Origin of the sequence: Limnohabitans sp. Hippo3 (genome assembly GCF_003063665.1) — a bacterium.
Classification (GTDB): domain Bacteria; phylum Pseudomonadota; class Gammaproteobacteria; order Burkholderiales; family Burkholderiaceae_C; genus Limnohabitans_A.
Genome location: NZ_NESF01000014.1, coordinates 1 through 56,010, shown reverse-complemented (window position 1 = coordinate 56,010; position 56,010 = coordinate 1). Strand labels below are relative to the sequence as shown.

The window sequence follows — 56,010 nt, the reverse complement described above, 5'->3', positions numbered from 1 at the left end:
GGAACAGGATGGCCACAGCCCCCAGCAGCACAAACAAACCCACCCACACATCATTTTTTGAACGTTGCATGCCGTCCTCCTCAAATACTGAACATCATCGCGGTCAGGATGAAATCCAGCCCCAGCACCGACAAAGAAGAAACCACCACACTGCGCGTGGTGGCACTGGCCACACCTTCGGGCGTGGGCTTGGCCACATAGCCTTGCAGCAAGGCGATGAAGGTCACCGCCACGCCAAACACCACACTTTTGATGATGCCGTTGCCCACGTCCTTGAACACATCGACGCCGCCTTGCATCTGGCTCCAGAAAGAACCCGCATCCACGCCGATCAGCAACACGCCCACGACATAACCACCCAAGATGCCCACCGCACTGAACACGGCCGCCAACAAGGGCAAGGCGATGATGCCACCCCAAAAGCGCGGCGCCAAGATGCGCTGCACCGGGTCCACCGCCATCATCTCGAGAGCCGTGAGCTGCTCACCGGCACGCATGAGGCCAATCTCGGCCGTGAGCGATGCCCCGGCGCGACCGGCAAACAACAAGGCGGCCACCACCGGGCCCAACTCGCGCACCAGGCTGAGGGCCACCAGCAAGCCCAGCGCCTCGGCCGAACCATAACGCTGCAGCGTGTAGTAGCCCTGCAAACCCAGCACAAAGCCCACAAAGAGGCCCGACACCGTGATGATGGCCAGCGAGTAGTTGCCCAGAAAATGCACCTGGTCACGCACCAGACCGAAGCGTTTGAGCGCAGCGCCCGACATGCCCAGCAGCTTGAAAAACAGACGGGCGCCAAAGCCCCAGTCGGCCAGCAGCTGTCGGGTGGATGCGCCCAAAGCGCCCAACATGGCGGCGATCATGCCGACCTCCGGTCATAGTCTTGCGCGGCCGTGGGGGCCGGGTAATGGAAAGGCACCGGCCCGTCGCTCAGGGCATGCACAAACTGGTGGATCAGCGGATCCGTGCTGGCCCGCAACTCGGCAGGCGTGCCCTGCGCGGCCACACCGCCATTGGCCAGGATGACCACATGGTCGGCGATTTCAAAGGTTTCGGTGACATCGTGTGAGACCACGACGCTGGTGATGCCCAGGCTGTCGTTCAAGCGGCGAATCAATCGCGCGGCCGTGCCCAGCGAGATCGGGTCGAGGCCTGCAAAGGGCTCGTCGTACATGATCAGGTCAGGGTCCAAGGCGATGGCGCGGGCCAAGGCCACGCGGCGGCTCATGCCCCCGGAAATCTCGGAAGGCTTCAGGTCCCGCGCACCGCGCAAACCCACCGCATCGAGCTTCATGAGCACGATGTCGCGGATCAGATCTTCAGACAAACGGGTGTGTTCGCGCAAGGGGAACGCCACATTGTCGAACACACTCATGTCGGTGAACAGCGCGCCGAACTGGAACAGCATGCCCATGCGGCGGCGTGCGGCATACAGCTCGGTTTGGCGCATCGGGGTGATGTCGTCGCCATCAAACAAGAGCTGCCCATGGCTGGCACGGATCTGCCCGCCAATGAGGCGCAGCACCGTGGTCTTGCCGCCCCCTGAAACGCCCATCAGGGCCGTGACTTGTCCTCGCGGCACCTTGAAGCTGAGGTTCTTCAGGATGACACGGTCGCCGTACCCGAAAGTCAGGTCGCGCAATTCAACAAGAGGCGGTGGTGTGGCTGTGGCGTTCATGAAAAACAAGAGCCGGATGGATCCGGCTCTTGTGGTGTTGTTTTAACCGGGTCGGCGCTGGGCCGATCCGTGAGATTAAGGGATTTTACCTATAACCGGGTAGCCTCAGCGCGGCAGGTCGCTTTGCCCCATCAGGAATTCGTCGACGGCGCGTGCGGCTTGGCGGCCTTCGCGGATCGCCCACACCACCAGCGACTGACCCCGGCGCATGTCGCCTGCGGCAAACACATTGTTCACGTTGGTGGCGTAGCCGCCCGTGAAGTCGGTGCTGGCCTTGGCATTGCCGCGGGCGTCTTTGTCCACGCCAAAGGCGTCGAGCACAGTGGCGACCGGGTTGGTGAAACCCATGGCCAGCAGGACCAGATCGGCTTTGTATTCCTTCTCGGTACCGGCGATTTCGACCATCTTGCCGTCCTTGAATTCGACGTGCACGGTTTTCAGACCGGTGACTTTGCCCTTTTCACCGATGAAGGCCTTGGTCGAAATGGCGAACTCGCGCTGCAGCAGGCCTTTTTCGGCGCTCTCGTCGTGGCTGGAGCTGGTGCGCAGCTTCATGGGCCAGTAAGGCCAGACCATCAGCTTGTTTTCTTTCTCGGGGGGCTCGGGCATCACCTCGAATTGGGTCACACTGACGGCGCCGTGGCGTGTGCTGGTGCCCACGCAGTCGCTGCCGGTGTCACCGCCACCAATGACAATGACATGCTTGCCATCGGCACGCAGCTGGCCTTTGAGCTTGTCGCCTGCGTTGACCTTGTTTTGCTGGGGCAGGAACTCCATCGCGAAATGGATGCCATCCAGGTCGCGGCCAGGCACGGGCAGGTCACGCGACTGCTCGGAACCACCGGTGAGCAGGACAGCGTCGAAGTCTTTCTTGAGCTGCTCGGCGCTGATGGTTTCCTTGGCCCAGTTGGTGACCTTGGAGTCCTTGGGCCACTCGCCCACCAACACGCTGGTGCGGATCTTCACGCCTTCAGCTTCCAGCTGCTTGACGCGGCGGTCGATGTGCGACTTTTCCATTTTGAAGTCGGGGATGCCGTAGCGCAGCAAACCACCCACGCGGTCGTTCTTCTCGAACAAGGTCACGTCGTGGCCTGCACGCGCCAGCTGCTGGGCTGCAGCCAGGCCAGCGGGGCCAGCCCCAATGATGGCCACGGTCTTGCCGGTTTTGACCTTGGCGGGGCGGGGTGTGACCCAGCCCTCGGACCAGGCGCGGTCAATGATGGCGTGCTCGATGGACTTGATGCCCACGGCATCGCCGTTGAAGTTCACCACACAAGCGGCCTCGCAAGGCGCGGGGCAAATGCGCCCCGTGAACTCCGGGAAGTTGTTGGTGCTGTGCAGCACCTCGATCGCGTTCTTCCAGTCGCCCTGGTACACCAGGTCGTTGAAGTCCGGAATGATGTTGTTGACCGGGCAGCCGTTGTTGCAAAACGGCGTGCCGCAATCCATACAGCGGGCTGCCTGGGTTTTGGACTGCTCGGGTGTCAAGCCGATCACGAACTCACCGTAATTCTTCAGGCGCTCGGTGACGGGCTTGTAGCCTTCTTCGATGCGCTCAAATTCCATGAAACCTGTGATTTTTCCCATGATGTTTCCTTAGCTTCTTGACGTGGGGCTCAGGCAGCCACAGGCTGAGCGGCCTTGGCGGCTTTCTTGGCGTTGATTTCGCCCAGAGCGCGCTTGTATTCGTTCGGGAACACCTTCACGAACTTGGCACGGGCCGTGGCCCAGCTGTCCAGCAACTCACGGGCACGCTGGCTGCCGGTCCACTTGTGGTGGTCTTCCAGCAGTTTCTTGAGCTGCACTTCGTCGGCCTGGTCGCGGTGCCACACTTTGCGGTCGACTTGGGCTTCTTGCTCGGCCGCTGTCAGCACTTTTTCCATACTGACCATGGCGGTGTTGCAGCGCGAGGCAAACTCACCGTCTTCGTCGTACACATAGGCGATACCGCCACTCATGCCCGCGCCAAAGTTGCGGCCAGTCTTGCCCAGCACCGCCACGGTGCCACCGGTCATGTATTCACAACCGTGGTCGCCTGTGCCTTCCACCACGGCGGTGGCACCCGACAGACGCACCGCAAAGCGCTCGCCAGCCACACCGGCAAAGAAGGCCTCGCCCGTGGTCGCCCCGTACATGACGGTGTTGCCCACGATGATGTTTTGCGCGGCTACGCCACGGAACTCCAGGCTCGGGCGCACCACCACGCGACCGCCCGACAGGCCTTTGCCGGTGTAGTCATTGGCTTCGCCGATCAGGTACAGCGTGATGCCCTTGCACAAGAAAGCGCCAAAGGACTGACCACCCGTGCCTTCGAGCTGGATGCGGATGGTGTCGTCGGGCAGACCTTCGGGGTGCACCTTGGTGACCGCGCCGGAGAGCATGGCCCCCACGGAGCGGTTCACGTTGCGGGCGGTTTCCATGAACTGGACTTTTTCACCCTTGTCGATGGCCGTACGGCTCTTGGCGATCAGCACATTGTCGAGCGCCTTGGTCAGACCATGGTCCTGGGTTTGCACATGGCGCACGTCGGCGTCCACCGTGACTTGGGGCACCGCCAGCAGGCGGGAGAAGTCCAGGCCGCGGGCCTTCCAGTGGCTCACGCCGGCTCGCATGTCAAGCAGGTCGGCACGGCCCACCATGTCGTCGAACTTGGCAATGCCCAGCTGGGCCATGATCTGGCGCACTTCTTCGGCGATGAAGAAGAAGTAGTTCACCACATGCTCGGGCTTGCCGGTGAATTTCTTGCGCAGTTCCGGGTCTTGAGTGGCCACACCCACAGGGCAAGTGTTGAGGTGGCACTTGCGCATCATGATGCAACCCTCGACCACCAGCGGTGCAGTGGCAAAGCCGAACTCGTCCGCACCCAGCAAGGCGCCAATGGCCACGTCGCGGCCGGTCTTCATCTGGCCATCGGCCTGCACACGGATGCGACCGCGCAAGCCGTTGAGCACCAAGGTCTGCTGGGTTTCGGCCAGACCGATTTCCCAAGGCGAACCTGCATGCTTGACCGACGACCAAGGCGATGCGCCCGTGCCGCCGTCGTGGCCCGCGATCACCACATGGTCGGCCTTGCACTTGGCCACACCGGCGGCGATGGTGCCGACGCCGATTTCGGACACCAGCTTGACGCTGATGTCGCTGTGCGGGGCCACGTTCTTCAGATCGTGGATCAACTGGGCCAAGTCCTCGATGGAATAGATGTCGTGGTGCGGAGGTGGCGAGATCAGGCCCACACCGGGCACCGAGTGGCGCAGCTTGCCGATGTAATCGGAGACCTTACCGCCGGGCAGCTGACCGCCCTCACCGGGCTTGGCGCCCTGGGCCATCTTGATCTGAATCTGGTCGGCGCTCGACAAGTATTCGGCGGTGACACCGAAACGGCCCGAAGCGACCTGCTTGATGCGCGAACGCAGGCTGTCACCGGCGGCCAAAGGCATGTCGACTTCAACGTTTTCTGCACCGATCACGCTCTTCAAGGAGTCGCCCAATTTGATCGGGATACCCTTGAGTTCGTTGCGGTAACGGTTGGCGTCTTCACCGCCCTCACCCGTATTGCTCTTGCCGCCGATGCGGTTCATGGCCACGGCCAGGGTGGCGTGGGCTTCGGTGGAGATCGAGCCCAAGGACATCGCGCCGGTGGCGAACCGCTTGACGATCTCGGCCGCAGGCTCGACCTGCTCCAGCGGGATGGCTTTGGACGGATCGATCTTGAACTCAAACAGACCACGCAGCGTCATGTGGCGCTTGCTTTGGTCGTTGATGATCTGCGCGTATTCCTTGTAAGTGCTGAAGTTGTTGGCACGGGCAGAGTGCTGCAACTTCGCAATCGCGTCGGGTGTCCACATGTGCTCTTCACCACGGGCGCGCCAGGCGTATTCACCGCCCGCATCCAGCATGGTGGCCAAAACCGGATCATCGCCAAAGGCGGCGGCGTGCATGCGGAAGGCTTCTTCGGCGATTTCGAACACACCAATGCCGCCCACGCGGCTGGCGGTGCCGGTGAAGTACTTGTTGATGGTCTCGCTGTTGATGCCGATGGCTTCAAACAGCTGCGCACCGCAGTACGACATGTAAGTCGATACGCCCATCTTGGACATGATCTTGGACAGGCCCTTGCCAATCGCCTTGACGTAGTTGTAGATGGCTTTCTCGGCCGACAAATCACCCGGCAGCTCTTTGTGCAGCGCGGCCAGGGTTTCCATGGCCAGGTAGGGGTGCACGGCTTCGGCGCCGTAACCGGCGAGCACCGCAAAGTGGTGCACTTCGCGGGCGGTGCCGGTCTCGACCACGAGACCTGCGGTGGTGCGCAGACCTTCGGTCACCAGGTGCTGGTGGATGGCCGACAGCGCCAGCAGCGCGGGCACAGCCACCTGGGTGGCGTTCACGCCACGGTCGCTGATGATGAGGATGTTGTGGCCACCCTTGATGGCGTCCACCGCTTCGGCACACAGCGATGCCAGCTTGGCTTCCACGCCTTCACGGCCCCACAGCGCAGGATAGGTGATGTCGAGTGTGGCGCTCTTGAACTTGCCCTTGGTGGCTTGCTCGATGTTGCGCAGCTTGGCCATGTCGGCGAAGTTCAGGATCGGCTGGCTCACCTCCAGACGCATCGGTGGGTTGACCTGGTTGATGTCCAGCAGGTTGGGCTTGGGGCCGATGAAGGACACCAGCGACATCACGATGGCTTCGCGGATCGGATCGATCGGCGGGTTGGTCACTTGCGCGAACAACTGCTTGAAGTAGTTGTACAGCGGTTTGTTTTTGTCAGACAACACGGCCAGTGGGCTGTCGTTGCCCATGGAGCCGATGGCTTCTTCACCGGCAGACGCCATCGGGGCCAACAGGAACTTGATGTCTTCTTGTGTAGTGCCAAAGGCCTGCTGCAGGTCGAGCAAAGGCACATCGGATGCGGGCGCTTGCACGGGGGCCGCGGCCACGTCGTCCAGCTTGACACGCAGGTTCTCGATCCACTGCTTGTAGGGCTTGGCGCTGGCCAGACCGACCTTCAGCTCTTCGTCGTTGATCATGCGGCCTTGTTCCAGATCGATCAGGAACATCTTGCCGGGCTGCAGACGCCACTTGCGCACGATCTTGCTTTCGGGAATCGGCAGCACGCCGGTTTCCGAACCCATGATGACCATGTCGTCGTCGGTGATGATGTAGCGCGAGGGGCGCAGACCGTTTCGGTCCAGTGTGGCGCCAATCTGGCGGCCGTCGGTGAACACGATCGATGCGGGGCCGTCCCATGGCTCCAGCATCGCAGCGTGGTATTCATAGAAGGCCTTGCGGCGCTCGTCCATGGTGGTGTGCTGCTCCCAAGGCTCAGGGATCATCATCATCACAGCCTGGCTGATGGGGTAGCCCGCCATCGTCAGCAGTTCCAGGCAGTTGTCAAAAGTGGCGGTGTCGGACTGACCGGCGAAGCTGATGGGGTAAAGCTTTTGCAGGTCGGCAGCCAACACGGGCGAAGACATCACGCCTTCGCGGGCCTTCATCCAGTTGTAGTTGCCCTTGACGGTGTTGATCTCGCCGTTGTGCGCGACATATCGGTAGGGGTGAGCCAAAGGCCACTCGGGGAAGGTGTTGGTGGAGAAGCGCTGGTGCACCAGGCCCAGGGCCGACACACAACGCTCGTCTTGCAGGTCCAGGTAATAGGTGCCGACCTGGTCGGCCAGCAGCAGGCCTTTGTATACCGCGGTGCGGCTGGACATGCTGGGGATGTAGTACTCGTTGCTGTGCGTCAGATTCAGGGCCTGGATGGCGGCGCTGGCGGTCTTGCGGATCACGTACAGCTTGCGCTCCAAGGCGTCTTGCACGATCACGTCGGCACCACGGCCGATGAAGATCTGGCGCATGACCGGCTCTTTTTCGCGCACGCGGGGCGACATGGGCATGTCGCGGTTGACGGGCACATCGCGCCAACCCAGCACGACCTGACCTTCAGCCCGGACGGCACGCTCGAGCTCTTGCTCACAAGCCATGCGTGAAGCATGTTCCTTGGGCAAGAAGACCATGCCCACGCCGTATTCACCAAAGGGTGGCAGGGCCACGCCTTGTTTGGCCATTTCGTCGCGGTACAGCGCATCGGGCAGCTGGATCAGGATACCGGCACCATCGCCCATGAGCGCGTCCGCACCCACCGCACCCCGGTGGTCCAGGTTTTCAAGGATCTTGAGCGCCTGCGTCACGATGGCGTGGGTCTTATGCCCTTTGATGTGGGCCACAAAGCCGACACCACAAGCATCGTGTTCATTGGCCGGGTCATACAGACCGGTCGATTGGAAGTGTTCTTTTGCACTGGCCGAAGTCATGGGCGCTCCTAAGGGTTTTCACGCAGATCGAAGAGTGTAGTGCACTGCAGCAACCGTGCCAAACTTTTTAATTGGGGTCAGATCCCAATTAATTTGGCTTTTGAATTGGCTTAGGATTAATTGGGGACAGATTTAATCGGATGCAGATTCGACGGTTTTCTTGAAAGGCCGCCCAGCCTTTCCCGGCTGCAGTCGGCGATTCGTGGACTGCTGCAATGCCTGGACAAAATTGGCTGAACCCAACGCCCATCCTGACAAGGCGCTTTGAGTCAACTGTTCTTTATCTGACTGCGCCAGACCGGCCTGCACCAACTCGGCATAAGCGGCCTCGCGCGCAAACGGGGTATTGCCCAAGCCCCAAAACAGGGCATGCGTCGTCACCAACTTGTCGCTGCCCTGCCCAATACAGTGCCTGTGACTGGACCATTTGTAATCCGCAGGCTGTCCCACCATGCCTGCCCGCACCGGGTTCAGATCGATGTAGACCATACACGCCAAAAGATAGCGCTCACTCTCAATGAGGTTACTGCGGTAGCGGCCTTCCCACAGCGTACCGGTGCGCTGGTGCCGCAGATTGAAATAGCGCACATAGGCCCGGCCGACGGCCTGCATCATCTGCGGCAGACCCGTGTCGGTTTCGGGTGTGACCAGCAGATGGAAATGGTTGTCCATGATCACGTAGGCATGGATGGCCACCTTGAAAGTTTGTGCATGCTCTTGCCACAGCGCCAGCAAACGCTCGCGGTCCGCATCGTCGCGCACGATGGCTTGGCGGTCATTGCCGCGCTGGATGACGTGGTGCGGGTAAGCGGCAACGGTGAGGCGGGGTTGGCGGGCCATGGGAACTCCTTGAAGAGGACAAGCAGTTTAATTGGGATCTGACCCCAATTAAATCCAAGCTCCCTCGAGACAGCCTGTGGATGCCTACTCCATTAAGCTTGCAGGATGCACAAAACAACTCTTCGCATCGGCGCAGGCGCGGGTTATGCCGGCGACCGCATTGCGCCTGCCGTGGAGCTGGCCGAAAAAGGCCAGCTGGACTATTTGGTGTTCGAGTGCCTGGCCGAGCGGACGATTGCCTTGGCGCAACTGGAGCGGTGTAAAGACCCGGATGCAGGCTTTGACCTGATGCTGCCAGCCCGCATGCGTGCCGTGCTGCCCGCCTGCATTCGCAATGGGACCCGCATCATCAGCAACATGGGTGCGGCCAACCCGCTGCAGGCCGGGCACGCGGTGCTGGCTGTGGCCCGTGAATTGGGTTTGTCCCAAGTCAAAGTGGCGGTGGTGCTGGGCGACGATGTGCTGGCCACCCTGAGCCAAACCGGCTTGGCGCTGCCCGTGCTGGAGAGCACGCAAATCCTGGCCGATCTGCAACCCCAACTGATTTCGGCCAACGCCTACCTGGGGGCCGAAGCCCTGCTGCCCGCGCTGCAAACCGACGCCCAGGTCATCATCACCGGCCGCGTGGCCGATCCGGCGCTGTTTTTGGCCCCCTTGATGCACCACTTTGGCTGGGCATCCGATGACTGGACGCGGCTGGGCCAAGGCGTCCTGGTCGGGCATTTGCTGGAATGCGCGGCGCAGATCACAGGCGGCTACTTTGCCGATCCGGGCTACAAGGATGTACCCCACCTGGCCCGACTGGGTTTTCCGCTGGCCGAAGTCAGCGCCTCGGGCGAAGCCGTCATCACCAAAGTGGCGGGCTCTGGCGGCTGCGTCACGGTGGTCACTTGCACGGAACAACTGCTCTACGAAATCGAGAACCCCGCCCGCTACCTGCAGCCCGATGTGGTGGCCGATTTTTCTCAGGTGCAGCTGACGCAGCTGGCCCCAGATCGCGTTCAAGTGACCGGTGGCAGCGGCCATACCCGAACCGACACGCTCAAGGTCACCCTGGGCTACCGCGACGGCTTCATTGGCGAGGGCCAAATCAGCTATGCCGGGCCGGGCGCGCAGGCACGGGGCCAACTGGCGCTGGAGCTGGTGCGACAACGGCTGGCCGATGCCGGTTATGCCGAGTTCGAAGGTCGCTACGACCTGATCGGCGTGAACGCGATCTTCGGCCCCTCCAGCGCAGCAATGACAGAACCCGCCGAAGTGCGTGCCCGCGTGGCCCTGCGCGTGCCCACCTTGACACAAGCCCAGCATGTGGCGCACGAGGTCGAAGCGCTTTACACCAACGGCCCGGCCGGTGGCGGCGGCGCCACACGCACCGTGCGCGAAGTCATCGCCGCTGCCGCCGTGCTCATGCCGCGTAATGCCGTGCACACCACCACCGTGCTGCTCAACGCAGAAGGAGACTGACATGCTGCTGCGCGACATCGCCCACACCCGCACCGGCGACAAAGGCAACCGGTCCACCTTGTCGGTCATCGCTTACGACAAAAAAGACTTTGCCCTGCTGGAACAACACCTGAGCGCCGAACGGGTGCAAGCCCACTTTGCAGGCACCGTGCACGGCCCGGTGGAACGCTACGCCCTGCCCCAACTGGGCGCCCTCAACTTTGTCATGCACCAAGCGCTGGGCGGCGGGGTCACCCGCTCGCTGGCTCTGGACGCCCACGGGAAATGCCTGAGTGCGCACCTGCTGAACTTTGTGATTGAATGATTTTTTGACCCACTGGAGAACCCATGAAACGTTTGCGCATCGCTTCTTTGTTGTCTGCCGCCTTGGGCCTTGGCCTTGTGGCATCCCAAGCCCTGGCACAGGCCTACCCCAACAAACCCATCAAGGCCGTGGTGCCCTTTGCGGCGGGCAGCGCCACCGACCAAATTGGCCGCGCCTTTGCCCAAAAAATGTCGGAAGTTCTGGGCCAACCCGTGGTGGTGGACAACCGCGCTGGGGTGAACGGCATGCTGGGTGCGGACGCGGTCGCCAAGTCGGCACCCGATGGCTACACCATCCTGATTGGCACCAACAGCACCAACGCGGCCCTGAAAAGCCTGATGAAAAAGCTGCCCTATGACCAGGACACCGCCTTTGCGCCCGTGGCCTACATGGGCTCGGTGCCGCTGATCGTGGCGGTGAACAACGATGTTCCCGCCAAAACCCTCAAAGAATTTGTGGACCTGGCCAAATCCAAGCCCACACAAGTGACGTTCGCCAGCGCCAGCACCTCGCAACTGGTGTCCAGCGAAATGCTCGCCAGCATGGCGGGCATCCAGATGACCAATGTGCCCTACAAAAGCGGCCCGGCGGCCATGACCGACCTGATTGGCGGCCAGGTGAACATGTTCACCGCCGACTTTGCCGTCATGCTGCCCCAGGTCAAGGCGGGCAAGATCCGCGGCCTGGCCGTCACCTCGACACAGCGCTCCAAGGCCATCCCCGAGCTGCCCACCGTCAACGAAGCCCTGGGCCTGAAGGACTATGAACTGATCGCCTATTTTGCGGTCTTTGCCCCGGCCGGCACGCCACCCGACATCGTCAACAAGCTCAACGCCGCGGTGAACGCTGCGGCCAACGACAAGACCATCCTGGAGCGCTTCTCGGCCCTGGGCTTTGAGACCGCCCCCGCCTCACCCGAAGCACTGGCGCAACGCTCCAAAGCCGAAACCGCCAAATGGGCCAAGGCCATTCGCGACGCGAAAATTGAGCCGCAATAAGGCGGTTGATGTCTGCTGGGCGCCAGATCAGACCGCTGCTGATCTGGCGACCCGTGGATAACGCCCGCCCATCAGTTCTTCCACCCCAAACTCCTGAAGCAGCGCCAGCAGGCGCTCGCCGGAGGCGCGTTTTTTCTGACCGGTGTACTTGGCCAGAATCAGCTCGTTTTTCATGGAATGCTCCCAGCCCACCAGCTCGGTCACCGTGACCTGGTAACCCTGTGACTCCAAATACAGGCAGCGCAGCACGTTGGTGAGTTGACTGCCCACTTCGCGGGTGTGCAGGGGGTGACGCCAGAGCTCGGCCAGCGGGGTGCGCTGCAGATTGATCGCCTTGTTCTGGTTGAGCGCCCGGGCCAGTTCGGCCTGGCAGCAAGGCACCAGCACCATGTATCTGGCTTTCTTTTGCAGACCGAAGGCGATGGCATCGTCGGTGGCCGTGTCGCAAGCGTGCAGTGCGGTGACCACGTCAATCTGTGCGGGCAGTTCATCACTTTGCGTCGATTCGGCCACGCTCACATTCAAAAAGCGCATGCGCTCAAAGCCCAGCTTCTGGGCCAACGCTTTGGATGACTCCACCAGCTCGCTGCGCGTTTCGATGCCGTAGATCGTGCCCTGGCCCAGCGCCTTGAAAAACAGATCGTAAATGATGAAGCCCAGATACGACTTGCCCGCGCCGTGGTCGGCCAAGGTGGGGTCGCTGACGCTCGCGGGCAATTCCAGCAACAACTTTTCAATGAACTGAAACAGGTGGTAAACCTGCTTGAGTTTGCGGCGCGAGTCCTGGTTGAGCTTGCCCTCGCGCGTGAGGATGTGCAGCTGCTTGAGCAACTCAACCGACTGGCCGGGGCGCACCTCGGGGGGCAGTGCGTCAGGGTTGGCGGCGGGCGACTGGGTTGCGCGTTTCGGGCTTTTCATGGCGTGGAGCGAAGTGGGTGCGGGCATGGATTCCCGCCTGCGCGGGAATGACAACGGATGCAGGAATCACCAACCAGGGTTTCAGTGCGGGCCGACATCGAGCTTTTTCCAGCCCTCGGTTCCCAACTTTTCCATGGTCTCGATGTTGGTTTCGTAGATCATCTCGGCTTCAGGGAACGCCTCCACCGCCCGATCGATGCTTTCCTCACGCAGCAGGTGCAGCGTGGGGTAAGGCGAACGGTTGGTGAAATTGCTGATGTCGTCCGGCTCGGTGTCGGCAAACTGGAACTGCGGGTGAAAACTCGCGACCTGGAACACGCCCTCCATGTCGAGCTCTTGCAGCACCGCATCGGCCTCGTCCAGAAAGTCGTTGAACGCCAAAAAGTCTTGCAGCATCTGCGGCACGATCAAGAGCACGGTCTCGCGCTCTTCGGCGGGCATGGCGGCCAGCGCCTGCAACTGCTCAATCAATTCGTCGCGCAAGCCTTCGAGGCCTTTGGCTTCGCTCACCACGTAATGGATCTGGCCCTTGACGTGCGGGGCTTTGGCAAAGGGGCAGAGGTTCAGGCCAATCACGGCGCGTTCGAGCCAGCGCACGGTGTCGGCAATTTCGGGGGTGTTCATGTCGGTCATGGGCGAGATTGTGCCTGCGCAAGCAAGCGCTGCACCACCCAAGCCAAGCCCGCCCCCACCACACAACACCCCACCGTGACCAGCGGTGTGAGTTGCCAGCCGCCTGCACGGGCGGCCACGGCCGCCACCACGGGGGGGCCGACGAACTGGCCCAGGGCCGAGAGTTGCTGCACCCAGCCCACGGTGGTGGCCACTTGTTGCTCGCCCGGGGCCAGACGCACCGCCAGGCTGAACAGCGTGCCCGGCACCAAACCACCCATGCCCGAGAACAACAGCACCCCGGCAAAGCGCAACCAAGGCAGGCTTTCGGTGAAGGGCGCAAAGGCGACCGTGCTGCCCAATGCCATCGCGCCAAAGCCCAGCCACAGCGTGCTGCGGGGTGCCCAGCCGCGCTGCAGCAAACGGCCCGATGCCATGTTGCCCACGATGTTGACAGCCGCCGCCAAGGCCGTGAGCACGCCCAGCAACGCACCGCCGACACCAGCGGCGGCGTAAATGGACGGCAGGAAACCCACCACCGCCAGCCACTGACCCGAATACATGCCAAAAGTGAGGGCCACCAGCCATGGGCCGGGGGCGCTCAAGGTGCGGCGCAGGCGCTGCCAGGCACCTTGCCCAGCGGCGGCTGTGTGGGCCACTGGGTCGGCGGGCACGCTGCGCCACAACCACGCGGCCATGGCCAGCGACACGGCAGCAAACAGCCACCACCAAGCGCCCCAGCCCCAGGCCGGAATGAACAGCGGCCCAGCCAGCAAAGCCAGCGCCGTGCCGGTGGGCATGTACGCGCCCCACACGCCCAACATGCCGGGCAGCTGTACTGGTAGCACCAGGCGGCGAATCAAAGCGGGCGCGGGCAAGGCCACCAGCAAAAAGCCCAGGCCTTCGATGGCCCGCAGCAACAGCAACGCAGTGACCGAGGTGGCGAACCCACCCAAACCGCTGGCCAACGCCAACAGGCACAGGCCCCGCACCATGCTGCGTTTGAGACCCATGCCATCGGCCCACAAGCCCATGAACACGGCCAGACTCAAACCAGCCAGCTGCACCATGGACAAAAGGAAACCGGACTGCAGCAGCGTCAGACCCAGCTCGGCCTGCAGCGCGGGCAAGGCGGGCGGCAGCTTACCCACCTGCAAGGCCGCCACGCCGCCCGCGAGGACGACGAGCCAGGCGGTGCGATGTTGGGGCGGGGTGGTCATGCTGCAAAGCCTCCGATCACCCGTTCGCGAGCAGGGGCTCGCTCCCACCAAGACCGCTCCACTGGCTCACAGCAGCTTGCGGCCCGTCAGGCGTTCGTGTTCGCGCAAGGCAAAGCGGTCGGTCATGCCGGCGATGTAGTCGGCCACCGAACGGTGCAGATCGGCACTGGCCGCGAAGTCGGCGGACATCTCGGAGGGCTGGGCCACGTAAGCGGCGAACAACTCGCGCACAGCCTGTTGCGCCTGTGCGGTGGTGTACATGACCTGCGGGTGGCGGTAGAGCTGCGCGAACAAAAACTTTTTGAGCTCGCCAGTGCGCGCCTTCATGCCCGGGCTGAACGCCACCAACGGCCCGGCCAGGCGAGCTTCTTCCAACGAAGAAACACCCGCCTGAAACACGGCCTGGCGGGTGGTGTCGATCACGTCGTACACCTGGTCACTCAGCATGCGGCGGATGGTCTCGTACAGAACGCGGCGCGGCTTTTCCGACAAGCCCGGATGCTCGGCCAAAGTCTGCTGGTGGTAGTGCGCAAACAGTTCCACCTGCAGGAGTTGCTCGATGCTGATCAGCCCGGAGCGCACACCGTCGTCGATGTCGTGCGCGTTGTAGGCAATCGCATCGGCCAGGTTGCACAGTTGCGCCTCCAGGCTGGGCTGGGTGCGGTCGATGAAGCGCCGCCCGACACCACCGGGCTCGGCCAGCTCCAGACGCTCGGCATTGACCCGGGAGCAGTGTTTGAGCACGCCTTCGCGGGTTTCAAAGCTCAGGTTCAGGCCATCGAACGCCGGGTAGCGCTCTTCGAGTTGATCGACCACACGCAGGCTTTGCAGGTTGTGTTCAAAGCCGCCGTGCTCCGCCATGCATTCATTCAGCGCGTCTTGCCCCGCATGCCCAAAAGGTGTGTGGCCCAGGTCGTGCGCCAGCGCCACGGCTTCGACCAAATCTTCGTTGAGCCCCAACGCCCGGGCAATCGAGCGGCCCAGCTGCGCGACTTCAAGCGAGTGGGTGAGCCGCGTGCGGAACAAATCGCCCTCGTGGTTCAGGAACACCTGCGTCTTGTAGACCAGCCGCCGGAACGCGGTGGAGTGCACGATGCGGTCACGGTCCCGCTGAAAAGCGTTGCGCGTGGGCGCTGGCGGCTCGGCAAACCGTCGGCCCCGAGTTTGCGGCGGGTCACACGCCAGCGCCGACAAGCTGGCCAATGGCTGGCTGGAACCGACTGACAGATCCAATGACTCGGCGTACATGGTTCAGGCGCAGCAGGCGTTGATCACCTCACGCACCATGGCGTCGGGCGCACCGCACACGGTGGCTTTGCCGGGGCCCTCGATCACCACAAACTGGATATCGCCGCCGATGGCTTTTTTGTCGAGGCGCATGTGTTCGATGTAATGGCCTGCGTTGTCAGCCGCGTCAATGACCGGGCCGCGCACGGGCAGACCCGCACGCGCGATCAAGGCCCGCAAACGCGCCACAAAAGCGGCGTCTACTTTGCCCAGACGCTGCGAGAGTTCTGCCGCCATGACCATGCCGCAGCCCACGGCTTCGCCGTGCAGCCAGACGCCAAAACCCAGACCCGCCTCGATGGCGTGGCCAAAGGTGTGGCCAAAATTCAGGATGGCCCGCAGACCCGCCTCGCGCTCGTCTTGCCCCACCACCCAGGCCTTGATCTCGCAGCTGCGCTTGACGGCGTGCGCCAGCGCGGACGGGTCTTGGGCGATGAGCGCATCGATGTTGGCCTCGATCCAGTCGAGGAAAGCCATGTCGGCAATCGGGCCGTATTTGATGACTTCGGCCAGGCCGGCGCTCAGCTCGCGCGGGGGCAAAGTGCCTAGGGTGTTCAGGTCGCAGACCACGCGCACGGGTTGGTAGAACGCGCCGATCATGTTTTTGCCCAGCGGGTGGTTGATGGCGGTTTTGCCTCCCACCGACGAATCCACCTGCGACAAGAGCGTGGTCGGCACCTGCACAAAGGGCACGCCGCGCATGTAGCTGGCGGCTGCAAAGCCGGTCATGTCGCCCACCACGCCACCGCCCAAGGCAAACAGCACCGTCTTGCGATCGCAGCCTTGGCCCAGCAGCGCGTCAAAAATCAGGTTCAGGGTGGGCCAGTCCTTGTGCGCCTCGCCATCGGGCAGGACCACGGTGTGCACCTGTTTGTAATGCGGGGCAATGGCGCTGCGCAAAGCGGCTTCGCACAGCGGGGCAATCGTGTCATTGGTCACGATCATGGCTGTTGTCGCCTTGGGCAGGCCGGCCCAGGTGTCAGGGCGGCCGAGCAGGCCTTGGCCAATCAGGATGTCGTAACTGCGGTCGTCCAGCGAAATGGCGACCTTCTCAATGGGGAATGTGGACTCGGACATAGCCCCCAAGTGTAGGGGGTCCGAGAGGGGATCCCGGCGTTTCAGGGTTTGTGTGCGGGCTGCAAGGGCGCTGGCGTGCTTGCGGGCAGGTGTCCGGCCAGCTCCAGCTGCATGATGATCATGTTGACCAGCGTGGCCACCGAGGGGCGGCCAGTTTCAATGACGAAATGGGCCGCCTCGCGGTACAGCGGGTCACGCGCCTCAAACAAGGCACGCAGGCGGCTCAAGGGGTCGTCCACCTGCAACAAAGGGCGGGCTGTGTCGTGGCGCACACGTCGAAAAACGTCTTCGGGCGTCGAGCGCAGGTAAACCACGTGGCCGCGCTCACGCAGATGACGACGGTTGGCTTCGCGCAAGACCGCCCCGCCACCTGTCGCGATCACCCCCTCATGGGTTTGGGTCAGCTCGTCCAGCACCTGTTGCTCCACATCGCGAAAGCTGTCTTCGCCTTCACGGGCAAAGAACTCCCGGATCGAGCAGCCCAATTGGTGCTCAATCACATGGTCAGAGTCGACAAAAGGCAGCCCCAAGCGGCGTGCCAATTGCCGGCCAATGGTGGTTTTGCCCGAGCCCGGTAGGCCCACGAAGATGATGCTCAAGAAAGTCTCACACTGGGAATATGGGCTGGTCCACCCAAAAAAATGGCCAGCACTTCAGAGCCTGCAAGTGTATTCGACCAGCCTGGCCCAGCTTGAAGCGCGCTGCGCTGGGGTCAAAGGGCAGCGTGCTTCAGGGCGGCAGAGTGGCCGGGCCATCGGCCACCACGCGGGGCGTGAGGAAAATCAACAACTCGCTTTTGCGCCGGGTCTGGTCCCGGTTTTTGAACAGCCACCCCAGGCCAGGCACATCGCCCAGACCCGGCACCTTGGCTTCGTCGTTGCGGTTGGTCTCTTCGTAAATGCCGCCCAGCACGACGGTGCCGCCATCCTCCACGCGCACCTGGGTCTTCACATGCTTGGTGTTGATGGCGTAACCCGCCGGAGTGATTTGCCCGACGCTGTCGCGGTTCACATCCACATCCAGCACCACCGAACCATCGGGCGTGATCTGGGGCGTCACCTCCAGCTTGAGGTTGGCCTTTCTGAAGGAAATCGCGGTCACGCCATTGCCCATGGCCGTTTGATAAGGCAACTCGGTGCCCTGCTCGATCAAGGCCTTGGTCTGGTCGGCTGTCACCACCCGGGGGCGCGACACCACCTTGCCCAACCCTGCGGCTTCGAGGGCCGAAATTTCCACGTTGATGAAACGGTCGGCTGCGGCATTGAACAACGAGACGGCGAAGGTGGCCGGGGTGTTGAGCGTTTGCCCAGCCGATCCTGCAGGCAAATTCACCTGGTTACCGGCCACCGTACCGGCTGCTGTGGGCTGGTTGCTGGCACCCACGGCCAGCGTGTTGGAGCGGCCCTGCACCTTCATGGGGATCGCCAGACCCGTGCCCAGCTTCACACCGAGCGACTGCCCAAACTGGTCATCGGCCTCCACGATGCGGGCCTCGATCAGGATCTGCCGAACGGGCACATCCAGTTGCGCTAACATTTTTTGAAGGTCCAGCACGCGTGCGGGCAGGTCCGAGATGAAAAGCTGGTTGGTGCGAGGCTCGGCCAGCACACTGCCCCGGGCACTCAACCAGCGCCCCCCTGTGCTGCCCGCCGCACCGCCTTGCAGGCGCTGGGCCACCTCGGTGGCACGGGCATATTGCAAACGCAAGGACAGCATCTGCAAGGGGCTGACCGCCTCCAAAGCGGCTTGGGCATCGAGCTGCTTTTTCTCGCGCAGGGCCCATTCGCCCTGCGGTGCGATCCACAGCACACGGCCTTCCTGGCGCGACACCAGTCCCTTGGACTGCAGCACGATGCTCAAAGCCTGCTGCCACGGCACCTCGTTCAAACGCACGGTCACGGGTCCGCTCACGCTGTCGGTCGGCACCAGGTTGAGCCCTGTGAAGTCGGCAAACACCTGCAACAGGGCTTTGATGTCGATGTTCTGAAAATTCAGGCTGATCGGTTTGTCGTCGGGCACAGCCACCACACCCGCTTGTGACCCTGACGGTGACGAGGCCCGTTCGGGGCTGTCCGGCATTTGCGCCGCCACCCACCCTGCGCTGCAAACGCATGCCAACCACACGCTGCTGCGGAGTCCGTACCGTTTGAAATCCTTCATGGCTTCCCACTCCCCATGCTGTGACCCTCTGCAGCGGGCCGCATACCGTCGAGCTTGATCACCGGTTCTTGCGCCAAGCGCAGGCTCACGCCGTCCTCGGCGATGGCGACCACCCGATGGCCTTCCTGCGTGACACGTTGCCCCAGACGCACCTTGGCCCCGTGCGGTCCGGCCGACAAAATCGCGTGCCGATCGCTGCCCTGCTGCCACAAGCCCACCCAACGCACCCGGGCCAGTGGCCAATGACGAGGGTCCGGCGACAAGTCTTCGGCGGCTGCGCTGACGAGCCCTGTGCCCGTTGCCGCTGCGCCAGTGGTTTGCCGCTCATCTTCCGAACGCGCGCCTTCCGCACGCGCGGCAGCGCCCGCGAGGGCCCCGGAAACAGCCGCCTCTGCAGCAAACAATGCAGGCGCCGAACGGGACAGGGGGGACGTCGACGAGGGCACGATCAAGGCCGTTTGCATTGCCTGTTCACCAGCGCCTTCTTCGGCCGGACGCATCCAGATGCGCAGCACCACATCGATCTGGACTTCGGCCGCTTGTGGCAGGGCCGCCACGCTGATGCGGTCCAGGCTGCAGACCGGCCCTGTCTCGGCGCAGGCCGCCCATGCCCGGGTCCAGTTCTCGAAACGACCCTGCACACGCAAAGCCGCTACCTGATGAGGCAAGCTGGCAGGCTGCGCGGCACCGCCACTGGCGGACGCGGACGAGACGATGGACTCTGCGGCCAAGGGGCGCAGCGATTGCAAGCGCAAACCATGCGCCGCCAAGAACTGCTGCCAATCGGTCCAGATTTGCCCCTGCTGTGTCACGGCAGGCAAGCTGGCCAGTCGGCCCTGCACATCGCTTGGCATGGCCTGGGCTGGGGGCATGGCTGCGGCCACAGGCAAGGCGCCCAACTGCTGCGCCAAATTGGTCACCGCTTGTTCGGCCTGTGCATGTTCTTCGCGCACCTCTGGCTGCGCCAGCCACACCAGCGCCACGCCCAGCGAGCAGCCGGTCAGGGCGTAGACCCACCGACGCCACCAGCGTGCGGCCAGCCGCTGCAGGTGGGGCCAGTGCAAAGCGCCCAGCTGCGACACAGCCCAACGCTTCATGGTTTGGCCCTCTGGCTGCGCGCAGGCGAAGTGGCCACCACCGCTTGGGCCTGTGGCCACTGGGTTTGCCAGACAACGTTCACCTCACCTGCGGGACCGGCTGTCATACTGGTCAAGGCCAGCGCTTGCGGCCATTGCGCCGACAAGCTTTGCCGTACTTCAGACACAGCGTCAGCGCGCTGCAGGGTGCCGTGCAACTCGATTTTTTCTGCATCAGAGTGCAAGCGCAGCAGCTTCAGGCCCCGCTCCCTGGCTTCTTGCTGCAAGCTCTCGTGCAGGCTCACCCAGGTGTGCTGGTGCTCGGCGATCTGCTGGAGCTGGCGGGCTTGTTCGGCTTGCCCGCGCAGCCGGGTTTGCTGGCGTGCGGCTTCCTGGGCCTGCTGTTGCTGCGCCCGCAATGCCCCTTGCAAACGGCTTTGCGCCAACTGCAGCTGCGCCGTCTCGATCACCTGCACATGGTGCCAAGCCCAAGCCAGCGAAGTGCCGACCAGCAGCCCGGCCAAGCCGCTCCACCAGCGGTGAAAAACCTTTTGCTGCCGAGCCAGGCCTGGGTGATGGAGCAAATTCAGCGCACGCATCACTGCCACGCCTTCAGGGCCAAGCCTGCCGCCACCAGGCGTGGGCCACCGGGCGTGGCCATCACCTGCCGCAGGGCTTCTTCGATGTCGGCTTCGGAGTCCACCGACACCTGAGCGGCATCGTGTTCTGACCGAGCAACTGGTCCGCCCAGCCTGTCCAGCCTAAACTGCCAGTCCTGCGGCGCCTGGGTCCACAGACTGGCCACCCCGCCGCGCAACGCACGCGCACCCCGCTGTGCGGCCTGCAGTTCGGACTCGACGGCGGCCAGTCGCCAGCCTGCCGCGCGGGTGCAGCTTTTGAAGTCCGCCATCCGGGCTTGCGCACAGCCCATCCAGTGCACGCGCTGGACCAGGCCATCGGTCAGTGGCGCGGGTTCAAAATCGAAATTCACCGCGTCGGGCTCCAGCTGCAAGGCCTGGGCTACTTCCAGCTGCACCTCGTAGACCCAGTCTTCTTCGGGCAAGTCGGCGGGAAAGTCGATGTACCCCTGCTGGATCAGCGCCAAAGGCAAGGCCATGTTGAGGCGATGACGCGCCCCGCCACCCAAGCGCCCATGCTGGCGCAAGTGCTGACTCAGCCAGCTCAGGTCTGAAGCGTCCACATCAGCGGGTGCGGGCAAAGCCACCAGGGTCTGGACTTTGGCCAGGTTGTGGATGGGTCGCGTCAAGCCGCCCAACACCCAGGCACCGTCGAGTGGTGCCAGGCCCCAGGCATGGCGGACCGATCCCCGGGCCCACCGTTGCCACCACTGCACCCATGCCTGCATGTCGAGCCTCCCCTGAAACGACCTGAATGGTCTTCACTGCAAGGTTTTGTAACATGATTCGGCCGAGGTGGCAATTTTTTGAAAACCAAAGTGTTTAATAAGTTCTTCGAATTTTCCAAGCACAGAGGCCGGAATTTTTATAATGACCCGCAGCCCGCGCCTTGTTGGCTGCCCCAACAGCCCACCTATGCCCTCCAAAGACACCGCCTCCCCAGACAAACAAAACGCCCCAGCGAAGGGCGCCACACCTGACCTTTTGTCGTGGGTTTTGAAACTGGCCGCATGGGCCGTTGGCCTGGCTGCCGCTGGACTGGCGTCCATCTTGCTGGTGGTGGGTGTGGCCATGGTGATCGCCTACCCCAACCTGCCGGACATTTCCGACCTGGCCGATTACAAGCCCAAGTTGCCGCTGCGTGTGTTCACGGAGGACGGGCAGTTGATGGGCGAATTCGGCGAAGAGCGGCGCAACCTCACGCCCATCCAGGACATTCCCCAAGTCATGAAAGATGCGGTGTTGTCCATCGAAGACAACCGCTTTTACCAACACGGCGGCGTGGACTACTTGGGCATCTTGCGTGCGGGCATTGCCAACGTGGGCCGCATGAAAAGCCAGGGGGCCTCCACCATCACCATGCAGGTCGCCCGCAACGTGTACCTGTCGTCCGAAAAAACCTACACACGCAAGATTTATGAAATTTTGCTGACCTACAAACTCGAACACATGCTGACCAAGGACCAGATCCTTGAGATTTACATGAACCAGATTTTTCTGGGCAACCGGGCTTATGGTTTTGCTTCGGCGGCCGAAACTTATTTCGGCAAACCGCTCAAGGACATCAGCATTGCCGAAGCGGCCATGCTGGCAGGCTTGCCCAAGGCCCCTTCGGCCTACAACCCGATCAACAACCCCAAGCGCGCCCGTTCACGCCAGCTCTACATCATCGAGCGGATGGAGGACAACAAGTACATCACGGCCGCCCAGGCCAAGGCGGCCAAGGCCGAACCGCTCAAACTGCGCTCGGCTGCTGACAAAAAAATCCTGCACGCGGAATATGTGGCCGAAACCGTGCGTCAAATGGTCTTTGCACAATACGGCCAGGAAACCTACACACGAGGCCTGAATGTGTACACCACCGTGCAATCGGCCGAGCAAATGGCCGCCTACAAAGCCTTGCGCCAGGGCATCATGGATTTCGAGCGCCGCCAGATTTACCGTGGCCCCGAGAAGTTCATCGATCTGCCTGCAGACCCCAAAAAGATGGAAGACGCCATAGACGACGCGCTCGAAGACCACCCTGACAATGGCGACGTGCTGTCGGCCGTGGTGCTGGAAGCCTCGCCCCGCAAGGTGGTGGTGATTCGCCAGAACGGCGAGCAAATCACCATCACGGGCGACGGCCTCAAACCTGCGCAATCGGGCCTGTCCGACAAAACGCCCCCCGCCAAACAAGTGCGCAAAGGCGCCCTGGTCCGCATCACCCAAACCCCCAAAGGGGCTTGGGAGATCACCCAACTGCCAGAAGTGGAGGGCGCTTTGGTGGCCATCACGCCCCAAACGGGCGCCATTCGGGCCTTGGTGGGCGGCTTTGACTTTGCCAAAAACAAATTCAATCATGTGACGCAGGCCTGGCGACAGCCGGGCTCGAGCTTCAAGCCCTTCATCTATTCGGCTGCACTTGAAAAAGGCTTCACGCCCGCCACGGTGGTCAACGACGCGCCTTTGTTTTTTGACAGCGGCGTGACGGGCGGTCAGCCCTGGGAGCCCAAGAACTACGACGGCAAGTTTGACGGCCCCATGAGCCTGCGCACAGGTTTGGCGAAGTCCAAGAACATGGTGTCCATTCGCGTTTTGCAGGCGGTCGGCCCTCGCCCCGCCCAGGAATGGGTGACCCGTTTCGGCTTTGACGAAGACAAGCACCCGGCCTTTTTGACGATGGCGCTCGGCGCAGGATCGGTCACCCCCATGCAGATGGCCACAGGCTATGCGGTGTTTGCCAACGGCGGCTACAAAGTTCAGCCTCATCTGATCACGCGCATCACCGATTTCAAGGACCGGGTGCTGGTGGACAGCCCCGCCGTGGTGCAAATGAGCGAAGCGCCGGCCATCCCGCCGCGCAACGCCTTTGTCATGACCAGCTTGCTGCAAGAGGTCACGCGCTCCGGCACTGCCGCCAGAGCGCAGGGCACACTGCGTCGCCCGGACATATACGGCAAAACCGGCACCACCAACGACGCCATGGACGCCTGGTTTGCGGGCTACCAGCCCAATCTGGCGGCTGTGGTCTGGGTTGGCTACGACACGCCGCGCAAACTGGGTGACCGCGAAACTGGCGGCGGCCTGAGTTTGCCCGTGTGGATCAGCTTCATGGAAACCGCTTTGCGCGGCATGCCGGTCTCGGAGCCGCCTGTGCCCGAAGGTTTGGTGAACGTGGGTGGCGACTGGGTGTACGAAGAATACGCCCGCGGAGGCGGCGTCAGCACACTGGGCACAGGCCAGGAGGGCTCAGGCAAGTCCCCCAACGCCACGCCTCCGGGCGAAGAGCGCAACCGGATTCTGGATTTGTTCAGGAACTGAGTCGCGGCCGCAAAACCCTGGCCACCCTGGCGCCGGGTGGCCTGTATGGGGCGACCTGCTCTGGTCTTGTCAGGGCTTGAACAACAAGTTTTGGCCCGCCTGTTCGGACGCGTAGCGTGACAGGCTCTCCCAGAACTCCCCTTGACCCTTGGTGTCCATCCAGTGCGTGCCATCAAACTTGTAATGAAAGCCACCGCAACGGGCCGCCAACCACACCTCGTGCAGGGGCTTTTGCAAGTTGACCACGATCTGGCTGCGGTTGGGAAAGGTGAGCGTGACCATGCCGCCCACGCGCTGGTTGTCGATGTCGGCGTCGGTGTCGTCGTTCAAACGGTCACTGCTGATCTCTACGCCCGCCAGCAGGCGTTCAGCTTGGTCCAGAAATTCAAGGTCGGTCATTACAATCGGTGCATGTTGAAGGTCTTGAAGATTCTAGTCACGGCGCATGCCCTTGTCGGCGGTGCGGCGATGCTGAGCGCATGCGGTCAAAAAGGCCCCCTGTTTTTGCCCACTACCCCGGAGTCTGCCGGACGTGCCACCTTGCCCGAAACGCTCAAGGTCTGGCCCGCCAAAACCGCGCCCGCTACAACCACCGTGCCGTCAGACCCAACGACAAACACCCCGGCGCCGACGCCCCCCCAACTCACCCCACCATGAACGCTCCCACCACCCCTCAAGGCCTGCCCGGCCAGCCCCAGGTCGCCTATGCGGGCGATCAGCTGCATGTCGAGGGCGTTTGCCTGTCCGAGCTGGCACGCGAACACGGCACGCCTTTGTTCGTTTATTCCAAGGCCGCCATGCTCTCGGCCCTGGCCGCCTACCAGCGCGGCTTTGCCGGTCGGAACGCGCAAATTTGCTACGCCATGAAAGCCAACTCCAGCCTAGCGGTGCTGCAGGTCTTTGCAGATGCCGGCTGCGGCTTTGACATCGTCTCGGGCGGCGAGCTGGCCCGCGTGCTGGCTGCGGGCGGCGACCCGGCCAAGGTGATTTTTTCCGGCGTGGGCAAAACCCGCCACGAGATGAAGCAAGCGCTGCAAGTGGGCATTGGCTGCTTCAATGTGGAAAGCGAAGCCGAACTCGATGTGCTGAGCGCCGTGGCCGCGGACCTGGGCAAGGTGGCCCCGGTCAGCCTGCGCGTGAACCCCAATGTCGACCCCAAGACGCACCCTTACATCTCGACCGGTCTGAAGGGCAACAAATTCGGCATCGCCCACGAAGACGCGCAGCGTGCTTACCGCCACGCAGCCAGCCTGCCGGGCCTGAAGGTGGTGGGCATCGACTGCCACATCGGCTCGCAAATCACCGACAGCACGCCCTACCTGGACGCCATGGACCGCGTGCTGGACCTGGTGGCCGACATCGAAGCGGCGGGCATCGCTATCCACCACATCGACTTTGGTGGTGGCCTGGGCATCAACTACAACGGCGACACGCCGCCCGAGGCCGATGCGCTGTGGGCGCAGCTGCTGGCCAAGCTCGATGCCCGGGGTTACGGCCAGCGCCAGCTGATGATCGAGCCCGGCCGCTCTTTGGTAGGCAACGCGGGCGTGTGCCTGACCGAGGTGCTGTACCTGAAGCCCGGCGAACAAAAGAACTTCTGCATCGTCGACGCGGCCATGAACGACCTGCCCCGCCCGGCCATGTACCAGGCCTTCCACCAGATCGTGCCGGTTTCGCAGCACTCTGGTGATGGTGTGGTGTACGACGTAGTCGGCCCGGTGTGCGAAAGCGGCGACTGGATCGGCCGTGACCGCCAACTGGTGGTTCAAGCCGGGGATGTGCTCGCCGTGCTGTCGGCAGGCGCTTATTGCATGAGCATGGCCAGCAACTACAACACCCGGGGCCGCGCCGCCGAAATCCTGGTCGATGGCACAAAGGCCCATTTGATCCGCCAGCGCGAGTCGGCGTTCGATACCTTTGCGCTGGAGCAGCTGGTCTGAAACAGGCGGCGCAGCCTGAACCGGCTGCACAAGCGCTTCCTGCAGGCTCAGGTTCGCCGTGCTGCCCGCACCCAGCGCCAGCCCAACAGAACCGCCAAGATGCCCGCGTACACCAGCACCTCGGCAAAGTCCTGCTTGCCCGCACGCATCCACCAAAAGTGCAGCACGGCGAGCACGGCCACCGCATAGACACCCCGGTGCAGCAGCTGCCAGCGCTTGCCGCCCAGCCAGCGCACAGCCCGGTTGAACGAGGTGGCCGCCAGCGCCAGCAGGATCACAAAGGCGCTGAAGCCCAGCCAAATGAAGGGGCGCTTGAAGAGGTCTTGGAGCGTGTCAGCCAGGTCAAAGCCCATGTCCAGCCAGGCGTAGCACAGCAGGTGCAAGCTGGCATAGCCAAACACCAGCAAGCCCAACAAACGCCGAAAGCGCAACAGCTCAGGCCAACCCCACCAGGTGCGCAAAGGGGTCACGGCCAGCACCACGCACAAGCTGCGCAGTGTCCAGTCCCCGGTCGAACGGATCAGGGTTTCGGCGGGATTGGGCCCCAGCTGGTCCAGCAGGGTTTGGGCGAGCAACCAGGCCCAGGGCATGCACCCGAGCACCAGCACGACCCACCAAGCGGCGGGGTGGCGCAGCGCCGCCCTCATGCCGCCACCCCCTTGAGGCAAGCCGGCATCAGAAGAACTTTTTCAAATCCATGCCCGCGTACAGCTGCCCCACCTGCGCTTCATAGCCGTTGAACATGAGCGTCTTGCGCTTCTTGGCCAGCAGCCCGTCTTCGCCAATGCGACGCTCGGTGGCCTGGCTCCAGCGGGGGTGATCCACATTCGGGTTCACGTTGGAATAAAAACCATACTCCTGCGGCGCGGCTTTTTCCCATGACGACACAGGCTGCTTGTCGGTGAAACGGATCTTGACCAGGCTTTTGCCGCTCTTGAAGCCGTATTTCCAGGGCACGACCAGGCGCAGCGGAGCGCCGTTTTGCTTGGGCATGACTTCGCCGTACATGCCAAAAGCCAAGAGGGTGAGCGGGTGCATGGCTTCGTCCATGCGCAAGGCCTCGACATAAGGCCAATCCAAAGCCCCGCCCCGCACACCCGGCATGGTCTTGGGGTCCGCCAGGGTCACAAACTCCACAAACTTGGCGCCCGGCTGGGGCTCCACGCGACGGATCAGCTCGGCCAGCGAATACCCGATCCATGGGATCACCATCGACCAGCCTTCCACGCAGCGCAGGCGGTAAATGCGCTCCTCCATGGCGCCCCATTTCATGAGGTCTTCCAGGTTCACGCGGCCTGGTTTTTTCACCAGGCCCTCGATCTCGACCGTCCACGGTTGTGTGACCAAGGTGTGGGCACGCTTGGCCGGGTCGGATTTGTCGGTGCCAAATTCGTAAAAATTGTTGTAGGTGGTCGCGTCTTTGTAGGCCGTGAGCCGGTCCATGGTCAAAGCCCCGGGCACGGTCGAAGGCACGGCTGCGAGCGCCGCCAACTGGCCTGCGCGCGGGGTTTGCGCGTGGGCTTCGCGCAGGCCCCAAGCGGTCAGGGCCAAGCCCGCAGAGCCCGTGGCCATCTGGCGGATGATGTCGCGCCGCGTCAGGTATACCGACTGGGGTGTGATTTCGCTGGGCACGGGGTGCTGAAAACCGGAGGTGTCTGACTGGATGATCATGGGGGTCCCTGGAGAAGGCGGAAAATAGCTGTGTATTCTGAACTTTTTCAGAGACCCTCGCCCAAAGGGCCTCTGTTGCCAAGGAGCCCCCATGCATCCTGCCGTTGGCTTGCTGATCCAGGTTGTGATCGCCGTCCACATCGCCCTGCCCTTGGGCACCTGGTTGCTCTTGTCCGGCCGCCGCAACGACAAAACACGCCTGTGGTTCATCAGCATCTCGATTTACAGCCTGTCGCTGTGCTCCATCGCCTTGAGGCCCTATGTTTCCGGGTACCTGTCTTATCTGATGGCGTGGTCAGGGGTGTTTGCATCCTGGCTGATCATGGTCGAAGCGCTCCGGCGCGAACTCAACATGAAGCCCTGGCGCTGGCCCGGCATGGGGGCAGTGGTGGGTGCCTGGGTCATTTTTCTGATCTGGCTGTACCAAACCCAGGATCTGAACACCACAGGCGTGTTGGTTTATTCGGCCACCTTCATCCTGCTGAACACGGTCCTGTCATGGCTGATCTGGCAACTGCGGCGCACGGTCCAAAGCCGCAGCTTGATGATGATTCAAGTGGCGTTTGCCATCCATGCCGGGGCCTACCTGAACCGCATGTACCACTATGCCGTCACTGGCAACGTCGACTACCTGAACGTTTTTTCTTTCTCTTGGGTCAGCAATCTGGTGACCTTGACCAGCATTCTGGCCATGATCCTGATCTGTTTTGGCTACTGGGGTTTTGCCCTCGAACGCTCCAACCAGGAGACAACCACAGCGCAAGCCGGGCAGTTGCAAGCCCTGGCTGAAAGCGACGCGATGCGCAACTTGGTCAAGGAGCGGGACCAATTGCTGATGCTCAACGCCCGCGTGTCTGCGCTGAGCAGCCTGTCGTCGTTCTCGGCGATGCTGGTGCACGACATCAGCCAACCCCTGCAGGCCCTGGAGCTGGGCCTGTACGACCTGCAAAGCCAGGTCAAAACCGTGCCAGACAAGCCCGCGTTGCAGTCGCGCATTGACGACTTGATGGTTTTGTCGGGCAAAGCCAGCGACATGGTCAGCAGCTTGCGGCGGCTGATGATCCGGGGGCAGGACCAGATGGAGCCGGTCGACTTGCAGTCGGCCATCGCGTCTGTTTTCCCGATCCTGCAAGGCGAAGCCAACCAGCGGGGCATCGACATTCAGTCGATCAACCAGCTGACGCGCGCCCGGCAGGTACAGGCCAACGAAGTGATGCTGCAGCGAATCGTGTTCAACCTGGCGGCCAATGCCATGGACGCCATGAGCAGCCTGCCAACGCCCATGCGTTCACCCCCCCGCATCCTGATCGAACTTCTGGAGCGCCAGCGAGAAGGGCAGGATTGGGTGGTGCTGCAAATTCAGGACAACGGCCCGGGCTTTCCCAAAGACCTCTTGCAACAGCTGAGCGGGCCTGTGGTGTCCAGCAAGGCCCAAGGCTCGGGTCTGAGCCTGTTGTTGACCCAAAGCATGGTCCGACTTTGGGGCGGACAGACCGTGATGGAGAACCTGGCGGTGCACGGTGAGTCCGGCGCAATTTTGCAACTGTGGTTGATACCCACACCCGGCCAGGCATCCGCCTGAGCAGGCCACAAAACGGCGATTGCGGCCTCTGATGGGCCCAGCGGGGCCGGTTCAGGCGCGAACTGTAAAATCAATTCGTACGATTTTCACAGTTCAAAATGAAAAAAACAGGCTTCATCCATGTGGTTGATGACAACGCCGACATCCGCAAGATGCTGGCCTTGGTTCTGCAGGCGCATGGCTACACCGTACAGGTGCACGACAGCGGCGCTGCTTTTTTGAATGCGCCCCCCACACAGCCGCCCCATGTGATGCTGCTCGATGTGCGCATGCCGGGCATGAGCGGGCTGGAATTGAATGCCCGCATGAAAGCCAATTGCAATCTGATGCCCGTGATCTTCATGAGCGGTGAAAGTCAGCCCCATGAAACGCAAGCAGCCCAAGACTCGGGCGCGGTGCATTTCTTATGGAAGCCCTTCAACACCCGGGAAATGCTGGCCGTGATCGACCAAGTGCTGAGCGACGCCCCAGCCCCTTGAATCGGGCGGGGCTTGCTCGCTCCAGATCACAGCGTGCCGTAGCTGTGCAGGCCGCTCAGGAACATGTTGACCCCCAGGAAAGCAAAGGTCGTGATGCCCAAGCCCACCAGGGCCCACCAAGCGGCCACGGTGCCGCGCAGGCCCTTCATCAGGCGCATGTGCAGCCAGGCGGCGTAGTTCAGCCACACGATCAGGGCCCAGGTTTCTTTCGGGTCCCAACTCCAGTAGCCGCCCCAGGCCTCGGCCGCCCACAAAGCGCCCAACACGGTGGCGATGGTGAAGAAGGCAAAACCCACGGCGATGGACTTGTACATCACATCGTCCAGGATTTCAAAGGACGGCAGACGCTCGGCAATCCGGCGACGGCCCAGCAAAATACCCGCCACGATGAAGGCGGACACCCCGAAGTAAACCATCCAGTAGCTGCTGGTCTGGTCATTGGCCGATTGGCGGAACACCACGGGCTCGAAGCACAACACAATGCCCAGCAGCCACAAAGGCGCCAGCTTGTACCAGCGGGTCTCGGTCGCTTGCTGCTTGATCAGGTAGGCAAAGGCCACCATGGCAGCCAAGGCAAAAGTGCCATAGCCAATGAAGTTGGCCGGCACATGCAGCTTCATCCACCAGCTTTTGAGCGCGGGCACCAAGGGCTGGATTTCGTGCGCCTCGCGCACCAGGGTGTACCAAAGCAAGAAGCCCACCGCCGCACTGACCACCAGCATGACAAAGGCCCCCAAAGCGCGTGTCTTGTACTGGGCTTCGTAGTACAGGTAGAACGCCGCCGTCATCCAGCAGAACATCACAAAGACTTCGTACAGGTTGCTCACCGGGATGTGGCCGATGTCCGGGCCCAGTTGGTGGCTTTCGTACCAGCGCACCAAGGTGCCGATCAGGGCCAGGCCCACCGCCACCCAGGCCATGCGCGAGCCCAAGGACTCCAGCGCATCGCCCTGGCCACGGATGAACATGCCCGCCCAATAGAAAGCGGTGCTGATGAAAAACAGCATGCTCATCCACAGGATGGCCGACTGGCTGGAGAGGAAATACTTGAGCAAAAAGACTTGTTCGGACCGTGCCAGATCACCCTGGTAGAGAGAAATGGCCAACAGCGACAGGCCCGAAACCACCAGCATCAAGGTACGCAAAGGCCGCCAGAACCAGGCCAGCCAGACCACCGCCGGCAAACTGCCAATCAGGATGGCCTGCTCGTACACGTCCATGGCGTGCTGGTAGCGGCTGAAGGCAAACACAGTACCCAACAGCGCCAACACGGCAAAGCCCCAGTCCAGCAGCGAGCGGCTGGAAAAATAGCCCGGATTCAAAGTGACAGTCGTCATGTTGTTTTCTCGGAGCGACCCAGCAAACGGGCACTCAGTTGGTCAAATTCACGGTCCACGTCCATGGTCTTGCGGTTGGACGACAAGGCCACGCTCGCCTGGGCACCCTCGCCCTGCGGCGACAGCCAGACCCACAAGCGACGGTCCCGAACATACAGCATTGCAAAAATACCCAGGATCAAAAGGGCACAGCCCAAATAAACGATGGACTGACCCGGCGCCCGAGCCACCTGGAACACGCTGGCTTGCACCTGCCTGAAGTCCTTCAGCAAAAACGTCATGGGTGCGGGGTAAAACGGGGCGTCTGACAAAGCCAGCACCGCTTGCGACATGAAGCCCTGCACCTTGTCAGCGGGCAAGGGCTTGGCCGCCGCCTGCTCTCGGGCCACGGTGTCCAGCTCCAGCAAGGTGCCGTTCAGAATGCGCACAAACATTTCGCCCGCACGGGGGCGCTCGGCCTCGGGCACATTGGCCTCCAGGAAGTCTGCCAAGGCCTGCAGGCCCGCCACTTTCTTGCCCTTGACTTCTTCCTGACCCGCAAACAAACTCAGCGCACGCTCAGCCGAATCGGCCAGCTGCTGCGTCAACTCGGGCCGCTGCGGATCGACCGCCTTGCGGGCGTAACGCTGCACCGCACGCTCGCGCAGCGCGGGCGTTTCCAGCGCCGCGCGCAGGCGGATGAAGCCGTTCAACTCGCCGTTCTCATCGGCCGGGGGGCGCAGGTAACGGTAAGGTTCGCTGGGGGTCTCGCGCATGCCGAGCAAGAACACCGGCACGCCATCGCCCGCATCCACGGGCAGCATGTAGTTGTTGTACTCACGCGCCTGGCCGGCCGCATCGCGCAGCTTGTAGCTCACGCTCGGGCCCACATTGCGCAGCTCTTTGGTTTGGGTGGTTTTGTGCCCGGCACCCAGGCGCTCGTCGATGGCGCTGCGCAAATCGACTTTGCGCACATCCACCCCCGAGCCCTCGGGGCTTGCACCACCGGACATGTTTTCCACGTTGATCACGCGCAGCCCGGTGAACTCCAGGCTCATCTTCTCGTTGCCATTGGTCAAGTCGGTGCTGCCGCCGATGGTGCCTTCCACCTCAAAAGATTGGGTGGCGGCCGACATGGGCACGGCCTGCAGTTTGACGCTGGAGCCACCGTCGTCAAAGCTGGACTGGTAAATGTTGATGCCCTTGAAGCTGGCCGGGTGGTTCACCTCGACCCGCGCTTCGCGCTTCTCGCCCGTGGCTTTGTCGTGGATGACGATGTCGCTGGCAAACAGCTTGGGCATGCCGGTCGAGTAATACTCGACGATGAACTTTTTCAGCTCGATGACAAAGGGCAGCTCCTGCAGCAAGATGCCGTTGGACTGGTTCAGGATGGCGGTGCCCGAAGCCGTGTCTTCGGCCACCAGCAAATTGCCCCGGAAAGCCGGGTTGCGCTCGGACAGGCGGTGCTGCGCAGGCACATCGGCGATCAAGCCCCCGCCGTTGTAGATTTCCTTGCCACCAAACCACATCTGGGCGCGCACCATCAGGTCGCCATCGAGCAAACCGCCCACACACACCAGCACGATGGCCGAGTGGGCCGCGATGTAGCCGATCTTGTTGGCCGCGCCCGCCTTGGCCGCCAGCATCCAGCCTTTGCCGGCCGGGGTATCGCGCGCTTGCAGCTTGACCTTCCAGCCGCCCGTGGCCAGCAAGGCCCCCAGGCGCTTGGCGGCGGCTTCGGGCGCTTCGTTCAAATGGCCCTCGGCTTTGTGGTGAAAGGCCTTGAGGCTTTGCTCGCGGATGTTTTCCTTGTAGTTCTTCAGATCCACCAGGATCTTGGGCGTGTTGCGGGCGATGCACAGGCTGGTGCTGACCACCAGAAACGCCAGGATCAGCAGGAACCACCAGGCGCTGTAGACGGTGTTGAGCTTGAGCGTGGCAAACAACTCGGCCCAAAACGGCCCGAACTGGTTGATGTAGTTGTTGGTGGGCTCGTTTTGCTTGAGGACGGTGCCGATCACCGAGGCGATGCAGATGACCGTCAACAGCGAGATCGCAAAACGCATTGACGACAGAAGCTCCAGCACGGCTTCCCAGCGAGACGAGCCACGTTCGGATTCAGGACTGGAAGCGGCAGGCATCATGGTGCAAAGGTGTCCACAGGCAAAGAAAAGCGGGCCGCTGGCCCGTTACCCGAAAAAAAGGCCGGAAATCCGGCCTTGGTGGTGGTGTCGCAGTCGGGAGCCCGATTGTGGCGCAGTCTGCTGAAGACAGACTGAAGACCCCCCTTGACCCAAGGGATTGCCCGGGGTCAGAGACGTGCTGAGCGCTTCAGCGCAGACCTGCGATGTAGTCGGACACAGCCTTGATTTCGCGGTCGTTCATTTTGGAGGCGACCTGGGTCATCTGAACGCTGTTCTTGCGAACGCCTTCACGGAAGGCGATCAACTGGGCAGCGGTGTAGTCGGCGTGCTGACCCGACATGCGGGGGTACTGGGCAGGCATGCCTGCGCCATTGGGCGAGTGGCAGCTGGCGCAAGCCGCGATCTGGCGATCCGGAATGCCGCCGCGGTAGATGCGCTCACCCAGGGCCACGGTGTCTTTCTCTTTGGCAAAGCCGGGTTTGGCAGGCTTGGAGGCGAGCCAATAAGCGATGTTGCGCATGTCGTCGTTGCTCAAACCAGCCACCATGCCGCTCATCACGGCGTTGGCACGCTTGCCAGACTTGAATTCCTGCAATTGCTTGAGCAGGTACTCGGGGTGCTGTTGCGCCAATTTGGGGTTGACGGGGGTGCCGGAGTTGCCATCAGCGGCGTGGCAAGCCACACAGGCTGCGCTGTAAATGGCCTCGCCTTTGGCCAGGTCGGGTTTGGCAGCTTGGGGCGCAGGGCCGGCAGCCAAGGCAGAACCGGCCACAAACGCGGCCGACAGGGCGGTGATCAGAAAAGAATTAATCGACTTCATGGCGTGATCCAAGAGTTGGCGCAAAACCCAAGGATTCTACAATGCGTCCTGCGCCAGTTTCCTGACGCCCAAAGGCCACCCCGATTTATGACCGCCCATTCGCCCGCCCCCTCTTCGGCCCCCAAGCCTTCAGCACCCGCTCAGGCTGCCCCCGCCGTGACCCCCATGGGCTGGATGCACACGGCCCGCTTTTTGACCACCGCCGCGCAGCTGCACCACCTGCCCGCGATGGACACCCCCGAAATCGCTTTTGTGGGCCGCTCCAATGCGGGCAAATCCACCTGCATCAACACCCTGACGCAGAAGAAACAACTGGCCTTTGCCTCCAAAAAACCCGGCCGTACCCAGCACATCAATTTGTTTGCCCTGGGCAAGCAGGGCGTCACCGACGCGGTGCTGGCCGACCTGCCCGGCTACGGCTACGCCGCTGTGGCCAAGATGGACAAGTTGCGCTGGCAGCAGGTCATGGCCAACTATTTGGTCAGCCGCGAGAACCTGACCGGCATCGTCATGATGTGCGACCCGCGCCACGGCCTGACCGAGCTGGACGACATCCTGCTGGAAGTGATCCGCCCCCGGGTGGAGCAGGGCCTGAAGTTTTTGATCATCCTGACCAAGGCCGACAAGCTCACCCGATCGGAACAGGCCAAGGCCTTGTCGATTGCGCGACTGCAAGCTGGGGGCGGCGAGGTCAAACTCTTTTCGGCCCTGAAAAAGCAAGGGGTGGACGAAGTGGCCCAACTGCTGTGGGACTGGACACACCCTGCGGGCGCTGCAGCGTCTGCTGCCCCTGCTGCCGAGCCACCCGAAGAAGAACCTGAAGCCCTGGACGAGTGAGCCCGCGCTGAAACCGCCACGGCTCACCGTCCCTCATGGAGTGATCCGCCGTGCATCCCGACATCCAGACCTGGCAGCAAGCCCTGCCCCACGGCATCACCTTGAGCTGCCGCGCCTGCGGCGAGCCCGGACGCCCGGTACTGCTGTTTTTGCACGGCTTCCCCGAAGGGGCCTGGGTCTGGGACCCTCTTTTGCTGCACTTTTCGAAACCCGAAAACGGCGGCTACCGCTGTGTGGCCCCCAACCTGCGCGGCTACGAGCGCTCCAGCGCCCCGCAAGACGTGAAGGCCTACCGTGCCAAACACCTGGTGCAGGACATCGTGGCCCTGATCGCACTCGAATCAAGTCCAGCCCCGCTGGCCGCCCTGATCGCCCACGACTGGGGCGGTGCCGTGGCCTGGAGCCTGGCCAACCAGCACCCGGAGCGGCTGCGCCAGCTGGTCATCGTCAACTCGCCCCACCCCGGCCCCTTCCTGCGGGCCTTGCAACACGACCCGGCGCAGCAAGCGGCCAGTGCCTACATGAATTTTCTGGTGCAGCCCGATGCGGCCGCGCAATTGGCGGCCAACGATTTTGAGCGCCTGTTCGGTTTTTTGACGGGCCAGGACCGCTCGCTGCAATCGCTCACCGCGCAAACCGCCAAAGCCCCGGCGCACTGGCTCACACCCGCCGTGAAGGCGCAATACCGCGAGGTCTGGCAACACGGCCTGCAAGGTGGCCTCAACTACTACCGCGCATCGCCCCTGCGCCCGGCCACCGCCGCCGACCCGGGCGCCAATGCAGTACAGATCCCGCTCGAGGCTTTGCGCATCGAGGTGCCCACGCTGGTGCTCTGGGCCCAGGACGACGTGGCCCTGCTGCCTTGCCTGACCGAAGGTCTGGACGCGCACGTCCCCACGATGAAGCTGGTGCCCATTGAACAGGCCACGCACTGGGTGGTGCACGAGCAAGCCGAGCGCGTCATCACCGAAATCGCTGACTTTTTGCAGCCGCAGGCTGCCCGGCCACCTCAGTAAAAAGCCGGCTCGCCCTCGGGCCGGGTCTTGAAACGCTTGTGCACCCAGTAATACTGCTCGGGCATGGTGCGCACCCACTCGGCCAGCAGGCGGTTCATGCGGGTGGTGTCTTCAGCCAGGTCGGCGGTGGGAAAGTCTTGCAGCGCGGCATGCACCTCGATGTCGTAACCCGCAGGCGTCATGCGGGTCACCACAGGCACGACCCGCGCCCCGACCACGCGTGACAAGCGCGACAGTGACGGCACGGTGGCTGCTTTTTCGACCCCCATGAAGGGCACAAAGATCGACTCTTCGCGTCCGAAATCCATGTCGGGCGACAGGTGCAAGGGCTCGCCTTTTTTGATGCCCGCCAAAATCTGGCGCATGCCCTGGTGGCGGAAATACGGCCGCACATTACCCGAACGCTCGCGCCCCCGGCGCACCCAAGCCTCGACCGCCGGGCGCGACTGCCCCACAAAAATGAAAGCCACCGGCCCAGGCACATCGAAAGACACCGCCATGCCACCCGCATCCAGCCCGACAAAATGCGGCGCAAACATCACCAAGGGGCCTGACTGCTGCAAAGCCTGCACATCCCCCACCCAGCGCAGGCGCTGCCGCACCAGTGCCTCGGGCGCATGCCAAAGCCAGGACCGGTCCATGACCGACTGACCGAAGGCCACAAAGTGGCGGTAGGCCAGGGCCTCACGCTCAGGCGCAGACAACTCGGGCAGGCACTGCTTCAGGTTGACCAGGACAATGCGGCGGCGCTTGCGTGCCAGATGCCACAGCAACCAGCCCAAGCCATGGCCCGCAACCCGGACCCAGGACAAAGGCAAGCGCGCAAACAGGCGCAAAACAGCGATCAGCACATTCACCATGGTTATTCGGGTCCGCTCAGGCCTGTCTGGGGTTTTTGTAGCGGGCATAGCCCCAGATGTATTGCGATGGGCACTGGAGAATCAGCGACTCCATGGCCTGGTTGATCTGCACCACCGCGGTGTCCAGGTCTTGGGACAAGGCGTGCCCCAGCGCCTGGGTGTGCAGACGGTAGCCACGGCCCCAGGACAAGCGCTCGCCCCAAATCAGCACCACCCGGGCGCTGGTTTGCAAGGCCAAACGCGCCGCCAAGGTCATGGTGTAGGCGGATTGGCCGAAAAACGGTGCCCATTGACCCATGCCCTCGGGGGGCACCTGGTCGGGCAACAAACCCACGGCACGCCCCGAACGCAGGGCCTTGATCATTTGCCGCACCCCCGCCAAGGTGGTGGGCACAGCCTCCAGGCCTGGCCGCTGGCGCGCCAGCGTCATGACTTCGCCCAGTCCGGCATGACGGGCGGGGCGGTAAAGCACCGTGAGGGGGCCGTGTTCGGCCGAAAAACGCAAGGCCAGCGCTTGGGCCGTGATTTCAAAGCACCCCATGTGCGGGGTCAAAAACAACACCCCTTGGCCGCTGGCATAGGCCTCTACCGCAGCGCGGTCGTCGGCCCACACCACAGGTGGCGTGCGGCCCAGCCACAAGCGGGGCAACTCGGCCGACATGCGCCCGGCCTGTCCTACGGCCCGCCACACCCCACCCCACCCCAGACCGGCTTGGCGTGCGTTGTGCAAAAAACGGCTTCTGTAACGCCCTGAAAAACACCAGGCCAGCCATCCCCCCGCGCTGCCCAGCAGGTGCAAGGCCCACAAAGGCCAACGGGAAAAAAAACGGAACCAGCGCAACATAGGGGGGTGATTTTGCCCTGAACCGCCAGCGACCTGGCAGGCCCTGCTTCTGGGCGTGTCACACCCGGCCCTGCACAAGCGCGGACCCGGCCCGTGCGCTACCTGTTTTCAGTCTGGTCCGCTACCGGTTCATGCCAAGCCCAGCTCGCCCGGCGGGCCCTACCATGGCTGCAGAGCCTGAAAACACCCATTTCATTCTTTTCAGCGCACACAAGGCCTTCACCATGAAAAATCACCCAATTCACCCCAACTACTTCAGCACCAGCCAAGCCGCCAAAATGTTGGGCCTGTCGGTCGGCACCATCCAGCGCATGGTGGAAAACGGCGTTTTCAAGGCTTTTGTCACCCAAGGTGGGCACCGACGCATCCTGTCCTCGTCCCTGAACCAATACTGCAAGCAAAAGGGGTTTCCGGGCCTGCTGAGCTCGTCCGACGCCCCTTGGGTCTGTGTGTTGCACGACAGCCAGCATCTGCCGCCCGCACTCGAGAAGATGAACCACTGGGAGCACGTCAAGGTCATCACCCACCCGCTGGACTTGATGGGCACTCACCAGGCGGTGGGGGTGTTTTTCATCGATGCGCGCATTCCATAGCTGCACACGACCCCGCTGCACCTGCAAGACAACTTGATGCAAAACGCCCACATCGTGGTCTACAACAGCGCTCACCTGCCAGCCAACAGCCCTTTGCACCTGGCTCGAAAGATCAACCTGTTCGAAGGCGACATCAGCACCGACCTGGTCTATGGCTACATGCTCGGCAGTTCGCAGGCCAGCAGCACCGACGCGCCCCGCCCCGTCCACCAGTAAAAAACGCCCCGGGCTTGAAATATGCCCAAAAGCCCTTATCATTAGCACTCGATGGAGTTGAGTGCTAACAGCACCCCTCCTCAGATTTCAGCTGCACCCGTTTTCTGGTGCTTTTGTTTTTCAACCCTTGTTTCAAATCCAGGAGATTCCATGAAACTGCGTCCTTTGGGCGATCGCGTGATCGTCAAGCGTGTCGAAAGCGAAACCAAAACAGCCTCGGGCATCGTGATCCCCGACTCCGCCGCTGAAAAGCCCGATCAAGGTGAAGTCCTGGCCGTCGGCCCTGGCAAAACCAACGACAAAGGCGAAACCAAGGCCCTGACCGTCAAAGTCGGCGACCGCGTCTTGTTCGGCAAGTACAGCGGCCAGACCGTCAAGGTCGGCGGCGACGAGCTGTTGGTCATGAAAGAAGAAGACCTGTTCGCCGTTGTCGAATAAGTCTCACTTTTCCATTTTTTAAATACATTCAGGAGCTACTCACATGGCAGCAAAAGACGTCATTTTCGGCGGCGAAGCCCGCGCACGCATGGTTGAAGGCGTGAACATCTTGGCCAACGCGGTCAAAGTCACCCTGGGCCCTAAAGGCCGCAACGTGGTTCTGGAGCGCTCGTTCGGCGCCCCCACCGTGACCAAGGACGGCGTGTCCGTGGCCAAGGAAATCGAACTCAAGGACAAGCTGCAAAACATGGGTGCCCAGATGGTCAAGGAAGTCGCTTCCAAGACGTCTGACAACGCAGGCGACGGCACCACCACCGCCACCGTGCTGGCTCAATCCATCGTGCGCGAAGGCATGAAGTACGTGGCCGCAGGCATGAACCCCATGGACCTCAAGCGCGGCATCGACAAGGCTGTTGCAGCCCTGATCGAAGAGCTGAAGAAGGCCTCCAAGCCCACCACCACCAGCAAGGAAATTGCCCAGGTCGGCTCGATCTCTGCCAACTCTGATTCCAGCATCGGCGAAATCATCGCCAACGCCATGGACAAAGTGGGCAAAGAAGGCGTGATCACCGTGGAAGACGGCAAGTCCTTGAACAACGAACTCGACGTTGTGGAAGGCATGCAATTCGACCGCGGCTACCTGTCGCCTTACTTCATCAACAACCCCGAAAAGCAAGCTGCTTTGCTGGACAATCCCTTCGTGTTGTTGTTCGACAAGAAGATCAGCAACATCCGCGATCTGCTGCCCACACTGGAAGCCGTGGCCAAAGCCGGCCGTCCTTTGCTGATCATTGCCGAAGAAGTCGAAGGCGAAGCCTTGGCCACTTTGGTGGTGAACACCATCCGTGGCATCCTGAAAGTTGTCGCTGTCAAGGCTCCAGGCTTCGGCGACCGTCGCAAGGCCATGCTGGAAGACATCGCCATCCTGACCGGCGGCAAAGTGATCGCTGAAGAAGTCGGCCTGACCCTCGAAAAAGTGACTTTGGCTGACCTCGGCCAAGCCAAGCGCATCGAAGTGGGCAAGGAAAACACCATCATCATCGACGGCGCTGGTGCTGCTGCTGACATCGAAGCCCGCGTCAAGCAAGTGCGCGTGCAAATCGAAGAAGCCACGTCCGACTACGACCGCGAAAAGCTGCAAGAGCGCGTGGCCAAGTTGGCTGGCGGTGTGGCCGTGATCAAGGTCGGCGCTGCCACCGAAGTCGAGATGAAGGAAAAGAAAGCCCGCGTGGAAGACGCCCTGCACGCCACCCGCGCTGCCGTGGAAGAAGGCATCGTGGCTGGCGGCGGCGTGGCTCTGCTGCGCGCACGCCAGGCTGCTGGCACCATCAAAGGCGACAACGCTGACCAGGACGCCGGCATCAAGCTGGTGCTCAAGGCCATCGAAGCGCCTCTGCGCGAGATCGTGTACAACGCTGGCGGCGAGCCATCGGTGGTGGTGAACGCGGTGTTGGCCGGCAAAGGCAACTACGGCTTCAACGCCGCCAACGACACCTATGGCGACATGATCGAAATGGGTATCCTGGACCCCACCAAAGTGACACGCACTGCCTTGCAAAACGCAGCGTCCGTGGCCTCTTTGATGCTGACCACCGAGTGCATGGTTTCGGAAGCCCCGAAAGACGACGCCCCCATGGGCGGCGGCATGCCTGACATGGGCGGCATGGGTGGTATGGGCGGCATGGGCATGTAAATGCCCAACCGGTCAAAAGGACTTGGCAGGTAACCCCGGCCAAGTCTGTCACCCCGGGCTTGACCCGGGGTCCATGACTTCAAAAAGCCCTGCAAGGTTCACATCTTGCAGGGCTTTTTCTTGGGCGAAAGGTCTTTGATTGACCCCATGGTCCTTCACATCGCCGCCGCTTCGATCTTCACCACCCAGTAAGCACCTTTTTCCTGCACGGCCTGAAAACGCACTTGCTGGCCGACCTGCAAGGCATCGAGTTGGCTGGGGTCTTTGACCTGGAACACCATGCTCATGGGCGGCATGTCGAGGTTTTTGATGTCGCCGTGCTTGAGCGACACCTTGCCCGCAGCCTTGTCGATGCGCCGCACCTCGGCCGTGGCCCAAGGCAGGGCCGCCGCCGTGTCGCTCACCCGTTGCACACCCCCGCGCTGCGCCATGCGCGCCTGGCCCGGGTAGCGCTGAAACCTTTTGGTGCTGCCGTCTTTTTGCACCAACAACACGTCGTAAGCGTCTTTGCGGCCTTTGTACTCCGGGCCATCCATGCCCGGACTGCCAATCGGCATGCCCGGCACCGACAGGCCCAAAGCCACGGGCCGCTCCTTCAGCAGGCGGTGGATGTCGGCAGCAGGCACATGGCCCTCGATGACGTAGCCGCCCACCGACGCGGTGTGGCAGGAGCCGAGTTGCTCGGGCATGCCCAGGCGTTTGCGCGCAGCGGTGTTGCCGACATCGCGCACCTCGACCTTGAAGCCACTGGCCTGCAGGTGCTCCACCCACAGGTGACAGCAGCCGCAGTTGGGGTCTTTCCAGACCTGAACGGTGGTGGCCTGCGCCAGCGCGCTGCGCTGAAAACCGGCGGCCAACAGCCCCACCAGGGCTGCGGCACGAAGCCATTGACGTCTTTGCATGGTGTATACCCTCACTTGACAGTGATGCGGCCGATCATGCCCGCTTCAAAGTGGCCGGGGATCAGGCAGGCAAATTCAAACGTGCCCGCGCGGTTGAAGGTCCAGACGATGTCGCCTTTTTTGCCGGGATCGACATGCGCCATGTAGGGCTCGTCGTGTTCCATGCCAGGGTGTTTTTTCATCATCTCGGCATGCGCCTTGAGCTCTTGTGGCGTGCCGATCACGATCTCGTGCAAGACCTTGCCCGCGTTCACCGCCACCAGGCGCACGGTCTCGCCCAGCTTGACCTGGATCTCCTTGGGGGCAAAACGCATGTCGTCGGTCATGCGGATCTCAATGGTGCGCTGTGCTTTCTTCGGGTCGCCTGCGATGCCCCAATCTTTTTGCTCGGCAGCTGCCCGGGCGTGGTGGTTCGAATGGCTGGCATGGGCCGAAGGCGAATGGGCCTGCGCCAGCGGCAGCGCCAGCAGGCCAGCGATCAGTAGTGTGGTGTTCAGTGTGGTGTTCATGAAAAGTCCTTTTTGTCGATATCGAAGATGCATGCGGGCTGCACTCAGTGGTGTGCATGGCCCTGCGGTTTGCGCACCTGGCTTGCCGGTGCCGCCGCAGCTTGGGCGTTCGCCTCGGGTGCACGCGTGGCATGAGGAGTCGCCGCCACTGGTCCGGTGTACTCGAAAGATTGCGTGCCGGGCGGTTGTTTGTAATCGCCCGGGTCGCTGTAGTCGCCCGGTTTTTGCTCGGCGCGCACCTTGAGCGTGGTGAACATACCGCCCATCTCGATGGGGCCATAAGGGCCGGTGCCGGTCATCATGGGGAAGGTGTTCTCGGGCAGCTCCATTTCCATCTCGCCCATGTCGGCCATGCCGCGCTCGCCCATGACCATGTACTCCGGGATGAGCTTCTGGATTTTTTGCACCAGGCCGCGGTGGTCGACACCGATCATGGTGGGCACGTCGTGGCCCATGGCCCCCATGGTGTGGTGGCTCTTGTGGCAGTGCATGGCCCAGTCGCCGGGCTCGTCGGCGATGAACTCCAGCTGCCGCATCTGGCCCACGGCCACGTCGGTGGTCACCTCGGGCCAACGCGCGGTTTTGGGCAGGGGGCCGCCGTCGGTGCCGGTCACCTCGAACTCGATGCCGTGGATGTGGATCGGGTGGTTGGTCATGGTCAGGTTGCCCACCCGCACCCGCACCCGGTCGTTCAGGCGAGCCACCAGCGGGCTGATGCCCGGGAACACCCGGCTGTTCCAGCTCCAGATGTTCTGGTCCAGCATGGTGTTCACATTGGGGGTTTTGGCACCCGGGCTGACGTCGTAGGCACTCAACAGGAAGGCGTAGTCGCGGTCCACCTCGGCGATCAGCGGGTGTTGGCCCTTGGGGTGGGTGATCCACAGGCCCATCATGCCCATGGCCATTTGCGTCATCTCGTCGGCATGCGGGTGGTACATGAAGGTGCCCGGCCTGCGCGCCACAAACTCGTACACAAAGGTCTTGCCCACGGGGATCTGCTTCTGGTTCAGGCCGCCCACGCCGTCCATGCCATTGGGCAGGCGCTGGCCGTGCCAGTGGATGGTGGTGTGCTCGGGCAGTTGGTTGGTGACAAAAATCCGCACCTTGTCGCCTTCAACCACTTCGATGGTCGGGCCGGGGCTTTGGCCGTTGTAGCCCCACATGTTGACGACAAAGCCCGGTGCCATCTCGCGCAACACCGGCTCGGCCACCAGATGGAACTCCTTGACGCCGTCTTTCATGCGAAAAGGCAAGGTCCAGCCGTTCAGGGTGACGACCGGGTTGTAGGGGCGTCCGGCCCCGGTCACGCCCGGGGGCGTCCAGGGCGGGGCGGTGTCGGGGCGCGTCTGGATCACGGGTTCGGGCAGGCCAGCCAGCGCGCTGCGGCTGACGGCGGTGGTGGCCACCGCTACACCGGCGATAGAGCCTGCAGCGGCCATGGCTTTCTGGAAAAAATCTCGGCGTTGCATGGTCAGTGTCCTGCGGAGTTGGTGGTAGGGCCGGTTGCGCCAGACGCATCGCTGGCCACGGCTGGATAAGGCAAGCCCGCCAGCACGGTCATCAGATCGGCATGGGCCAGCCAGAGCTGGCGCTGTGCCTGCAGGGCCGCGTCTACGCTGTCGATGCGCGTGCGGGCGCTGGCCAGCAGGTCCCAGGTGCTTTTGAGCATGCCGTTGTAGCGCAGCAGGGTCTCCTGCGAGAGCTCGGTGTGCAAGCGCAGCACCTGCGCCTGCGTGTGCTGCGCCGTCTGGCGTGCCAGCTGGTAAGCGTTCACCGCCAGCTGCACATCGGCACGCACCTGCCGCGCCAGCCGGTCGGCTTGCAGGCGGGCTTGCCACGCCTTTTCAAACGCATGGCCCCAGCGCATGTTGCGCGGGTCCCACATCGGCCGTTCCTGCCCGGCCAGCTCTTGCATGGCTTTTTGCGCGGCTTGCAAATCTTGCGCACTCAAGCCCAGCCCGGCCATCAAACGCCGCGCCTGCAGGTCCTCCAGAGGCCAGCGCAAATGGGCCTGCAACGCCCGCGCCTGCAAGGCCGCCAGAGCATCCGCAGGAACACTGCCTTGTGCCGGCGTGCCGCTCAAGACCTCAACCGCACCCTCTGTGGGTGCGCCCAAGGGCAGATGCAAAGGCAACTGCTGCGCCAGGGTCTGGGGCGTCATGCCTGCTCCGATGCGCTGCCACAAGGCCTGCAGCGCACGGTCGGCTTGCAGCAGCGCCTTGTCCAGCCGGGCGCGTGCGTCCCACAGCGACAGCTCTTCCTGGATTTGCCGGGCACGGCTCCAGTTGCCGACCTGCGCCATGCGCTGGCCCAGTTCGGCCCCGGCTTGCGCCACGGCCAGAATGTCTCGGCTGTGCGCCACCGACTGGCGGCTGGCCACCGCATCGACCCAAAGCTTTTGCACATCACGGCGCACAGCCGCCATCTGCTGGCGCACTTCGGCCTCCTCCACGACGCTCATGCCGGGTTTGAGCCACTGGGCTTCGTCCTGCAGCGCCAGGCGCTGGGCCACAGCCAGCGTCAGCTGCCCCGTATCGGGGTGCGCGGGTGCTTCCTGCAAGGGCGGCAGGTTTTTTTGCTCCCAACGCAGCACATCCGCATGGCCACGGGGAAACTGCGCCACGGCCCGGTTGGCATCCTGCCAAGTCAGGGGTGATGGCGCGTTGCTCGATTGCGCCCAGGCAGCAGGCCCCAGGCCTGCCGCCAGCGCGGCACCCAAGGCCCAAGGACCCAGGGCACGTTTCAAAAGGGGATTCATGTCAATTTCCTGAAACAGACGAACACGGCACCCGCCCGCCTTGACGGCCAACGGACGCACCTGTGGCGTGAGGTTCAGGAAATGGGGGGCTTGGTGAGCGGCGGCGCTGTCAGGGCGAGATGCGCCACAGAAGCACCGACAGGCAGCGGATGGGCCTGAAAAACAGGCAGCACCAAAGGCCATGCCGTGAGGCTCGCGCTCTGGTGGCAAACGCCGCAGAGTTGGCAGGTGCCATCTTGGCAATCGGCATTTTGAACGCCTGAATCGGTCTGCGCGGCTGGCTGCGCATGGCTGGCGTGCACCTCGGGCACAAAATCTGCCATGGCGTCATGGCAGTCATGCACAGCTTCCGCTGGCGCGTATTGCGCCAAGCTGAGCACCGTCACTGCAGAGGGATGGCGCGCACCACTTTCCGCCACAGGCATCCATGCGCCCGCCCACAGCCGCAGGGGCATCAGGCACAGCAGAAAGCAAAGGAAAAGTCGGCGCATGGTCAAATCATAAGCCAAGGATCACCCAGCTGGACTCGCTGGCAGGCAAACCCCTCAGCGGACCCGGCGAAGCAACTCGGCGCTTGAAGCATCCAGCCCCGAGGCATCGCCAGACAGCATGCGCGCATGGATGTCTTTGGCCAGCACCTTGCCCAGCTCGACGCCCCACTGGTCAAAGCTGTTGATGCCCCAGACCGAGCCGCTCGTGAACACGCGATGTTCCTGCAAGGCGATCAGCGCCCCCAGGCTGGCAGGCGTGAGTTCGTCCAGCAACAAAAAGGTGCTGGGCCGGTTGCCCGTGAAGTGCCTGTGACCACCTTCATCGGCCTGGCCCAGCATCAGCGCCTGCGCCTGTGCAATCGCGTTGGCCAACAGCAGTTCGTGGTGGTCTTTCAGGCTGTGCGTGGGCTTTTTCACGGCGATGAACTCTAGCGGCACCACATCGGTCCCTTGGTGCATCATCTGGAAGTAAGCGTGCTGCCCGTTGGTGCCGGGCTCGCCCCAGAGCACAGGCGAGGTGCCGTAAGAAAGCGCCTGCCCGTTGCGGTCTACACGCTTGCCGTTGCTCTCCATCTCCAACTGCTGCAAATACGCAGGCACCCGGCGCAAGGCGCTGTGGTAGGGCGCAATGCTTCGGCTGGTGTAGCCGAGAAAATTTCGGTACCAGACATCGAGCAAGCCCAGGCGTACCGGCAAGTTAGCCTCCAGCGGCGCGGTCTGGAAGTGCTGGTCCATCGCGTGCGCCCCAGCCAGAAAATTCTTGAAGCCCTGTGCACCGATGGCGATGGCCACAGGCAACCCAATGGCCGACCACACCGAATAACGCCCGCCCACCCAGTCCCAAAAGCCGAAAGTGGTGGTGATGCCGAACGCGGCTGCTGCCGACACGTGGGTGGTGAGCGCCGCAAAGTGGTGCGACACATCGGTACCGCCCTTCGCCTGGAACCAGGCCAGCGCCGAGCGGGCGTTGGTCATGGTCTCGATGGTGGTGAAGGTTTTAGACGCGATGAGGAACAGGGTGTTCTCTGCCTTCAGGCCTTGGAGCACCGCGGCCAGTTCATGCCCATCCACATTCGACACAAAATGAAAGCGCTTGCCCGGGATCACGAAGTCCTGCAGCGCCAGCACCGCCATCTGCGGCCCCAGGTCCGAGCCGCCAATACCGATGTTCACCACGTCGGTGATCTGCGCATCGGCGCGCACCTGCTCGGCATACTGCAGCATGGCACCCTGCGTTTCATGCACCTGTGCCAGCGGCGCTGCCAGCGCCCCCTGCAGGCTGCCCGCGGGTTGGCGCAGCAGCCAGTGCATGACAGCGCGGTCTTCGGTCGCGTTGATGTGCTCACCACGGAACATGGCGTCGCGGTGCGCGGCCAGGCCTGTCTGCTGCGCCAACGCCATCAACAAAGCTTCAGTGGCGCTGTCGGTGTGGTTTTTCGACAGGTCGGCAAACACATGCGGTGCCGACTGGCTCAGGGTCTGCGCACGCTGTGCATCGGCCGCAAAAGCGGTGCGCAAATCAAAGCCCGCGAAGCCTTGGGCATGGGCTTGTAGATTTTTCCAGGCGAGGGTCTGGTCACAACGCATAAGGGCTTTCAATCGAGCGGTTTCAAAAATAGCGGTGGATTCAGCGATTCGCGAGCGGGGCTCGCTCCTACAAAAATGCTTCATCAAGGCGTTTGACTATGTGGGAGCGAGCCCCTGCTCGCGAATGCCTATACGAACCCAACGTGCATTCGGCCGCAGGGGCGGCCTCCCACAAAAACAAGATGGGCCAAGCCAAACTTGGCGCGAATCAGGCTTGCTGCATCAGCACTTCAAGTTTGACCGCATCGGCACAGAAAGCGCGAATGCCCTCGGCCAATTTCTCGGTGGCCATGGCGTCTTCGTTCAAGGCGAGGCGGAAAGAGGCTTCGTCATAAGTGATGGCGGGCAGGTCCATGGCGCGTGCCGCATCGGCATCGAGTGCGCGGCCCAAAGGTGCCTCGGTCGCGGCCAGCTGCGCCAGCAACTCAGGGCTGATGGTCAGCAAGTCACATCCGGCCAACGCGGTGATCTGGCCGATGTTGCGGAATGACGCGCCCATCACCTCGGTGGCGATGCCGTGCTTTTTGTAGTGGTTGAAGATGGCCCGCACCGACTGCACGCCGGGATCGTTCGCGCCAGCGTTGTCGGCTTCCACCCAGTTGGGGCCTGCGGCTTTTTTGTACCAGTCGTAGATGCGGCCCACAAAAGGCGAGATCAGCTGCACACCCGCCTGGCCACAGGCCACCGCCTGGCAAAAAGCGAACAGCAGCGTCAGGTTGCAGCGGATGCCTTCGCGCTGGAGTTCGGCTGCGGCCTGAATGCCTTCCCAGGTCGAGGCGATCTTGATCAGCACGCGCTCGCGGCCGATGCCCTGCGCCTCGTACAGCGCCATGAGGCGGCGCGCACGCGCCAGCGTGGCGGCGGTGTCAAAACTCAGGCGAGCGTCCACTTCGGTCGAGACACGGCCGGGAATGGTTTTCAAAATTTCGCAACCAAAACGCACCAGCAAGTGGTCCATCACCACATCCAGCGGTTGGCCCCGGTGTATCGCCACGGTTTCGGCCAGCAGAGGCGCGTAGTCGGGCTTTTGCACCGCTTTGAGAATCAGTGACGGGTTGGTCGTCGCGTCCTGCGGCTGGAAAGCGCTGAGCTGCTTGAAATCACCGGTATCGGCCACCACGGTGGTGAATTGTTTGAGGGCGTCGAGTTGGTTCATGGCGGTTTTCAGGAGGTGTGGCTTGAATTATCGATGAAACAAAGTTACATTACAAACCAATTTTTCATGTAATTTCAGAACATCATGGCTTTTGATCTGGTTTTCTTCGGCGGCACAGGCGATCTGGTCTGGCGCAAACTCATGCCCGCCCTGTTTCAGGCCTACCGCCACGGCAGTTTGCCCGAAGGGGGCCGCATCATCGGTGTGGGTCGTGACAATTTGAGTGACGAGCAATACCGCCAGCAAATCCAGTCGCGCTTTGAGCAGGTCGAGGGCGACAAGCGCCCCAACCCTGAAGAGTTCGCCCGTTTCGCCGCCCTGCTGTGCTACGTGCGCATGGACCTGTCCCAACCCGAAGCCTATGCGGCGCTGGCCAGCCGCCTGGCCGAGCGCGAAACCGACCATGTGGTGATGTATTTGTCCACCGCGCCCAGCCTGTTCACCACCGTCTGCGAACAGCTCGCGGCCAGCGGCCTGAACACGCCCAAAACGCGCATCGTGCTCGAAAAACCACTGGGCCACGACCTGGCCTCCAACCGTGCCATCAACCATGCGGTGGGCCTGGCCTTCAAAGAGCAGCAGGTCTTCCGCATCGACCACTACCTGGGCAAGCCCGCCGTACAAAACCTGTTTGCCATGCGCTTTGGCAACGCGCTGTTCGAGCCCCTGTGGCGGCGCGAGCACATCGCCAACATCCAGATCACCATGGCCGAAGAGCTGGGCGTGGAAAAGCGCGGCGGCTTTTACGAAACCACAGGTGCCCTGCGCGACATGGTGCAAAACCATGCGCTGCAACTGCTGTGCGCCATTGCGATGGAGCCCCCCATCAACGCCCACGCCGACGCCATCCGCGACGAAAAGCTCAAGGTGCTGCGTGCCCTGAAACGTTGGACCCCCGAAACCCTGAGCCAGCATGTGATCCGCGGCCAGTACAGCGCGGGCAATGTGGAAGGCAAAGCGGTGCCCGGCTACCGCGACGAGCCCGGCGTGAGCCCCGACAGCAACACCGAAACTTTCGTGGCCCTGCGCACCGAAATCGCGAACTGGCGCTGGGCGGGTGTGCCGTTTTACATCCGCACGGGCAAACGCATGGCTTCGCGTGAGGCGCACATCGAGATCAACTTCCGCCCCACACCCCACGATATTTTCAGAACCCCCGTGGGCCAGGTGAACAAACTCGTCATCCACCTGCAGCCCAAAGACGGGCTGGAGCTGCACCTGTTTGCCCAAGGCCAAAGCAAACGCGGTCAGAGTGCAGGCGGACAGACCCTGAGCCCGGTGCACCTGGACCTGGACTTTGACAAACGCTTTGGCAGCGAGCGCGTGGGGGCTTACGAACGCTTGCTGCTCGATGTGCTCGATGGCCGCCTGAACCTGTTCGTGCGCAGCGACGAACAGGAAGAAGCCTGGCGCTGGGTCGAACCCATCTTGCAACACTGGGCCAGCGACACCATCGGGCCACGGCCCTACGCCGCCGGGTCCTGGGGCCCCAGCGCATCGAGCGCCATGATCGCGCGCGACGGCTTTTGCTGGAGCGAAGAGGTCTGACACGCAGTCATTCCCGACCCTCTTTCACGTCATTCCCGACTTGATCGGGAATCCATGGATCCCCGGGTCAAGCCCTGGGATGACAAATTGACACCACACGAAAGGCACACCATGCTCGACCGAATCAAAGCCTCTTTGCCCTCCCTGGCCCCGGCCGAGCAACGTGTGGGCAAACTCGTGCTGGCCGACCCCCGGGCTTTTGCCAACCTGCCCGTGACCGAGCTGGCTGACCGCGCCCATGTGAGTAAACCCACCGTGGTGCGTTTTTGCCGCAGCATGGGTTACGACGGCCTGTCCGATTTCAAGCTCAAGCTGGCGGGCAGCGTCAGCGAGGGCGTGCCCTTCATTCACCGCAGTGTGGATGTAGACGACAAAACCAGTGACATCGCAGTCAAGGTGATTGACAACACCGTGGCCGCATTCTTGAAATACCGCAACGACGCCAGCTCTTTCGCGCTGGAGCATGCGGCCCAAGCCCTGGCCGCCACACAAAAAACCAACCGCCGCATCGAGTTTTACGGTGCGGGCAACTCCGGCATCGTGGCGCAGGACGCACAGCACAAATTCTTCCGCCTCGGCGTGAACGCCATCGCCTACAGCGATGGCCACATGCAGGTCATGAGCGCGTCCATGCTCAGGCCCGGCGACTGCGCGGTGATCATCTCCAACTCCGGCCGCACGCGTGACCTGATGGACGCCTGCGACATCGCCAAAAAGCAAGGCGCAACAACCATCGTCATCACCGCCAGCGGCTCCCCCCTGGCCAGCGCAGGGCACATCCACCTGACGGCCGACCACCCCGAGGGCTACGACAAATACAGCCCCATGGTCTCGCGATTGCTGCACCTGCTCATCATCGATATCCTGGCCACCACGGTGGCGCTGCGCATTGGCGAAGAACTGCAACCCGTGCTGCGCGACATGAAAAACAACCTGCGTAGCAAACGCTATACCTGAGCTAGCACCCGTCACACCGATCTACCTGTCATACCCGCGCATGCAGGTATCCATGGCTGACGAAGGCATAGACCCCCGATCAAGTCAGGGGTGACGAGGCTTTGGGTCAGGCGTAACGAGAATTTGTCATACCCGCGCATGCGGGTATCCATGGCTGACGAAGGCATAGACCCCCGATCAAATCGGGCGTGAAGAGGCTTTGGACCAGGCTTGATGAGGGTTTGTCATACCCGCGCATGCGGGTATCCATAGCTAACGAAGGCATAAACGCCCGATCCAATCGGGCGTGACAAACAAAGGCGCAGTGGCGCTCGGTCACGAAGATCAACCGTGACTCACCCAAGCCATACGGATGACCGTGCCCTGACCATCGCGCAAAGGACTGCGCACACGCACTTGCGCGCCGTGCTGGCTGGCGATCTCTTTCACGATGGCCAAACCCAAACCGCTGCCCGTCACCCCTGAAGGGGCCGCGCGGTAAAAGCGCTCGAACACATGCGCCTGGTGCTCGGGCGCGATGCCCGGGCCATCGTCTTCCACCTCGAACCAACCATGGCCCACACGCACCGTGATGTGCGTGCCCACAGGGCCGTGGTGAATCGCGTTATCAATCAGGTTGCTCAAGGCTTCATGCAGTAGCAGGTCCACGCCTTGCACTTCACATTGCACCACCTGTGCCTCCAGCCCCAGGTCATCGCCCAGCTGGTGGGCCCGCACCAGATGCTCTTGCGTCACGCGCCGTGCCAACGCCACCAGGTCCACGGTTTGAGGGCTGTGCATTTCCCGGGCGTGCTCCACACGGGTCATGGCCAGCAGCTGCTCGGTCAGGCGCACGGCATCCTCGGTGGTTTGGCGCGCAGCGGTCAACAAGGTCTGCGCCTGTTCAGGCTCGGTGTTGCGTTGGGCCAGCGCCAGCTGCGTCTTGAGGGCCGTGAGCGGTGTGCGCAGCTGGTGCGCGGCGTTGTCCAGAAAACGTTTGCGAATGTCGATCAAGCGCCCCAGCCGGTCCAGATAGCTGTTGAGGGTCTCGATCAGGGGCCGCAACTCGCGCGGCAAGTCTGGCGGCTGAATGGGCGAGAAATCATCGTCGGCCTTGCTCGCCAGTTGCTGGCGAAAGGCCTCCAGCGGCCGGATGCCGCGCTGCACACCCCAGACCACCAAGCCCGCAGCGGCCAGCAGCAACAAGCCCTGGCTGCCCAAGGTGTCCCACAAAATATGCTGGATCAGTTGCTGTCGCGCCTCCATGGTCTCGGCCACGGTGATCTTGATCAACGGGTCGGCCAGGCCCGCGTCTTCCATGACATGTGTGAGCTGCGCCAGACGCACGGGCTGGTTCAGGTACACCCCATCGTCAAACTGCACCAAGGCAAAGTACTTCACAGCCGACTGCGCACGCACGGGGGCATCGGGCAAGGCCGCCACCCCCGCCAGCCACTGACCGCCGGGGGTGGTGACTTTGTAGAACAAACGCGATCCGGTGTGGTTCTCGAACAGGTAGCCCGCGGCCTTCATCACGTCCAGCTGAACGCGGCCATCGCGCCAAGCCAGCTCTTCCGCCAAGGTGCGGGCAGCCAGGTACAAGGACCGATCGTAGGCCTCGTTGGCCGCCTGCACCGCGTTGCCATAGCCCACCCAGGCGTTCACGCCAATCAGTGCAGCCAAGGGCAGCAAGATCCAGCTGAGCAAACGCCTGCGCAGCGATGCCACGGCACGATTCGATGGCGCAGGTGTCGGCGTCATGGGGTGCCGACCGGAGAAGTCAACATGTAGCCCATGCCACGGAAGGTGGTGATCACCACCTCGGGCACTCGCCCTTGCGATGCCGCAGACGATTCGAGCTTTTTGCGCAGGCGGTAAATCAGCACCTCCACCGCATCCAGTCCGGTGTCGTCACCCACGAACACTTCGGTGTGCAGCTGCTCTTTGCTCACGGTGCGTTGCGGGGAAGACAGCAATACCCGAAGCGCAGCGGCTTCGCGCTGGGTCAGCGCCAACACCTGGCCGTGCAGTTGTGCGGTGCCGTTTTCCGGCTGCATCTCCAGCGGCCCCCACCGCAGCGCGGTGGTTTTGGCGCGGCCATGGCGGCGCAGCAGCACCTGCAGCCGGGCCTCGAGTTCGCTCAGATCAAAAGGCTTGGGCAAGTAATCGTCAGCGCCCATGTTCAGGCCCAGCACCCGGTCGGGCACGCTGGCCCGCGCCGTGAGCACCAGCACCGGCACCTCATCACCCCGCCCCCGCAAGGCCTGCAACACGCTCAAGCCGTCTTGCCCGGGCAGCTGCAAATCGAGCAGCACCGCGTCAAAGCCGTGGCCCGGCTGCAGGCAACGGTCGGCCGCATGGCCGTCGGTGGCAAATTCGACCTGCATGCCCCCTTGGCGCAATGCGGTGCCCAACCACAGGGCAATGTCGGGGGTGTCCTCCACCAGCAGGATTCGGGGCGTCATGGGCGGTTGAGGGTAATTACTGAATGGATTTGACAGGTGATTGACAGCTTGGTGCCCGGCCCGGCACCAAAATCGTGCCATCTGTCCGTGGTGCGTGCCCGGCAGTGGTGTTTTTATTTTCACACAGGAGACCTGCATGTCCATTTCCAAACGCGACTTCCTGGCCCTCGGCGCTGCCGCTGGCGCATCCTTGACCCTGCCCGCCTGGGCACAGGCCAAACCCCTGTTCGACACCTTGAACATGTTTGTCCCCGCCGCTCCGGGCGGTGGCTGGGATGGCACTGCCCGTGCCATCGAACGCGCAGCCAAGGCTGCTGGCCTGGTGGGCAACATGGCTTTTGAAAACGTCGGCGGCGCTGGCGGCATGGTGGGTCTGCCCCGCTTTGTGAACCAGCGCAAAGGTCAAGGCAATAGCCTCATGGTTGGCGGCTCGGTCATGATTGGCGCAGGCATTGCCAACAAGAGCCCCGTCACCATCAAAAACGTCACGCCTATTGCCCGCCTGACCGAAGAGGCGGGCGTGATTGTGGTCCCTACTGCGGGCAAAATCAAAACCTGGAAAGAACTCGAGGCTGCTATCAAGGCCAATCCCAAGGCCGTGTCGGTGGCGGGGGGCAGCGCAGGTGGCACGGACCACCTGATCCTGGGCATGCTGATCAAGGCGCTGGGCAAAAACCCACGCGAAGCCGCCTATGTGGCCTTCGCGGGCGGCGGCCCTGCCAATGCGGCGATTTTGGGAAACCAAGTCGTGGCCGGCATCTCAGGCTACTCTGAATTTGAAGAACAAATCAAAGCGGGCAAGATGATCCCCTTGGCCGTATCAGGCAAGAGCCGCATTCCGGGCGTCAATGTCCCCACATTGACCGAGCTGAGCGTGAATGTCACCGAGTCCAACTGGCGCGGTGTCTTTGCAGCGCCTGGCATCAGCGAGGCGCAGCGCAACTTGCTGATCGACTTCATCACCAAACTGACCCAGTCGGCTGGCTGGAAGCAGGAGCTCGAAACCCGCAAATGGACCCATGCCTTCATGACCGAACGCCCCTTTGAGCGTGATCTGGCGAAGGATATCGCCGAAAAAGAAGTGCTCATGAAAGAGCTGGGTCTGGCATGACACCGTTGCATGTGGCCTTGGCACTGGTGAGCCTGTGCGGCGTAGCAGCCTGGCAAGTCAGCCTGATCCCGGAGTCGCTGATGCAAATGACCGTGGGCCCCACCCTGGTGCCTGCGGTCGTGGTGGGTGGGCTGGCCTTGCTGGCCCTCATTTACGGCATCAGCGCCTGGCGTGGCGAGCAGACCGACGAAAGCCTGGCCGAAGACCAGACGCCCCTGCCCGGGGCCAACCGCCGTCTTCTGTCTTTGCTCGGGGGCGGGCTGGCTTTCATTTTGCTGGTGATGCCGCTGGGTTTTGTCATTCCGGGCACGCTGTGCGGCATGGGCGTGGCGCGGTCGTTCGATGCACCGCTCAATGCCAAATCGCTCATCATCTGTGCCTTGATTGCCAGCACCTTCTGGTTGTTGTTTGCGCGCATTCTGGGCGTGGGTCTGGGCCCAGCGCTACCCGCGTGGTTCTGAGAGACAGCCACAGAACCCTGTTTTGATTTGTTCCCGTCTCCGGGCACCCGCCCGGAGCCCTTGCTGGATTCACACCATGTCCTCTTTTGACGCCCTGATGGGTGGTTTTGCCAATGCGCTGCAGCCCGTAACCCTGATGTGGGGGTTTGTGGGCTGCTTCATTGGCACCCTGGTGGGCGTATTGCCGGGCATTGGCCCAGCGCTCACCATTGCCCTGCTGCTGCCCCTGACTTACCACGTCCCGGCGACCAGCATGTTCGTCATGTTCGCCGGTATTTACTACGGCGCAGCCTATGGCGGCTCCACCACGTCCATTTTGATCAAGACACCCGGCGAAGCCTCTTCCATGATGACCGCGCTGGAAGGCAACAAAATGGCGCGCAACGGGCGGGCCGGTCAGGCCCTGGCCACGGCCGCCATTGGCAGCTTTGTGGCAGGCACCATTGGTACTTTGGCGCTGACTTTTTTTGCGCCCTTGGTGGTTGACGCAGCGCTCGCCTTTGGCCCTGCCGAATACTTCAGCCTCATGATCGTGTCGGTGGTTGCCGTCTCGGCAGTGCTAGGTAACTCCATGCTGCGTGGCCTGATCGCCTTGACCGTCGGGGCCTTGCTGGGTCTGGTGGGCATTGACCTGCAAACCGGTCAGGCCCGCTTCACATTTGGACATGCGTCACTGCTCGATGGCATTGAAGTCACTGTAGCAGCGGTCGGCATTTTCGCGGTAGGTGAAGCCCTGTATCTGGCCTGGCAAGGACGCGAAACCAAAACAGGCGAAGTGATGAAAGTCTCCGGTAGCCTGTGGATGAGTAAAAACGACTGGTCCCGCTCTTGGAAACCCTGGCTGCGTGGTGCGTTTTATGGTTTCCCCATTGGTGCCATGCCCGCAGGTGGAGCCGAGTTACCCACCTTACTGTCGTACTACACCGAGAAAAAACTCAGCAAGCACCCGGAAGAGTTTGGCAAAGGTGCGATCGAAGGAGTCGCTGGCCCAGAGGCCGCTAACAATGCGGCCGCCGCAGGTGTTTTGATGCCACTGCTCACCTTGGGTATTCCCACATCTGCCACAGCAGCCATCATGTTGTCAGCATTTGAAGGCTACGGCATTCAAACCGGCCCGCAACTGTTCGCATCTCAAAGCAGTCTGGTCTGGACTCTGATCGCCAGCCTCTACATAGGTAACGTGATCTTGCTGATCCTGAATCTGCCCCTGGTCGGCCTTTGGGTCAAACTGCTCAAGATCCCACCGCCTTGGTTGTATGCAGGGATCATCGTGATCTCGACTGCAGGCGTTTATGGCGCGGGTAACTCGGTCTTCAACGTTGGCTTGTTGTTCGCTTTTGGTCTGATCGGCTACGCGATGCGGCGATTCGACTTCCCAGCGGCTCCGCTCATTGTGGGTCTGATCTTGGCACCCATGGCCGAGCAATCCATGCGCCAGGCGCTGACCATCAGCCAGGGCGATTGGTCCACCTTCCTCACGCGACCCTTGTCGGGCAGCCTGATGACCATTGCGGCTCTGCTACTGATCCTGCCACCACTGTGGAAGCGCTACCGCGCTGGGCGTTGACTTCATCTGTCATACCTGCTTCACTTGTCATACCCACTCTACCTGTCATACCCGCGCATGCGCATATGCGCTAACTTAATATCTTACGCAACGTTGCCCTCTGTGAGCGGCGTTTTCGGCTCGGTTCAGCCAAACGGTAGCGTAGGTCCTGCCATCGCCTGATCGCATCGGTCACCCGAAGATT

Annotated in this window: 52 protein-coding genes (1 of these 52 only partly in view); 19 read left to right on the top strand and 33 right to left on the bottom strand. The window is 62.4% G+C overall.

Features of this window, described 5'->3' with window-relative positions:
- The 6 genes from mlaD to B9Z34_RS13300 all read right to left on the bottom strand — a co-directional run.
- Positions 1-70: the start of an outer membrane lipid asymmetry maintenance protein MlaD gene (gene mlaD / locus B9Z34_RS13325; protein WP_108428610.1), read on the bottom strand. Its footprint begins 410 nt before the window's first position; 70 of the gene's 480 nt are visible here — the first part of the coding sequence; its start codon is at positions 68-70; its stop codon lies off the left edge, out of view.
- Between the two features lie 10 nt (positions 71-80).
- Positions 81-863, bottom strand: coding sequence for a lipid asymmetry maintenance ABC transporter permease subunit MlaE (mlaE, locus tag B9Z34_RS13320; protein ID WP_108428609.1), 783 nt, complete (start codon positions 861-863; stop codon positions 81-83).
- Positions 860-1,678 (bottom strand): ABC transporter ATP-binding protein, encoded by an 819-nt coding sequence (locus B9Z34_RS13315; RefSeq protein WP_108428608.1) that lies wholly within the window; start codon positions 1,676-1,678, stop codon positions 860-862. Before B9Z34_RS13315 ends, mlaE begins: the two co-directional genes overlap by 4 nt.
- Positions 1,679-1,783: 105 nt before the next feature.
- Positions 1,784-3,265 carry a glutamate synthase subunit beta gene (locus B9Z34_RS13310; RefSeq protein WP_108428607.1) on the bottom strand — a complete coding sequence of 494 codons (1,482 nt, stop codon included), beginning with the start codon at positions 3,263-3,265 and terminating at the stop codon, positions 1,784-1,786.
- Between the two features lie 29 nt (positions 3,266-3,294).
- On the bottom strand, positions 3,295-7,989 hold the full coding sequence (locus B9Z34_RS13305) for a glutamate synthase-related protein (RefSeq protein WP_108428606.1): 4,695 nt from the start codon (positions 7,987-7,989) through the stop codon (positions 3,295-3,297).
- Between the two features lie 132 nt (positions 7,990-8,121).
- Positions 8,122-8,829, bottom strand: coding sequence for a transposase (locus B9Z34_RS13300; protein ID WP_108428605.1), 708 nt, complete (start codon positions 8,827-8,829; stop codon positions 8,122-8,124).
- A gap of 105 nt (positions 8,830-8,934) precedes the next feature.
- Between B9Z34_RS13300 and B9Z34_RS13295 the strand changes: the two genes are divergently transcribed.
- From B9Z34_RS13295 to B9Z34_RS13285, 3 genes are read left to right on the top strand one after another with little or no spacing between them, the layout of a single operon-like run.
- Positions 8,935-10,293: an acyclic terpene utilization AtuA family protein gene (locus tag B9Z34_RS13295; protein WP_108428604.1), complete on the top strand. Its 1,359-nt coding sequence runs from the start codon at positions 8,935-8,937 to the stop codon at positions 10,291-10,293.
- Position 10,294: 1 nt separating this feature from the next.
- Entirely contained in the window at positions 10,295-10,597 is a 303-nt protein-coding gene (locus tag B9Z34_RS13290; protein WP_108428603.1) for a hypothetical protein, read from the top strand.
- A gap of 23 nt (positions 10,598-10,620) precedes the next feature.
- The gene (locus tag B9Z34_RS13285; protein WP_108428602.1) at positions 10,621-11,595 is read left to right on the top strand and encodes a tripartite tricarboxylate transporter substrate binding protein; all 975 of its coding nucleotides are present in this window, start codon (positions 10,621-10,623) and stop codon (positions 11,593-11,595) included.
- A 27-nt stretch (positions 11,596-11,622) separates the two neighbouring features.
- On the opposite strand, the gene B9Z34_RS13280 is transcribed toward B9Z34_RS13285, so the two are convergent.
- The 10 genes from B9Z34_RS13280 to B9Z34_RS13235 all read right to left on the bottom strand — a co-directional run bounded on the left by B9Z34_RS13280 (position 11,623) and on the right by B9Z34_RS13235 (position 21,311).
- On the bottom strand, positions 11,623-12,540 hold the full coding sequence (locus B9Z34_RS13280; protein ID WP_108428601.1) for an SAM-dependent methyltransferase: 918 nt from the start codon (positions 12,538-12,540) through the stop codon (positions 11,623-11,625).
- A gap of 54 nt (positions 12,541-12,594) precedes the next feature.
- Complete coding sequence (locus B9Z34_RS13275; protein ID WP_108428600.1) at positions 12,595-13,146, bottom strand: DUF1415 domain-containing protein; 552 nt, start codon at positions 13,144-13,146, stop codon at positions 12,595-12,597.
- On the bottom strand, positions 13,143-14,345 hold the full coding sequence (locus tag B9Z34_RS13270; RefSeq protein ID WP_108428599.1) for a CynX/NimT family MFS transporter: 1,203 nt from the start codon (positions 14,343-14,345) through the stop codon (positions 13,143-13,145). The genes B9Z34_RS13275 and B9Z34_RS13270 overlap by 4 nt, the downstream gene beginning before the upstream one ends.
- 66 nt (positions 14,346-14,411) lie before the next feature.
- Complete coding sequence (locus B9Z34_RS13265) at positions 14,412-15,593, bottom strand: deoxyguanosinetriphosphate triphosphohydrolase (protein WP_108428598.1); 1,182 nt, start codon at positions 15,591-15,593, stop codon at positions 14,412-14,414.
- Positions 15,594-15,596: 3 nt separating this feature from the next.
- Positions 15,597-16,709, bottom strand: a complete 1,113-nt coding sequence (aroB, locus tag B9Z34_RS13260) for a 3-dehydroquinate synthase (protein ID WP_108428597.1) — start codon at positions 16,707-16,709, stop codon at positions 15,597-15,599.
- A 41-nt stretch (positions 16,710-16,750) separates the two neighbouring features.
- Positions 16,751-17,308, bottom strand: coding sequence for a shikimate kinase (locus B9Z34_RS13255; RefSeq protein WP_108428596.1), 558 nt, complete (start codon positions 17,306-17,308; stop codon positions 16,751-16,753).
- Between the two features lie 130 nt (positions 17,309-17,438).
- Positions 17,439-18,788, bottom strand: a complete 1,350-nt coding sequence (locus B9Z34_RS13250; protein ID WP_233249610.1) for a type IV pilus secretin PilQ — start codon at positions 18,786-18,788, stop codon at positions 17,439-17,441.
- 77 nt (positions 18,789-18,865) lie between these two features.
- Positions 18,866-19,966: a hypothetical protein gene (locus B9Z34_RS13245; protein ID WP_108428595.1), complete on the bottom strand. Its 1,101-nt coding sequence runs from the start codon at positions 19,964-19,966 to the stop codon at positions 18,866-18,868.
- Entirely contained in the window at positions 19,963-20,544 is a 582-nt protein-coding gene (locus tag B9Z34_RS13240; protein ID WP_108428594.1) for a hypothetical protein, read from the bottom strand. Before B9Z34_RS13240 ends, B9Z34_RS13245 begins: the two co-directional genes overlap by 4 nt.
- Positions 20,544-21,311, bottom strand: a complete 768-nt coding sequence (locus B9Z34_RS13235; RefSeq protein ID WP_108428593.1) for a hypothetical protein — start codon at positions 21,309-21,311, stop codon at positions 20,544-20,546. The genes B9Z34_RS13240 and B9Z34_RS13235 overlap by 1 nt, the downstream gene beginning before the upstream one ends.
- 142 nt (positions 21,312-21,453) lie before the next feature.
- Between B9Z34_RS13235 and B9Z34_RS13230 the strand changes: the two genes are divergently transcribed.
- Entirely contained in the window at positions 21,454-23,886 is a 2,433-nt protein-coding gene (locus tag B9Z34_RS13230; RefSeq protein WP_199220127.1) for a penicillin-binding protein 1A, read from the top strand.
- A gap of 69 nt (positions 23,887-23,955) precedes the next feature.
- On the opposite strand, the gene cyaY is transcribed toward B9Z34_RS13230, so the two are convergent.
- Positions 23,956-24,285: an iron donor protein CyaY gene (gene cyaY / locus B9Z34_RS13225; RefSeq protein WP_108428592.1), complete on the bottom strand. Its 330-nt coding sequence runs from the start codon at positions 24,283-24,285 to the stop codon at positions 23,956-23,958.
- Positions 24,286-24,297: 12 nt separating this feature from the next.
- Between cyaY and B9Z34_RS14825 the strand changes: the two genes are divergently transcribed.
- The gene (locus tag B9Z34_RS14825) at positions 24,298-24,543 is read left to right on the top strand and encodes a lipoprotein (protein WP_108428591.1); all 246 of its coding nucleotides are present in this window, start codon (positions 24,298-24,300) and stop codon (positions 24,541-24,543) included.
- Positions 24,540-25,826, top strand: coding sequence for a diaminopimelate decarboxylase (gene lysA, locus B9Z34_RS13215; RefSeq protein ID WP_108428590.1), 1,287 nt, complete (start codon positions 24,540-24,542; stop codon positions 25,824-25,826). Before B9Z34_RS14825 ends, lysA begins: the two co-directional genes overlap by 4 nt.
- Before the next feature lie 47 nt (positions 25,827-25,873).
- Here the strand turns inward: lysA and B9Z34_RS13210 are convergent, their stop codons facing one another.
- Both B9Z34_RS13210 and msrP read right to left on the bottom strand, forming a co-directional pair.
- Positions 25,874-26,473 (bottom strand): sulfite oxidase heme-binding subunit YedZ, encoded by a 600-nt coding sequence (locus B9Z34_RS13210; RefSeq protein ID WP_108428589.1) that lies wholly within the window; start codon positions 26,471-26,473, stop codon positions 25,874-25,876.
- A 28-nt stretch (positions 26,474-26,501) separates the two neighbouring features.
- Positions 26,502-27,497: a protein-methionine-sulfoxide reductase catalytic subunit MsrP gene (gene msrP, locus B9Z34_RS13205; RefSeq protein ID WP_108428588.1), complete on the bottom strand. Its 996-nt coding sequence runs from the start codon at positions 27,495-27,497 to the stop codon at positions 26,502-26,504.
- A 91-nt stretch (positions 27,498-27,588) separates the two neighbouring features.
- Between msrP and B9Z34_RS13200 the strand changes: the two genes are divergently transcribed.
- Positions 27,589-29,079: a sensor histidine kinase gene (locus tag B9Z34_RS13200; protein ID WP_108428587.1), complete on the top strand. Its 1,491-nt coding sequence runs from the start codon at positions 27,589-27,591 to the stop codon at positions 29,077-29,079.
- Positions 29,080-29,177: 98 nt separating this feature from the next.
- Positions 29,178-29,558: a response regulator transcription factor gene (locus B9Z34_RS13195; protein ID WP_108428586.1), complete on the top strand. Its 381-nt coding sequence runs from the start codon at positions 29,178-29,180 to the stop codon at positions 29,556-29,558.
- Between the two features lie 26 nt (positions 29,559-29,584).
- Here B9Z34_RS13195 and ccsB read toward each other — a convergent pair whose 3' ends face one another.
- From ccsB to B9Z34_RS13180, 3 genes are all read right to left on the bottom strand, one after another.
- Entirely contained in the window at positions 29,585-30,895 is a 1,311-nt protein-coding gene (gene ccsB / locus B9Z34_RS13190; RefSeq protein WP_108428585.1) for a c-type cytochrome biogenesis protein CcsB, read from the bottom strand.
- A complete protein-coding gene (locus B9Z34_RS13185) occupies positions 30,892-33,018 on the bottom strand; it encodes a cytochrome c biogenesis protein ResB (protein ID WP_108428584.1) in 2,127 nt (708 codons plus the stop codon). Before B9Z34_RS13185 ends, ccsB begins: the two co-directional genes overlap by 4 nt.
- A gap of 187 nt (positions 33,019-33,205) precedes the next feature.
- A complete protein-coding gene (locus B9Z34_RS13180; RefSeq protein WP_108428583.1) occupies positions 33,206-33,838 on the bottom strand; it encodes a cytochrome c in 633 nt (210 codons plus the stop codon).
- Positions 33,839-33,925: 87 nt separating this feature from the next.
- Here B9Z34_RS13180 and yihA point away from each other — a divergent pair, with 87 nt between their 5' ends.
- Together yihA and B9Z34_RS13170 are read left to right on the top strand one after the other, a co-directional pair.
- Positions 33,926-34,675, top strand: coding sequence for a ribosome biogenesis GTP-binding protein YihA/YsxC (gene yihA, locus B9Z34_RS13175; protein ID WP_108428582.1), 750 nt, complete (start codon positions 33,926-33,928; stop codon positions 34,673-34,675).
- Positions 34,676-34,725: 50 nt separating this feature from the next.
- On the top strand, positions 34,726-35,691 hold the full coding sequence (locus B9Z34_RS13170; RefSeq protein ID WP_108428581.1) for an alpha/beta fold hydrolase: 966 nt from the start codon (positions 34,726-34,728) through the stop codon (positions 35,689-35,691).
- Here the strand turns inward: B9Z34_RS13170 and B9Z34_RS13165 are convergent.
- Both B9Z34_RS13165 and B9Z34_RS13160 read right to left on the bottom strand, forming a co-directional pair.
- Entirely contained in the window at positions 35,685-36,599 is a 915-nt protein-coding gene (locus B9Z34_RS13165) for a lysophospholipid acyltransferase family protein (protein ID WP_369907689.1), read from the bottom strand. The two genes, B9Z34_RS13170 and B9Z34_RS13165, sit on opposite strands and share 7 nt — an antisense overlap.
- Entirely contained in the window at positions 36,568-37,395 is an 828-nt protein-coding gene (locus B9Z34_RS13160) for a lysophospholipid acyltransferase family protein (protein WP_108428579.1), read from the bottom strand. The genes B9Z34_RS13165 and B9Z34_RS13160 overlap by 32 nt, the downstream gene beginning before the upstream one ends.
- Positions 37,396-37,619: 224 nt before the next feature.
- Here B9Z34_RS13160 and B9Z34_RS14760 point away from each other — a divergent pair, with 224 nt between their 5' ends.
- The 4 genes from B9Z34_RS14760 (at position 37,620) to groL (ending at position 40,335) form a co-directional block, all read left to right on the top strand.
- Positions 37,620-37,988 (top strand): helix-turn-helix domain-containing protein, encoded by a 369-nt coding sequence (locus tag B9Z34_RS14760; RefSeq protein WP_233249609.1) that lies wholly within the window; start codon positions 37,620-37,622, stop codon positions 37,986-37,988.
- Positions 37,989-38,024: 36 nt separating this feature from the next.
- Positions 38,025-38,204 (top strand): hypothetical protein, encoded by a 180-nt coding sequence (locus B9Z34_RS14755; protein WP_233249607.1) that lies wholly within the window; start codon positions 38,025-38,027, stop codon positions 38,202-38,204.
- Between the two features lie 150 nt (positions 38,205-38,354).
- On the top strand, positions 38,355-38,642 hold the full coding sequence (groES, locus tag B9Z34_RS13150) for a co-chaperone GroES (protein ID WP_108428578.1): 288 nt from the start codon (positions 38,355-38,357) through the stop codon (positions 38,640-38,642).
- A 43-nt stretch (positions 38,643-38,685) separates the two neighbouring features.
- Positions 38,686-40,335: a chaperonin GroEL gene (gene groL / locus B9Z34_RS13145; protein ID WP_108428577.1), complete on the top strand. Its 1,650-nt coding sequence runs from the start codon at positions 38,686-38,688 to the stop codon at positions 40,333-40,335.
- 155 nt (positions 40,336-40,490) lie between these two features.
- Here groL and B9Z34_RS14820 read toward each other — a convergent pair whose 3' ends face one another.
- From B9Z34_RS14820 to tal, 7 genes are all read right to left on the bottom strand, one after another.
- Positions 40,491-41,237 carry a DUF411 domain-containing protein gene (locus B9Z34_RS14820; RefSeq protein WP_158268730.1) on the bottom strand — a complete coding sequence of 249 codons (747 nt, stop codon included), beginning with the start codon at positions 41,235-41,237 and terminating at the stop codon, positions 40,491-40,493.
- Between the two features lie 11 nt (positions 41,238-41,248).
- Complete coding sequence (locus tag B9Z34_RS13135) at positions 41,249-41,746, bottom strand: plastocyanin/azurin family copper-binding protein (protein ID WP_108428576.1); 498 nt, start codon at positions 41,744-41,746, stop codon at positions 41,249-41,251.
- A gap of 44 nt (positions 41,747-41,790) precedes the next feature.
- On the bottom strand, positions 41,791-43,215 hold the full coding sequence (locus B9Z34_RS13130) for a multicopper oxidase family protein (RefSeq protein WP_108428575.1): 1,425 nt from the start codon (positions 43,213-43,215) through the stop codon (positions 41,791-41,793).
- A gap of 2 nt (positions 43,216-43,217) precedes the next feature.
- Positions 43,218-44,504, bottom strand: a complete 1,287-nt coding sequence (locus B9Z34_RS13125; protein WP_108428574.1) for a TolC family protein — start codon at positions 44,502-44,504, stop codon at positions 43,218-43,220.
- Positions 44,505-44,578: 74 nt separating this feature from the next.
- On the bottom strand, positions 44,579-44,995 hold the full coding sequence (locus B9Z34_RS13120) for a hypothetical protein (RefSeq protein ID WP_108428573.1): 417 nt from the start codon (positions 44,993-44,995) through the stop codon (positions 44,579-44,581).
- A 54-nt stretch (positions 44,996-45,049) separates the two neighbouring features.
- A complete protein-coding gene (gene pgi / locus B9Z34_RS13115; protein WP_108428572.1) occupies positions 45,050-46,582 on the bottom strand; it encodes a glucose-6-phosphate isomerase in 1,533 nt (510 codons plus the stop codon).
- 208 nt (positions 46,583-46,790) lie between these two features.
- Complete coding sequence (gene tal, locus B9Z34_RS13110; protein ID WP_108428571.1) at positions 46,791-47,738, bottom strand: transaldolase; 948 nt, start codon at positions 47,736-47,738, stop codon at positions 46,791-46,793.
- Positions 47,739-47,822: 84 nt separating this feature from the next.
- On the opposite strand from tal, the gene zwf reads away from it, so the two are divergent.
- Both zwf and B9Z34_RS13100 read left to right on the top strand, forming a co-directional pair.
- The gene (zwf, locus tag B9Z34_RS13105; RefSeq protein ID WP_108428570.1) at positions 47,823-49,286 is read left to right on the top strand and encodes a glucose-6-phosphate dehydrogenase; all 1,464 of its coding nucleotides are present in this window, start codon (positions 47,823-47,825) and stop codon (positions 49,284-49,286) included.
- Positions 49,287-49,397: 111 nt separating this feature from the next.
- Positions 49,398-50,243, top strand: a complete 846-nt coding sequence (locus tag B9Z34_RS13100) for a MurR/RpiR family transcriptional regulator (protein ID WP_108428623.1) — start codon at positions 49,398-49,400, stop codon at positions 50,241-50,243.
- 324 nt (positions 50,244-50,567) lie between these two features.
- Here B9Z34_RS13100 and B9Z34_RS13095 read toward each other — a convergent pair whose 3' ends face one another.
- Both B9Z34_RS13095 and B9Z34_RS13090 read right to left on the bottom strand, forming a co-directional pair.
- Positions 50,568-51,983: a sensor histidine kinase gene (locus B9Z34_RS13095; RefSeq protein ID WP_108428569.1), complete on the bottom strand. Its 1,416-nt coding sequence runs from the start codon at positions 51,981-51,983 to the stop codon at positions 50,568-50,570.
- Positions 51,980-52,687, bottom strand: coding sequence for a response regulator transcription factor (locus B9Z34_RS13090; protein ID WP_199220126.1), 708 nt, complete (start codon positions 52,685-52,687; stop codon positions 51,980-51,982). Before B9Z34_RS13090 ends, B9Z34_RS13095 begins: the two co-directional genes overlap by 4 nt.
- Before the next feature lie 136 nt (positions 52,688-52,823).
- Between B9Z34_RS13090 and B9Z34_RS13085 the strand changes: the two genes are divergently transcribed.
- From B9Z34_RS13085 to B9Z34_RS13075, 3 genes are all read left to right on the top strand, one after another.
- A complete protein-coding gene (locus B9Z34_RS13085) occupies positions 52,824-53,798 on the top strand; it encodes a tripartite tricarboxylate transporter substrate binding protein (RefSeq protein ID WP_108428568.1) in 975 nt (324 codons plus the stop codon).
- The gene (locus B9Z34_RS13080) at positions 53,795-54,259 is read left to right on the top strand and encodes a tripartite tricarboxylate transporter TctB family protein (RefSeq protein ID WP_108428567.1); all 465 of its coding nucleotides are present in this window, start codon (positions 53,795-53,797) and stop codon (positions 54,257-54,259) included. Before B9Z34_RS13085 ends, B9Z34_RS13080 begins: the two co-directional genes overlap by 4 nt.
- Positions 54,260-54,335: 76 nt before the next feature.
- A complete protein-coding gene (locus B9Z34_RS13075; RefSeq protein WP_108428566.1) occupies positions 54,336-55,826 on the top strand; it encodes a tripartite tricarboxylate transporter permease in 1,491 nt (496 codons plus the stop codon).
- The last annotated feature ends 184 nt before the right edge of the window (positions 55,827-56,010 follow it).

Bases quoted from the DNA above. Each gene is read 5' to 3' on its own strand.
- mlaE (WP_108428609.1), bottom strand. From the start codon at position 863: ATGATCGCCGCCATGTTGGGCGCTTTGGGCGCATCCACCCGACAGCTG.
- B9Z34_RS13315 (WP_108428608.1), bottom strand. From the start codon at position 1,678: ATGAACGCCACAGCCACACCACCGCCTCTTGTTGAATTGCGCGACCTG.
- B9Z34_RS13310 (WP_108428607.1), bottom strand. From the start codon at position 3,265: ATGGGAAAAATCACAGGTTTCATGGAATTTGAGCGCATCGAAGAAGGC.
- B9Z34_RS13305 (WP_108428606.1), bottom strand. From the start codon at position 7,989: ATGACTTCGGCCAGTGCAAAAGAACACTTCCAATCGACCGGTCTGTAT.
- B9Z34_RS13300 (WP_108428605.1), bottom strand. From the start codon at position 8,829: ATGGCCCGCCAACCCCGCCTCACCGTTGCCGCTTACCCGCACCACGTC.
- B9Z34_RS13295 (WP_108428604.1), top strand. From the start codon at position 8,935: ATGCACAAAACAACTCTTCGCATCGGCGCAGGCGCGGGTTATGCCGGC.
- B9Z34_RS13290 (WP_108428603.1), top strand. From the start codon at position 10,295: ATGCTGCTGCGCGACATCGCCCACACCCGCACCGGCGACAAAGGCAAC.
- B9Z34_RS13285 (WP_108428602.1), top strand. From the start codon at position 10,621: ATGAAACGTTTGCGCATCGCTTCTTTGTTGTCTGCCGCCTTGGGCCTT.
- B9Z34_RS13280 (WP_108428601.1), bottom strand. From the start codon at position 12,540: ATGCCCGCACCCACTTCGCTCCACGCCATGAAAAGCCCGAAACGCGCA.
- B9Z34_RS13275 (WP_108428600.1), bottom strand. From the start codon at position 13,146: ATGACCGACATGAACACCCCCGAAATTGCCGACACCGTGCGCTGGCTC.
- B9Z34_RS13270 (WP_108428599.1), bottom strand. From the start codon at position 14,345: ATGACCACCCCGCCCCAACATCGCACCGCCTGGCTCGTCGTCCTCGCG.
- B9Z34_RS13265 (WP_108428598.1), bottom strand. From the start codon at position 15,593: ATGTACGCCGAGTCATTGGATCTGTCAGTCGGTTCCAGCCAGCCATTG.
- aroB (WP_108428597.1), bottom strand. From the start codon at position 16,709: ATGTCCGAGTCCACATTCCCCATTGAGAAGGTCGCCATTTCGCTGGAC.
- B9Z34_RS13250 (WP_233249610.1), bottom strand. From the start codon at position 18,788: ATGCCGGACAGCCCCGAACGGGCCTCGTCACCGTCAGGGTCACAAGCG.
- B9Z34_RS13245 (WP_108428595.1), bottom strand. From the start codon at position 19,966: ATGAAGCGTTGGGCTGTGTCGCAGCTGGGCGCTTTGCACTGGCCCCAC.
- B9Z34_RS13240 (WP_108428594.1), bottom strand. From the start codon at position 20,544: ATGCGTGCGCTGAATTTGCTCCATCACCCAGGCCTGGCTCGGCAGCAA.
- B9Z34_RS13235 (WP_108428593.1), bottom strand. From the start codon at position 21,311: ATGCAGGCATGGGTGCAGTGGTGGCAACGGTGGGCCCGGGGATCGGTC.
- B9Z34_RS13230 (WP_199220127.1), top strand. From the start codon at position 21,454: ATGACCCGCAGCCCGCGCCTTGTTGGCTGCCCCAACAGCCCACCTATG.
- cyaY (WP_108428592.1), bottom strand. From the start codon at position 24,285: ATGACCGACCTTGAATTTCTGGACCAAGCTGAACGCCTGCTGGCGGGC.
- B9Z34_RS14825 (WP_108428591.1), top strand. From the start codon at position 24,298: ATGTTGAAGGTCTTGAAGATTCTAGTCACGGCGCATGCCCTTGTCGGC.
- lysA (WP_108428590.1), top strand. From the start codon at position 24,540: ATGAACGCTCCCACCACCCCTCAAGGCCTGCCCGGCCAGCCCCAGGTC.
- B9Z34_RS13210 (WP_108428589.1), bottom strand. From the start codon at position 26,473: ATGAGGGCGGCGCTGCGCCACCCCGCCGCTTGGTGGGTCGTGCTGGTG.
- msrP (WP_108428588.1), bottom strand. From the start codon at position 27,497: ATGATCATCCAGTCAGACACCTCCGGTTTTCAGCACCCCGTGCCCAGC.
- B9Z34_RS13200 (WP_108428587.1), top strand. From the start codon at position 27,589: ATGCATCCTGCCGTTGGCTTGCTGATCCAGGTTGTGATCGCCGTCCAC.
- B9Z34_RS13195 (WP_108428586.1), top strand. From the start codon at position 29,178: ATGAAAAAAACAGGCTTCATCCATGTGGTTGATGACAACGCCGACATC.
- ccsB (WP_108428585.1), bottom strand. From the start codon at position 30,895: ATGACGACTGTCACTTTGAATCCGGGCTATTTTTCCAGCCGCTCGCTG.
- B9Z34_RS13185 (WP_108428584.1), bottom strand. From the start codon at position 33,018: ATGATGCCTGCCGCTTCCAGTCCTGAATCCGAACGTGGCTCGTCTCGC.
- B9Z34_RS13180 (WP_108428583.1), bottom strand. From the start codon at position 33,838: ATGAAGTCGATTAATTCTTTTCTGATCACCGCCCTGTCGGCCGCGTTT.
- yihA (WP_108428582.1), top strand. From the start codon at position 33,926: ATGACCGCCCATTCGCCCGCCCCCTCTTCGGCCCCCAAGCCTTCAGCA.
- B9Z34_RS13165 (WP_369907689.1), bottom strand. From the start codon at position 36,599: ATGCCCGCTACAAAAACCCCAGACAGGCCTGAGCGGACCCGAATAACC.
- B9Z34_RS13160 (WP_108428579.1), bottom strand. From the start codon at position 37,395: ATGTTGCGCTGGTTCCGTTTTTTTTCCCGTTGGCCTTTGTGGGCCTTG.
- B9Z34_RS14760 (WP_233249609.1), top strand. From the start codon at position 37,620: ATGAAAAATCACCCAATTCACCCCAACTACTTCAGCACCAGCCAAGCC.
- B9Z34_RS14755 (WP_233249607.1), top strand. From the start codon at position 38,025: ATGCAAAACGCCCACATCGTGGTCTACAACAGCGCTCACCTGCCAGCC.
- groES (WP_108428578.1), top strand. From the start codon at position 38,355: ATGAAACTGCGTCCTTTGGGCGATCGCGTGATCGTCAAGCGTGTCGAA.
- groL (WP_108428577.1), top strand. From the start codon at position 38,686: ATGGCAGCAAAAGACGTCATTTTCGGCGGCGAAGCCCGCGCACGCATG.
- B9Z34_RS14820 (WP_158268730.1), bottom strand. From the start codon at position 41,237: ATGCAAAGACGTCAATGGCTTCGTGCCGCAGCCCTGGTGGGGCTGTTG.
- B9Z34_RS13135 (WP_108428576.1), bottom strand. From the start codon at position 41,746: ATGAACACCACACTGAACACCACACTACTGATCGCTGGCCTGCTGGCG.
- B9Z34_RS13130 (WP_108428575.1), bottom strand. From the start codon at position 43,215: ATGCAACGCCGAGATTTTTTCCAGAAAGCCATGGCCGCTGCAGGCTCT.
- B9Z34_RS13125 (WP_108428574.1), bottom strand. From the start codon at position 44,504: ATGAATCCCCTTTTGAAACGTGCCCTGGGTCCTTGGGCCTTGGGTGCC.
- B9Z34_RS13120 (WP_108428573.1), bottom strand. From the start codon at position 44,995: ATGCGCCGACTTTTCCTTTGCTTTCTGCTGTGCCTGATGCCCCTGCGG.
- pgi (WP_108428572.1), bottom strand. From the start codon at position 46,582: ATGCGTTGTGACCAGACCCTCGCCTGGAAAAATCTACAAGCCCATGCC.
- tal (WP_108428571.1), bottom strand. From the start codon at position 47,738: ATGAACCAACTCGACGCCCTCAAACAATTCACCACCGTGGTGGCCGAT.
- zwf (WP_108428570.1), top strand. From the start codon at position 47,823: ATGGCTTTTGATCTGGTTTTCTTCGGCGGCACAGGCGATCTGGTCTGG.
- B9Z34_RS13100 (WP_108428623.1), top strand. From the start codon at position 49,398: ATGCTCGACCGAATCAAAGCCTCTTTGCCCTCCCTGGCCCCGGCCGAG.
- B9Z34_RS13095 (WP_108428569.1), bottom strand. From the start codon at position 51,983: ATGACGCCGACACCTGCGCCATCGAATCGTGCCGTGGCATCGCTGCGC.
- B9Z34_RS13090 (WP_199220126.1), bottom strand. From the start codon at position 52,687: ATGACGCCCCGAATCCTGCTGGTGGAGGACACCCCCGACATTGCCCTG.
- B9Z34_RS13085 (WP_108428568.1), top strand. From the start codon at position 52,824: ATGTCCATTTCCAAACGCGACTTCCTGGCCCTCGGCGCTGCCGCTGGC.
- B9Z34_RS13080 (WP_108428567.1), top strand. From the start codon at position 53,795: ATGACACCGTTGCATGTGGCCTTGGCACTGGTGAGCCTGTGCGGCGTA.
- B9Z34_RS13075 (WP_108428566.1), top strand. From the start codon at position 54,336: ATGTCCTCTTTTGACGCCCTGATGGGTGGTTTTGCCAATGCGCTGCAG.